Source organism: Nonomuraea solani (assembly GCF_900108335.1).
Taxonomy (GTDB): domain Bacteria; phylum Actinomycetota; class Actinomycetes; order Streptosporangiales; family Streptosporangiaceae; genus Nonomuraea; species Nonomuraea solani.
In genome coordinates, this window is record NZ_FNVT01000004.1 from 111,196 (window position 1) to 166,046 (window position 54,851).

Below are 54,851 nucleotides of genomic sequence, written 5' to 3' on the forward strand. Positions count from 1 at the left end.
GCCCTGGCGACCTCCACCGAGCCGTCGGCGATCGCGTCGAGCAGCGCGCGGTGCTCGCGGACCAGCACGTCTCTGTCCTTGTAGACCTCGCGCAGCCGCACCAGCCCGAGCCTGGTCTCGGCGGCCAGGGCGGCGTAGAGGCGTTCGAGGCGCGGGCTGCCGACGGCCTCGATGAGCGCCTGGTGCAGGGCCATGTGCTCGGCCACGACGTCGGACCAGGGGGCGTTGGCGGGCAGGCCGTCCATCCTGTCGAGCGCCTCCTGCGCCGCCGGGACCCTGGTGCCCGCCAGGGCTCTGACCATGAGGTCTTCCAGGGGCCTGCGAACGTACATGAGGTCTTCCAGGTCCGAGATCGTCACCTCGGGGACATAGGCGCTGCGGTTGCGCTCGCGCTTGAGCAGCCCTTCATGGACCAGCGCCGCCAGCGCCTCGCGCACGGTCGGCCTGGCCACTCCGTACGCGGCGGCGATCTCCTGCTCGGGCAGCGGCGTGCCGGGCTCGATCTCGCCGGACAGCACCCGGCCGCGCAGGGCGTCGGCAAGCGCGTCGACGGTGGACAGTGGTCTGAGGGGCAGGGTCACGGCTGCGACTCTAACGTTCTTTTCCGCTCCGCTCCGGCTCCCTTTCCCGCTCTGGTACGGCCACCGCGATCAAGCTGATCGCCAGCAGCAGGAGCCCGGCGACGGAGACGAGGCCGAGGTGTTCCTTCAGCACCACGACGCCCAGGATCGCGGCGACCGCCGGTTCAGCCAGGGCCAGCGTGGCGGCCGTGGCGACCGGGGTGGTGCGCAGGCCGCGGCCGTACAGGAAGTAGGACAGGGCCGTGGTGCCCAGCCCCAGGTAGGCGACGGCGAGCAGGCCGGCGGGCTCGGCCAGCCACTCGACCCCGGTCAGGAGCAGGACCGGCAGCATGATGACGGCCGCCCCGCCGAACAGCACGCCCATGACGGCGTTGGACTCCGCGCCCTCGCCGATGGCACGGGCGGCGGTGACGGCGTAGAAGGCGTAGAGCAGGCCGCCCAGCAGCGCGAACGCCACTCCGGTCAGCACCTGCCCGCCGGTCGCGAGCTGCCCGTCGCCCGCGATCAGGGCCGCGCAGCCGCAGATCGCCGCCGTGGTCGCCAGCGCCCACCGCGCGTTCGGCCGCCGGCCGTGCAGCAGCCAGGACAGCACCCCGGTGAAGACGGGCCCGCTGCCGATCGCCACCACGGTCCCGATGGCAACCCCGGTCCTGCCGACGGCGGCGAAGAAGCACAACTGGTAGGCGGCCACGGCCGCGGCGGCGAGCAGCAGCGACGGGCTGACCGCCCGCCTGAGCCTCGCCCTGGCCAGCAGCGCCAGCGCGGCACCGCCGATGACCAGCCTGGCCGCGGCCAGCGCGACGGAGTCGGCGGAGACCAGCAGCCCCGCCGTACCGGCCGTTCCCCACAGCACCGCGGCGCTGACGACGGCAAGAGGTCCGTTCTTCATGCACACATTGTCCGACAATCAGACAATGGCGTCCAATTGCTGGTCGATGAGCCGCCCCGCGGCCGCCGCCACCTCGCCCGCGTAGTCGTCCAGCGCGGCCAGCCCGTCGTGGATCCCGGGCACGATCTTGCGCGGCAACCCGAGCAGCACCTCGTCCTCGGCCGTCACCTCGCCCTCGACCTGGAAGACGTCACCGGCGACGACGATGGACACGGCGAAGGTGACCTCACGGCCGTCGGGCAGCGTGAACACGGTGCCGGTACGGGCTCCGGCCGGCGGGATGAAGTAGGAGAACGACGTGCTGCGCACGAAGGGGTGATGTAACTCCGCGAGGACGCCCGCGGCCCTGCTCAGGGCTGTCAGCAGACCTGCCGCGGCCAGACTTTCGCCGTCCACGCCCAAAGCCTAGATCAGCCCGCCCCGCGGCTCCAAGCGGCGCCCGCCCCGCCCGGATATCGGATCGCCCTGACATTCCCCCCGGAATCGGGGCCATGAATGGTGCCGTCCGGAATTCCGGGGGCACCTTTGATTCCCCACGACCGTATTCACGGCCATTCGAGCGACCCCGCAACTACGGATTGCGACATTGGACGATCGGGTTCGCCTATAACCGCCTGTCGATGGTCGGCGGGAGCCGGAAACCGATGGCCCGAAAACACGACTGCGGCCCCATTTCTCGCCCCGGCCCATCCCACACCAATGCCATACACGCGGCGCGAGTTACACAGTTGTTATCTTCCTTTCCCTTGCTCGCAAATTAGGGACTGATCAGCATCTGCTTCTGGGACAAACTAGTGGGGGGGAAGCACACATGCGCGGAGGCAATTTAGGCATGCGGCTGATGGCCGTGATCGCGGCACTCGTCGTACTGGTGCCGATGGCTGGGGTGGGAATCGCCGCGTCGGCTCAAACGACGGTGGCCGATCAGCTCATGCAGATCGTGGCACATGAGGACGACGACCTGCTCTTCATGAACCCCGACATTCACGACTCCATCCGGTCGGGAATGCCGAGCGTGACCGTGTTCATCACCGCGGGGCAGATCACCGGGCTCGGGAACACCGACGAGGAACGGGCCCGCAACCGGCAACGCGGCATCCAGGACGCCTACGCGCGGATGGCCGCGGTGCCGGACGTGGATCCTGAGGACCAGGAGGAGTGGAACCGCGACGCCTGGACGCTCGCCGGCAAGCAGGTCGAGCGGTACACCCTCACGGCCGCGCCGCAGGTCTCGCTGGTGTTCATGAACCTGCGCGACAACGAGCTCGGCTGGTTCGTGGTCGTCGACGAGTTCGAGGATCACACGATCATTCCTGAGGGCAGCCTGGTGACGCAGTCGTACACCTACGACCACCAGGACGTGGTCGCGGTGCTGACCGGGATCATGCAGCACTACCAGCCCAGCGTGCTGCGGGCCATGGACCCGATGCCCGACAACCGTTACAACCCGGGCCACGGCGACCATGTGGGCGCGGCCATGTTCGCCGGGGAAGCGGCGACCTCGTACGGCGTGCCGATCATCGAGCAGAACTACCGCGACTACAACATCTCCGACGTACCGGTGAACCTGTCGGGGCCCACCGTCACGCGGAAGACCACGATCCTCCAGAGCTACTTCCACTACGACCCGTTCGACCCCGACGGGTGGGAGTCGCGGATGTACTACCGCTGGGCCCGGGGCACGGCCTGGGCGGGGCGGAACGCCGACGGCACACCCCAGATCTTCGTGGTACGCAGCGGGGCCGTGAGCACCTACCGGCAGACTCCGGCCGGGCTGTGGTCGGGCCCGCTCGTCCTGGGCGGCGCCGGCGGGCCACTGAAGCCGGCGATCAGCGTGGGCCTCAACGCCGACGGGCGCATGCAGATCTTCGCCCGGCGGCAGTCCGACCACCACCTCGTCACCCTCGCCCAGACGACGCCGGGCGGTGGCTGGGACGCCGGTTGGAGCGACCTCGGCAACCCCGGCACGGGCGACCCTGAGCACATCGGCGTGCCCGCGGTGGCCGCCAACGCCAACGGCCGGCTGCAGATCTTCGTCAAGAACGGCGCCGGCGGCGTCAGCGCGCGCACCCAGAGCGCGGCCAACGGCAGCACCTGGGGCTCCTGGACGAACCTGAACGGCGGCGGCGACGTACAGGACGGGCTCACCGCGGTCACCAATCCGCAGGGCCGCATCGAGCTCTTCGCCAGCACCAGGACGCGCATCCTGCGCTGGTACCAGTCCGCCCCCAACGGCGGCTACACCCTCGACAACGCGCTGCCGTCCATGACCCCGGCCAGCCCGCCGACGGCCGCGCTGGCCCAGAACGGCCGGATCGAGGTCGCCTATCGCCGGGCCGGGACCGCCGACCTGGTCGTGACCCGGCAGTCGGCGGCCGGCGGCGCCTGGAACGTCAGCCCTGTCGTGATCGGCGGCCATGCCGGAGTGGGCGATCCCGAGCTGGTCACCACCCCGGCCGGGCCGGACGCCAGGATCCTGATGTTCCACCGCAACGCCGACGCCGGCGTGAGCCTGGCCACCCAGACCGCTCCCAACGCCGGGTACGGGAGTTGGAGCGACCTCGGGGGCGCCATCACGGACTATCCGGCGGCCGTTCTCGACCAGAGCGGGGCCGTGGTGCTGTTCGCGGTCGGCACCGACGGGAAGGTGCACCTCCGCAAACAGACCGCCCCCGGAGCCGACAGCCCCTTCGGGCCCTGGGAGACACTCCCGTAGTGCTTGTGCGGTGCCGGCCACGACCGGTCGTGGCCGGCACCGCACAGGGTCACGGCGCATCGCCACCGGGCTGCGGTGCCGGGCCGCGGTGCCGGGCTCGCGTCTGTCGAACCGTCAGTCGCCGGCCAGGCGGGCGTGCCGTTCCACGTCGTAGCGGACCCCGTCGTAACAGAGCTTGCCCCGTTCGATGCCCTCCGGCCGGAAGCCGGCCTTGGTGGCGACCCGGCAGGAGGCGGGGTTGTTGGTACGGTGCCCGAGCTCAAGCCGGTAGAGCCCCCGCTCCTCGAACGCCCACCGGGCCAGCAGATCGGTCGCCGCCGCCGCGATGCCCCGGCCCCTGGCCTCGGGCACGACCCAGTAGGACACCCAGCCGTTGTCATGGTCATCGATCCTGGCCACCGCGACGTTCCCGACGACCTGATCGTCGCTCGTCACGGCGAAGGCATGACCGGCGCCCTGCCAGGAGGCGATCCAGCCCATGGCGTCCTTCAGCGTGACGACGGGCCAGGGCGCCTGCCGGCGCAGATCGGGTGCCTGGAAGGCACGGAACACGGCGGGGGCGTCATCCTCGCGCCACTCCCGCAACTTCACAGCCGTCATGACGCCTTCACAGGTGTCCTGACGGACGCCTTCACGGGTGCCTTCACCGGTGCCCTCACGATGTCCGAGATTACCCTGGATGCACCTCCTGGCCGATTCCGTGGGCCGCCTCGAAGTCGGCCACGAGCTCTTTGGGCGCGGTCAGGCACCATGCCTCGGCCACCAGCTCGAACAGCTCGTCACGTTCGATCCTGTCGAGGTGAACCACCACCCACCCGAACCGCCCGGCCGTGAACTGCACCTCGAACACCTCGGGCCGCTCATGAACGAGCGCGAGCTGCTCCGCGATCGTGGCCTTGAGCCCGACGGTCTCGGTCGCCTCCCACAGGTAGCCGAAGCCCTTGCCGTGCACCTTGAGCCCGACCCACTCGCCACCGTGGTTCATCCGGACGTCGGGGAGCTCGTCCAGCAGCTTGAGGAAGTCATCGACGGTCACACCCATGCCGCCCAGTGAACCAGACCCCGGTGACAGTTCCCGCTAGCGTGTGGGGATCGCGGGCGTACACGACGAAGGAACCTCGGTGGCCGACACACGTACCAAGTTGCTCGAAGCGGCGCTCGAAACGCTGAAGAGGCAGGGGATCGCCGGCGTCTCGGCCCGTACGATCGCCGCCACGGCGGGCGTCAACCAGGCCCTCGTCTTCTACCACTTCGGCAGCGTCGACCAGCTCCTGGCGGCGGCCTGCGAGCACGCGTCCAAGCAGCGCATCGCCCTCTACCAGGACCGCTTCAACGCGGTCACCTCCCTCCGCGAGCTGCTCGACCTGGGCCGCGCGCTGCACGCGGAGGAGCGGGCCGAAGGCAGCGTCGCGGCGCTGGCGCAGTTGCTGGCCGGCAGCCAGACCGACGAGAAGCTGGCCCCCGCCACCAGCACCGGGCTCAACCTGTGGATCGCCGAGGTGGAACGGGCCCTGCGCAGGGTGCTGGCGGACTCGCCGCTGGCCGAGTTCGTGGACATGGCCGGGCTGGCCAAGGCGACGGCGGCGGCGTTCGTGGGGCTGGAGCTGTACGAAGGCGTGGACAGCGACGGGGCCGGGCAGGCACTCGACTCGCTCGAAGACCTGGCGGGGCTGGTGGCGGCCCTGGAGGACATGGGTCCGATGGTCCGCCGCGTCGTACGCGCCCGGCTGCGCCGCCACGCTCAGTCGTAGTAGCGGACCTCCAGGACGTTGCCGTCGAGATCGGCGAAGTAGATCGTCTCGGGGGCGATCCCCTGGGCGCCGAAGGAGTTGGCTCCGGTGCCGGAGACGCGTACCCCGTGCTCTTTCAGCCTGACCTTCAGCGCGTCGAAATCCTCCCTGCTCACGGCCAGGCAGAAATGGTTGATCGGATGCCCGGCGCTGCCGCCCACCCCGGTGCCCTCGTCCACACCGCGCGTCGCCTCGTACGCCATCAGGTCGATGATGCTCTCGGGGGAGACGCGTACGCTCGGAAAAGGCGCCTCCCCGTCGCGAAACTCAGCCGCCCGCACCCCCGGCAGCCCCACGACCTCCTCGTAGAAACGTAGTGCGGCGAGCTGATCGGAAACCCAGCAGACGAGATGGTCAAGACGCGCGTCCATGAAGCACCTCCGTTTCCCTCACAATAGTGATGTGCCGGACACCGTGCAGGCGCAGATGATGCCCATGGGCGTCGTCGTGGCCGGATTCGCCATCACGCTCCAGGCCGGCGTTCCCCTGATGGGGACAGTCGCGATGATCGGCGGTCTGGCGGCCACGTTCACTCCTGGCTCGTCATCGTCTTGATGCTCCTGCCCTCGACCGGCCCCTGGTTCAACGTACCTCGCCGTTGATCTCATCCCATTTGTGCAGGAGTTGGGGCACCTCGCTGCGGAGGAACGCGAAGAAGCGCCGGGTCTCGTCCATGCGGGCCCCGGCGGGCGTGTCCGTGCCCAGCACGTCGGCCCCGTCGCGAGCGCCCTCCTCGAACCGGCGGAACACCTCGTCGCTCGACGCCGCCGCCCGGTACCACGCCGTCGGGTCGACCCGGTAGCGATCGCGACGCTCGCCGGGGTCCCGCTCGCGGGTCACCATCCCGACCCGCATCAGGTATTTCACCGCGCCTGAGACGGCCGAAGGCCCGACCTGGAGCAGGTCGGCGAGTTCGGCGGCGGTGCGCCGGCCGTCGTCGGCGATGAGCAGCGCCGACAACACGCGCGCGGCCATGCGCGGATAGCCCGAATCGGACATGAGCAGGGCGAACCGTTCGAGGAACCGCAGCGCGTCATCGTCGTCGGTCATGCACACCCCTCTCGGACGGGCCCTCAGGTTACAGACTATCGATACTTCACGAATTTCGTGAAATCTGTGTACGCTGTGAAGCATGCAAAACATGATCTCCGTGTCCGGCCTGGTCAAGACCTTCGGCAGGACACGGGCGCTCGACGGCCTGGACCTCACGGTCCGCGCAGGTGAAGTGCACGGCTTCCTCGGCCCGAACGGCGCCGGCAAGTCCACCACCATCCGGATCCTGCTCGGCCTGCTGCGCCAGGACTCCGGCACGGCCCGGCTGATGGACGGCGATCCGTGGCGGGAGGCGACCACGCTGCACCGGCGGCTGGCGTACGTGCCCGGCGACGTGACCCTGTGGCCGACGCTCTCCGGCGGAGAGACGATCGACCTGCTCGGCCGGACGCGCGGCGGGCTCGACCCCCGGCACCGGGCCGACCTGCTCGATCGTTTCGAGCTGGATCCGCGCAAGAAGGGGCGTACCTACTCCAAGGGCAACCGGCAGAAGGTGGCCCTGGTCGCGGCGCTGTCCTCGGACGCCGACCTGCTCATCCTGGACGAGCCCACCTCCGGCCTCGACCCGCTGATGGAGATGGTCTTCCAGGAGTGCGTCCAGGAGGAGCGGCGCAAGGGGCGTACGGTGCTGCTGTCCAGCCACATCCTCGCCGAGGTCGAGGCCCTGTGCGACCGGGTGAGCATCATCCGGCACGGCCGCACGGTCGAGACGGGCACGCTCGCCGAGCTGCGCCACCTTACCCGCACCTCGATCACGGCCGAGCTCGACGGCCCCGTCCCCCGGCTCACCGGCGTGCACGACCTGTGGACGGAGGGCAACCGGTTGCGCTGCCAGGTCGACGGTGACGCGCTGGACGGGGTGCTGCGCGAGCTCGTCCAGGTCGGCGTACGGAGCCTGGACAGCCGGCCGCCGACGCTGGAGGAGATGTTCCTGCGTCACTACGAGGACGCGGTGGCACGATGAGTGACTTCACCGGCACCGGCCGGCTGATCCGGCTCATCCTGCGGCGCGACCGGGTGCGGATTCCGCTCTGGTACGGCCTCGTGGCGCTGCTCGTGCTCGGCGTGGCGGGCTCGGTGGCCGGCGCCTACCCCACCGACGAGGCGCGGCAGGCGTTCCTCCACACGACCAACGGCGACCCGACCCAGCTCATGATGATCGGCCCGGTCTACGACCCGTCCACGGGAGGGCTCGCCGCGTGGCGCGTACGCGGGCAGGCCGCCCTGCTCATCGCGCTGGCCAGCCTGTTCCTGGTGATCCGGAGCACACGTGCGGAGGAGGAGACGGGCCGCGCCGAACTGCTCGGCTCGACCGTCGTCGGCCGGCACGCGGCGCTGACGGCCGCGCTGACCGTGGCGTTCGCCGCCAACCTGGTCACCGCCCTCGTCGTGACGCTGGGGCTCACGGCTTCCGGGCTGCCACCGATGGGCTCCCTGACCATGGGACTGTCGGTCGCCGCCGCCGGCTGCGTCTTCGCCGCGCTCGCCGGCCTGGCGGCCCAGCTCACCGAAGGCGCCCGCACCGCCGCCGGCCTCGCCGCCACGGCGATGGGCATCCTGTACGCGGTGCGCGCGATCGCCGACGTCGAGCGGAGCCCTTGGGTGTCGTGGCTGTCGCCGTTCGGCTGGACGCAGCGCATGCGTCCCTTCGCCGGCGACCACCTCTGGCCGCTGCTGCCCGTCTTCGCCCTGATCCTGCTGCTGGCGGCCGGCGCCTACTGGACATCATCCCGCCGGGACCTCGGTGCCGGCGTCCTCCCGCCCCGCCTCGGTCCCGCCGGCGCCGCGCCGAGCCTGCGTACCGCGCTCGCCCTGGCCTGGCGACTGCAACGGGGCACGCTGCTCGCCTGGACCGTCGCGTTCGCCGCGTTCGGCGCCGGCCTGGGCGGCGTGGCGCGAAGCGCCGCCGACCAGTTGAACGCGAGCGAGGCCCTCAAAGCCCTGATCGACCGGATGGGCGGCGGCCGGCCGGTGGACGGTTTCTTCGCGTTCGTCATCTACCTGACGAGCCAGGTCATCACGGTGTACGCCATTCAGGCGACGCTGCGGCTGCGTACGGAAGAGACCTCCGGCCGCGCCGACATCCTCCTGACCGGCCCGGTCGGCAGGCTGCGCTGGGCCGGCGGCCACCTGGCCATCGTCGCGGCCGGCTCGGGACTCGTCCTCGCCGGCCTCGGCCTCGCGATGGGCCTGGTCCACGGCCTCTCGACGGGAGACCTGCCCGGCGAGATCACCCGGCTACTGGCCGCGAGCCTGACCCGGCTGCCGTCGATCCTGGTGCTGGCCGCCCTCACGGCCCTGCTGTACGGCCTGCTGCCCCGGCTCGCCGCGATCGTCGCCTACACGGCACTCGGCCTGTGCCTCCTGCTGGAGTTCGCGGTGGAACTCCTGCACGCCGACCCATCACTCCTCCGGCTGTCACCCTTCGCACAGACCCCCGGCCTTCCCATCGCCGAATTCGCTCTCACCCCACTGCTCCTGCTGACCGTCATCGCCACCGCTCTCACCACGGCGGGACTGACCGCCCTCCACCGCCGCGACCTCGGCTAACAGCTCCCTGCCAGCTGATTGACAGGCGGCCTTGGCAGGGTGACGACCATGAATCAGTTCGTCTCCGCCGACGGCACGGTGCTCACGTACACGACGGACGGAGCCGGCGAGCCCGCGCTCGTGGTGGTTCCCGGAGGCACTTACCGACATGGCGGTGGCCTTCAACGGCACCGTCCACGCGCTCAACAGGCGCGGCCGGTTCGGCAGCGGGCCGCAGCGCGACGGGCACAGCGTCGCGGACGACTGCGCCGACGTCGTCGCACTCATGGACCTGGCCGGCGCCCGCTTCCTCTTCGGGTACAGCTACGGCGGGCTGGTCACCCTGCCCGCCACTGCCGCTGGAGTGGCTGCCCGACTACGAACGCGCGCTGTCCAGGGGCCGCCACGGCGAGGCGATGATCCGGCCCCACCGTGACCCGCTACCACGACGTGGCGGCCGAAACACTCCGGGCCGAAACCCTGCCCGCCGTGAGCCACAACGCCCCCGACCAGGAAGCCCCCGCCAAGGTGGCCGCCCTCTTGTCCAAGGACGCCCGGATTGGGCCCTAACATGACCCTCCATGACCGCCCCGGACCTCTCCACCGCCTACGACGCCATGGCGACCCGCTACGCCGAGGACATCCCTGACCGTTACCATTCCAGCCCGCTCAACCACGCGATGATCCCGGTCTTCGCCGAACTGATCCGGGCCGCGGGTGACGGCCTGGTGGCGGACGTGGGATGCGGCCCCGGCCATGTCACGGCACACCTGCACACCCTCGGCGTGAACGCCTTCGGCGTCGACCTGTCCCCGGAAATGATCGCCCTCGCCCGTGCCGCCCATCCGAAGCTGCGCTTCGAGGTGGGATCGATGGACGCGCTCACGGCGGACGACGCCTCCCTGGCGGGCATCCTGGCCAACTACTCGATCATCCACACCCCGCCCGGCCACCTCCCCGTGACGCTCACCGAGTTCCACCGCGTCCTGGCACCGGGCGGCTACCTCCTGCTCGGCTTCCAGGCGTACGACGGCCCCGACGAACTGGCCGAGCCGTTCGACCACCTGGTGTCACTCGCCTACCGCTACTCCCCCGACCGCCTGGCCGGCCTCCTGCACACGGCCGGCCTCACCGAGGTCGCCCGGCTGGTCATCTCCCCCGCCGAGGACCCCAGACGCGGCTTCCCCCAGGCCTACCTCCTCACCCGCCGCCCAGCCAACTGACGTCTGGAGCCGGGCCCGCGCGAGCCTCGCCACCTCACCGGCCAAGGGGTACTCGTACCAGCGTTCGCCCCGATCATCGTCGGTGTCAGGCAGCGCGCTCTCCACGGCCTGCCAGTCGAGGTCCTCGAACTCGTATCCAGCGAGCCACGCGAGGACCTCGCACCAGGCCCGCCTCATGCTTCGGGGTGCCGCGCGCGCAGATACCGTCCGCCCAGGATCCCGTACCAGATCATAATGGGAAGGTGGAGCGCGTACCCGAGCTGCTCCATCGCCGCCGTCGGCCCTTCGACCCCGGTCGTCCACGGAAGCACGACCCCGGCGAGGCCGGCGAGGGCGGCGATCATGCCGGTGATACGAAGCCCAGAGGGCAGTCCCACCGCGGTGGCGGCCGTGGCGGCGACCCACAGCAGGCCGGCCAGGTTGACCGCCCATTTGGCGGTGAGCATGACGGCCAAGGCCACGGGAGCGGCCGTGGGGCGGGCGGCCAACTGTGTCAGGGCCAGGTTTCCGGCATCGTGCAGCAGGCCCGCCAGCCCAGCCCCGGCCAGCAGGCCACCGGCCAATGTCATCAGGTCCGGCCTGCCCGCCATCACCAGCCCAGCCGCGGTCAGCCCCAGCCAGCCCAGCACGTCGAGGGCCAGTTCGGTCAGATGCAGCCCGGTCTGCTCGCGTACCGCCGCCAGCGCGGCCTCAGGATCGGACGGATTCAGGGTCAACCCCGATGGCACAACGATGGCCGCAGCGGCGATCATGGCTACCAGCGAGGCAAGCAGCAGCACACCGGTGAGCCGGTGCCGTGGGTTCGGATCGATCATGGACCGGACGGTAGAACCCTGACGCAGGGACAAAGTCAACGTGCCTGGAGGAAACGTCATGTGGCGGATCGGACAACTGGCGAGCATGGTCGGCGTATCCGAACGCACCCTCCGCCACTACGACAAGATCGGGCTACTGGCTCCAGCCTCGGTCGACCGCGCCACCGGCTATCGCTGGTACGGCGTGACCGAGTTGTCCAGGCTCGAACGCATCCGCGGCCTGCAGCGCCTCGGCCTGCCGCTGCGCCAGATCGCCGACCTGCTGGACGCCCCCGAGACCCAACTCCGGCAGGCCCTGACCGAGATCGTGACCACCATCCGGCGCGACATCGCCGCCCTGACCGCGACCGCGGCCCACGCCGAGGACCACCTCGCCACCCCGATGCCGATCCTGCCTCAGCAGGCCACGGTGGGCCCGCGCCGCTTACGCGTCCGCCACCTGCGTCTGAACCACCCGTCCGAACTGTCCGCCCTCTGCCCGTCACCACCGTCGACCCTGCTGACCTGGCTCCGCGGCCGGCCGACGGGCGGATTCGCCGCCGCGATAGCCACCGGCGGCGCCGGCGAGCCGCTCTCCCTGCCTCCCCGCACGGTCGTACGCGCCATCGTTCCGCCCGAGATCGGCGTGGTCCGCGCCGGACAGAACCTGTTCGACTGGCTGCACCGCCACCACCTGACCGTCACCGGCCCCACCATCGAAGAACACCTCGTCGACGCCGACGGCGCCCAGACCATCGTCCTCGAGATGGCCACGGTGTGATGTCGCATTCTTGGCGCGGCTGGTGTCTCCTCCGGCCTGGTCTCCTGCTGTACGGCGGAACGGTCGGCAGCAACGGCCTGCACGCGCACCACGCCGTCCAACTGATCGTCTCCGCCGAGCCCTTCACCATGGCCGACGCCCACGGCGACACGCTGACCACACAGATCGCCGTCACCCCACCCGACGTCCGTCACACGGTGCTCACCGGAGCCCGCGATTCCCTGCTCGCCCTCCTGGACCCCCGCAGCTCGCCAGGCCGATCTCTGCTCGCCCGCTCCGGTACGGGTCCCCACGCCTCAACGTGGTCACCGCGAATCTCCGGCCCCTCGGGTCACCACAAGGGAAATCGCCCGCTCATGTTCACGGAACCAGCGACCGGCCACACGTACACAGCCGAGGCGACGACCGCGCTACGGATCGTCGAAACGTGGACCGGCCACGGCACCGCCACCAACACGCCGCCCCACCCGGCGGTGGAGGCGGCGATCACCCTGCTCCCCGCGCTCCTGAGCCGAGGACCGGTGCGCCTGCGCACGGTGGCCGACGCGGTCCACCTGTCGCCGAGCCGCCTGGCACACCTGTTCAGCGCGCAGGTGGGGATCCCGATGCGGCCGTACGTACGGTGGCTACGCCTGCAACACGCCATCGACCGGGTAGCCGATGGAGAAACGTTGACCACAGCCGCCCACAGCGCCGGTTTCACCGACAGCCCCCACTTCACCCGAGCCTTCCGGAAGGCTTTCGGAACCGCCCCCTCCGAGCTGGCCGCCGCGATCGACTGGCTACCTTGAACCGCTAGCGCAGCTCACGCTTGAGAACCTTGCCGGTCGCCGTCATCGGCAGGCTCTCGCAGAACTGGACGCTCCGCGGGTATTTGTAGGCCGCCATGTTCTCTTTACACCAGGCGACAAGCTCGTCCTCGCTCACCGTCGCGCCGGGCGACGGGATGACGTACGCCTTGACCTCCTCACCGTGCGAGTCATGGGGCACGCCGACCACCGCCACCAGCGAGACCGCCGGGTGCGTCATCAGCACCTCTTCCACCTCGCGCGGGTAGACGTTGAAGCCACCACGGATGATCATGTCCTTCGTACGGTCGACGATGGCGTAGTAGCCGTCCTCATCGCGGGTGGCGACGTCGCCGGTACGGAACCAGCCGTCCCGCAGAACCTCCTCGGTGGCCTCGGGCCGCCCGTAATAGCCCTTCATGACGTTGTGCCCGCGAATGGCGATCTCGCCGGGCCCCTCGCCCTCGATGGTGTTCCAGTCGTCGTCCACCAACCGCATCTGCACGCCCCAGATGGGAAAGCCGACGGTGCCGGGCTTGGTGGGCCGCCCAAGCTGGTTGAAGCTGGCCACCGGCGACGTCTCCGACAGCCCGTACCCCTCCAGGATCGGAATGCCGAACGTGGCCGCGAAGTCCTTGTGCACCTCGACCGGACAGGACGCCCCGCCCGCCACCGCCACCCGCAACGTCGAGGGCACCTCGGCCCCGTCGGCGTGAATCTTCGCCAGCAGCGCCCAGAACATCGTCGGCACCCCGGCGAACATGGTCACCTTCTCCGTACGCATGAGCTCCAGCGCCTCACCGGGCTCGAAGCGCGGCTGGAGCACGAGGGTGGCACGCCGGCGCACGCTCACGTTCATGACCGCGACCTGGCCGAAGGAGTGGAAGAGCGGCAGCACGGCGAGAGTGACGTCGCCGCCCGGGTCAGTGGGGAACATCTCATCGCTGACCATGGTGTTGGTCAGCATGTTCATGTGCGTCAACACGGCACCCTTGGGCTGACCGGTGGTGCCGGAGGTATAGAGAATGGCCGCGGTGTCCCCCGGCTCCGTCCGCACCGTCTCAAACTCCCCGGACATGCCCCCCAGCGCCGCCCAGAACGACTCACCGTACTCCGACTCTGTGGCGAGCGGCGTGGCAGGCAGAACGAAGAAGTGCTCACACCCCTCAACGACCTCGAAGGCATCCCGCCCACGCGCCCCCATGGGCAGTTCGGCGGATCCCTCAAAACAGAAGAGCGCCTTGGCCTCACTGTCAGCCAGGTGATAACTGATCTCGCGCGGCCGCAACAGCACATTGAGCGGAACCACGATCGCCCCGGCCTTGAGAATGCCGAAGTAGACGAAGGGAAAGTAGGGCACGTTCGGGCAGAGCAGCGCGACCTTGTCCCCTTTCCCGATCCCCCGCGCCACCAGGAGATTGGCCACCTGATTCGCAACGGAGTCCACCATGGAGTACGGCAGACGCAGGTCACCGAAAACGAGAGCGGTGCGGTCCGGAGCGTTGCGGGCGCTGTCTTCCAGAATGATCGACAAGTTGAGCATCGCGACCCTTTCCTCGGCAGGTGGGACGTACCACCCGGCTTCACGCCCAGGATGCCCTCAGAGTCATGGCAGAACTTGTACGAACGTGCTGCACCCAGGCCCCGCTCAGCCCTCAAGCAGTTTCAGACAGCGACCACCTGCACTGCTTTCCCGCACAGTTTGCTCATGTCGTCCTCGTCAGACGTCAGAACGATGGCAGGGCGTACCGAGCGCAGTGCGGTGGCCGCGACCACGGCGTCGATGGCGTACTTGCGACCGTGCAGGCGGGCATCTCGAAGAAGCGCGATGGCACGCGACGAGATGTCCTCGGTCACCGGCTCGATCTTCAGCCGGGACAGATACCACGTGAGACGATCACCTTTGACTCGGGCATCTTGTGCCTCGATCGGTGTCATGGCGCTGACCACAACCCGGAAGTCGTTGTCCTGCGCTTCCCGCAGGAACGCCGTAACCTGCTGGTCGGCCTCGCACCACTTCACGAGCCCCTCACAATCGAGAACCACGGTGCCCGCGCTCAGCCGGCTTCGTGCGCGTGCCATCCGTCCTCCTCTTGGAGTTCGGGCGCGGACTTGACGCGACGGAACAACTCCGCCGCCTCATCACGCAAAGACTGCGGGATCGGCCCTGAGGCCGCCTCGTTCGCCTGCAGAGCCTCCTCCAGGAGATCCCTCTCGATCTGGCGCTCCACAGCGGCATCAACATAAGCGGAAAACCCGCGGGCTCCGACTCGCTCTCGGACAGCGCGAATGTTGCCCGATCTCAGGGACACACTGACCTTGGCGGCCGGGCCGTCCCCCGGAGGAAACTCTCGCTCTGGCCTGCTCATAAACTCAGTTTACTACTTGAAGTAGCAAAGCGCCGGTCCCCGTTCTGCGCGAGAACCGACCGTTTGGAGTCCGGGGTCTGCCGGCGTACGGTCCCAGAGCACAGCGGGTTCGTGCGGCGGCCGAGGGCAGGGACGGACGGCCTGGACGAAGGCAGGCCGGAGCGCGTTGGCCGTGCCCAGTGAGGCGCGGCCAACGCTCATCACTTACGAGCCACGGAGCCGATCAGCGAGCTGCTCCAGGTAGAGGGAGCCAGGTGCCAGCCCCGACCGGTTGGTCCCCTCCACATAGCCGGTCTGGTGGTTGGTGTACCAGTTGTGCCCGGTGACGATGCCGGTAGTGCCGATGGCGAAGTTCTGAGCGGTCGGTGGAGTCTGCACGCACAGCTTCTTGCCGTTGTCCACGGTGCAGTTCCACGCCACGCTGTTCACCGAGGACCAGCCATGCCCTTCCCCCCTGTCCCCGCGATTGTGCAGGGCCAGGACCCAATCGTTCTCGCTCTGGTTGGACAGTTCCTGGATGTTGTCGTACAGGAGCCCCTGACTCCACCGGTGATGGCCGCCGGTCTCGTTGTAGCCGAACTTGCTGTACCCGTTCAGCCACACATTGCCAGAGCAGGTGCTCATCCCCGTGCCGATGAAGGCGTGCCGCGCATGGAACGCTATCAGGTCGTTGAAGAGGACCTGCTGGGCCATGCCACCGGCGCAGAAGCTGTACCGCATCCCTCCGATGATCCGGGAACGAGGTTGGACGGCCCGAACCCGCTGCACGGTAACCCGCGTGCTGCGCTGCACCCAGACGCCGGAAACCGAGAAGTGCAGGAGCGCGGCGTTCATGACCCACGCGTCCTCGACCCTGCTGACGAAGATGCAGCTCTGCGGGTGGTCCTCGCTCGTGCTCGACGGATCGCCCATGTCGATGCGGAGGTTCTCCACACCGACATTGCGGACGAGCCCGGCCCGGTCCCAGACGTATACGTAGGACTGGGACAGGGACCGTCGTAGATCGTTGAAGACGGGGGCGCAGATGATGATGTCGTTGCCGACGATCTTCCGGATGTACCTGTTGTACATGATGGGCAGCTCCGGCGGTTGGCCGGGGGTCCAGGGAGCATCGTTCACCACGCCCCCGCCGTTGATCGCGTCGGTCCACTCCTGGGTGTGCGGGTGATGGATGATGATGTTGTCGCCGACCTTTAGGTTGGTCGTCGATGCCAGGGTGATCCGGCGCTGTCCGGTCGTGACCAGGCTGGAGGTGATGCCGGTCTTGGTGCCGGGCACCTGCGATTCCCAGCCGCCGGACGTACCACCGACGAAGAGGACCGCACTCCTGGTCCCGTCGCCGGTACCGGTGATGACCGTGTTGACCGACGTGTCCTCTTCCTTGCCGACCCCGCGCAACACGACACCGTCGTGCTTCATCCGGAGCGTGCCGTCGACGAGGTAGTGACCGGCCTTGAGGAGCAGCGCCCCTCTGAACCCGTTGGCGCCGAGCGGCATCACTCCTACCTCGTCGAGCGCGGCCTGAATGTGCGCGGTGTTGTCACCCGTGACAGGGCCGATCTCCTTGACGACTGGGACGGACGGGATCGGCGTCTGGCCATTGCGGTACCCGGCCCAGCTGAAGTCCGGGATCACCTTCCCTCGTGAATCCGGCTTGTAGACAAGCCGGCCGTCGGCGCCCGGGTAGACGAGCTGGGAATGCCATGTAGCCGCCTGCGCCGCGTCGGGGGCCAGCACGTCACGGGTCAGGGACGCGGCCGCCCCCGCGACCACGGCCCCACCACCGATCCTGAGCAGGCTGCGGCGCGATAGAGATCCGGGCATGATGTGTTTCTCCTCCGAAGGGGCCCCGGACCCAACTCTCCGACCACCGAGGCGGGTCTGAGCTTGTCCGTTGGGCCAGGGAAAGACATACGGAGGCTAGAAGAGGGCGGTATGTTTCCCCTATATCGCCGGGGTCATCCCGAAGCTGTGCACCTCGCCGATCGCGAGCCTGGGTCCGGGTCCGGTCGATCACCAACGTGATCGACGCCGTCGCAGACTTGCGCCAGCGCCTCTTTCTTGCACGGTCTACCCGGCATCATCACGGCCTTCCTGCGCAACGGCCGAGTCGCCCTGATCGAACTTTCTCTTATCTCCGCAGGTCTACGCCTCGCCAGAGGTCAGACCGACCGGGCAGGCGACACCCGTCCCGCCGATGCCGACCTAACGGACCTTCGATCGGTACTCAGCCCACAAGTCGACGGCCTCTTGGAGATCAAGAGCAGGTCACCGACCGCCGGCGCCGTGAAGACGACGTCGGACACGTTTACTCGTCGCCCGGGGTGGCGGCCAGCGATCCGCGAGTATGCCCGAAAGCGGCCAGTACCTCATCGAGCGATACACGCTCACCCGTGTCCGTGACCGATCGGGCGAGCACAAGCGCCAGATCACGCTGCGGGAGCACGTGGACTGATTCGCACCTCCAGCTCGGCGTCCAGAGCCCTAGCCAGTCGCTCGAGGACCGGCAGCGTCGGCACCGTGCCTCCTCCTTCGAAACGGGCCACTGCTGACTGCGTCATGTCAGCCGCACGAGCCAGCTCACTCTGGCTCCACCCACGAGATTCCCGCATCTGTCGTACTGCCCGACCGAGTTCGAAGGCGAGACGAGCCGCATCGTATGCCTCGGCCGCCCCGGGCTCGGACAGTCGTCGGTCACGGAGATCAGCCCAATCGGTCCGCTCGGTCATCACCACTCCTCGTCCACCGAGTGCGCCTCGTCCTTGCAACGGGACAACGCCCGCCGCGCCCGGTCCACTTCTCGATCTTCCCTCATTCGCGTTTTGTGGAAAACGGTCAGAAGGATGATCCGCCGATCCGAAGAGATCCAGTAGCTGATCCGCATAGTCAGATCATCAAGGTAGAACCGCAGCTCGCGCAGCTTGCCATCGAGCTGTCGCGTGTACGGCTCTCCCAGCAACGGGCCTTCCGCCGCCAGCAGATCGATGTAGAAAGCCGCACGCGCGAACGACTCTGCCGAGAGTTTCTCCAGCCACTCCCGAACTTCCGGTTCCAGCTCTACGCTACCCCAGACCATAGCAACGATGCTATGGCAGCAGAACTCCCCGCTCAGGCAATCGCAGAATTTGACCGCTCAAAGTGATTCCACAACTACCCACGGCCACTTCGGCGGACGGAAGCGTGAATGCCCTCGAGACTCCGGTGATCACGACCCCCGCGACCCTACGCCTCGCGGGACGTGAGCCCGACCGGGCAGGCGACACCCGTGCCGCCGATTCCGCAATATCCGTTTGGCACCTTAAAAAGATATTGCTGGTGATACTCCTCGGCGTAGTAGAACGGCCCCGCTGTGGCGATCTCTGTGGTGATCTCTCCGTAGCCGGCCTGCTTCAGCACCTCCTGGTACGCCTCCCGCGCCCCCTCCGCCGCCTTCTGCTGCTCCGGGGAGTGGTGGTAGATCGCCGACCGATACTGCGTCCCCACGTCGTTGCCCTGGCGCATGCCCTGGGTGGGGTCGTGGGCCTCCCAGAAGACCTTCAGGAGCTCCTCGTACAACACCTTCGCCGGGTCGAACACGACCCGGACCGCCTCCGTGTGTCCGGTGAGGCCGCTGCAGACCTCCTCGTACGTCGGGTTGGCCGTGTGGCCGCCATGGTAGCCGACCGCCGTCGTGACGACCCCGGGGGTCTGCCAGAATTTGCGCTCGGCGCCCCAGAAGCAGCCGAGGCCGAAGTCGGCGATCTCCAGGTTGTCCGGGTACGGCGGCGCCAGCGGGGCGTCCAGGACCGCGTGGCGGGCCGGGACGGGCATGGTCTCCGCGCGGCCCGGGAGTGCGTCCTCGCGTCGGACCATCGATGTCTTGTTACCGCCGAACAGCCAGCCCATCGCGCTACCTCCATAGGTCGCATCCAGCCTACATAGCCCGCAACACTTAAGGAGGTCTACACATTTCCGTACAGCGACCGAAATTTGTGTTTAAAGGTGGTAATGCCCGAAACTTGGCTACATGCCTGACCTTCGGCGCGGTGCGCTCTACGGGATCGCCGCCTACACCATGTGGGGTCTGTTCCCCCTCTACTGGCCACTGCTCAAGCCCTCCGGAGCCGTCGAGATCCTCGCCCACCGGATGGTCTGGTCCCTCCTGGCCGTCGTCGCCGTGCTCGCCATCCGCCACCACTGGTCCTGGTTCCGCACCCTGGCCGGACAGCCGCGCAAGCTAGCCCTCCTCACCATCGCCGCCATCCTCGTCACGATCAACTGGGGCACCTACATCTACGCGGTCAACACCGGCCACGTCGTGGAGAGCGCCCTCGGCTACTTCATCAACCCCCTCGTCAACGTGCTGTTCGGGGTCGCGCTACTGCGCGAGCGGCTGCGTCCGCTGCAGTGGGCGGCCGTCGGGTTCGGGGCGCTGGCGGTGCTCGTGCTGACGCTCGACTACGGCCGCCTGCCCTGGATCGCGCTCACCCTGGCCGTCAGCTTCGGCCTGTACGGGCTGGTCAAGAAGCGCGCCAACGTGGCGGCCACCGAGGCGCTCGCCGTCGAGACGCTGGTCCTGCTGCTGCCCGCCCTCGGCTACCTGGTCTTTCTGCAGACGACGGGCGCGGCCACGTTCGGGCAGGCGGGCGCCTGGCACGTGGTGCTGCTGGTGGGCTCTGGGCTCATCACGGCGGTGCCGCTGATCTGCTTCGGGGCCGCGGCCATCCGGGTGCCGCTGAGCACGATGGGGCTGCTGCAGTACATCGCGCCGATCCTGCAGTTCGCCTGCGGGGTGCTGGTCGCCAAGGAGGTCATGCCGTCGAGCCGGTGGATCGGGTTCTCGATCGTGTGGCTGGCGCTGGCGCTGTTCACGTACGACAGCATCCGGGCGGCCCGTGCGGCCGCCCGGAGCCGGAGGTCAGCCCGAGCGCTCGACCACGTAGTCACATAGAGCCAAAAATGCGTCTTTAGCCGGGATGTCGGGCAGGCCCGAAATGTCGGTACGAGCCCGGTTCACCCAGGACTCCAGCTCCGCCCGCGCCCGCGCCATCCCGGAGTGGGCGCGCAGCAGGGTCAGCGCCTCCTCGACATCCTCCTCGGCCACCGGACCCGACAGCAGAGACGTCAGGCGGGGTGAGTCACCAGCCGCCAGCACGTACAGAACCGGGAGGGTTTTGATGCCCTCCCGCAGGTCCGTCCCCTGGGTCTTGCCCGACTGGGCACCCGTCGAGGCCACGTCCAGCAGGTCGTCCCCGAGCTGCCAGGCCACCCCGATCGCCTCGCACGCGCGGCTCAGGCGCTCCTCCACGTCGGCCGGCGAGCCCGACAGCAGCGCGCCGAACCGGCCGGAGGCGGCGATCAGCGAGCCCGTCTTGTCCGCCAGAACGCTCAGATAGTGGTCGATCGGGTCTTCTCCGTCACGCGGACCGATGGTCTCGCGGATCTGACCCTGGACGAGACGGGAGAACGTCTGCGCCTGCACCCGGATCAACTCGGGACCGAGATCGGCCAGGATGTCGGAAGCCTGGGCGAAAAGGTAGTCACCGGTGAGAATCGCCACGGTGTTGTCCCACCGGGCGTTGGCGGACGGCGAGCCCCGGCGCACCGGGGCCTCGTCCATGACGTCGTCGTGGTAGAGCGAGCCCAGATGGGTCAGTTCGATGACCACGGCGCCGGGCACCACACCCGGCGCCGACGGGTCACCGAACTGGGCGGCGAGCAAGACCATCAGCGTACGGAACCGCTTGCCGCCCGCCTCGATGAGGTGCTTGGACGCCTCCGTCACGAAGGCGTCCTCGCTCTCCACGGACGAGCGCAGGAGCTTCTCGACCGCGGCCAGTCCGTTGGCCACGTCCTGCGCCAACCGCTCGTCCTCAATGGGAAGGTCAACCACGGGAGGCGCAGACATACGAGATCCCCTTATCTAATGAACAGGCTGCTAGCAGCGTCGTTGGCAACACCGAGCACGGGCTCCGGATAGAGCCCCACCCCTACGGTAACCAGCAGCGAAACGGCGATGACGGCCACGGTCCCCAAACTGGGCACCGCGATCGCCGGGCCGTCGGCCGCGGGTTCGCTGAAGAACATCAGCACGATCACGCGGACGTAGAAGAACGCCGCGACGGCGGAGGCCACCACGCCCACGACGACCAGGCCGGCCATCCAGCCGCCCATGGAGTCGCCGGGCTGCGTGCCGCTGTTCAGGGCGGCCGCGAAGATGGCGTACTTGCCGAAGAAGCCGCTCGTCAGCGGGATGCCCGCGAAGGCCAGCAGGAAGAAGGCGAACACGCCGGCCAGCACCGGAGCGCGCTTGCCGAGCCCGGCCCAGCGCGACAGGTGCCCCGCCTCGCCGCCCGGGTCGCGTACCAGCGTGACCACCGCGAACGCGCCCACCGTGGTGATGCCGTAGACCGCCAGGTAGAACAGGATCGCCTTGAGCGAGACGGCGTTCTGCTGGCCGCTGCCGAACGTGGCCATCACGCCGACGAGCAGGAAGCCCGCGTGCGCGATGGACGAGTACGCCAGCATCCGCTTGATCTCGGTCTGCGTGATCGCCAGGATCGAGCCGACGACCATCGTCAGGGCGGCGACGCCCCAGATGATCGGCCGCCAGTTCCAGTCGAGGTTCCCCAGACCCACCCAGAACACCCGCAGCACGGCGCCCACGGCCGCGACGAGCGTGCCGGAGGCCATCAGAGCGGTGATCGGGGTCGGCGCGCCCTGGTAGACGTCGGGCTTCCAGGCCTGGAACGGCGCCGCGCCGATCTTGAACAGCAGGCCGACGGCCAGCAGCGCGAACCCGATCATGAGCAGCGGGTCGAGCCCGCCGCCCACGGACATGGCCTGGTTGATCCCCGGCAGCGAGACGGTGCCCGCGAAGCCGTAGATCATCGCGGTGCCGTACAGGAAGAACGCCGAGGAGAAGGCGCCGAGCAGGAAGTACTTCATCGACGCCTCCTGCGACAGCAGGCGGCGCCGGCGGGCCAGGCCGCACAGCAGGTAGAGCGGCAGCGACATGACCTCAAGGGCCACGAACATCATCAGCAGGTCGTGCGAGGCCGGGAACAGCAGCATGCCGCCCACGGCGAACAGGACCAGCGGGTAGACCTCGGTGTGGCCGGTGCCGTTGTCGTCGGCCTCGGCCTCCTCCTCGTCGGCGCTGCCCGGCACGGCCGCGGCGGAGGCCACGAAGTGCCCCTCGTCGTTGATCAGCAGCACACAGACGAACGACAGGATGAGGATGATGCCCCAGATGAACAGCGAGGGGCCGTCCACCGCGACCGCGCCCATGGCGGAGGCCGTGGTGGACACCTGGCCGCGTACGGTCTGCACGAGGACCAGCGCGAACGCGCCGGCCAGGCTCAGCAGGGTCAGCGGCACATGGAAGGACTTGCGCAGGTAGCGCGGTGCGAACGCCTCGATGAGCACACCGATGATGGCCGCGCCGAAGATGACCAGCAGCGGCGCCAGAGTGCCGTACTCGATCGTCGGCGCTGGGATGGTCGAGTTCACTGACCTGTCCCCTTCTCAGCGATGGTGGAGATGGGTACCTTCACGTTGGTCAGCGTCTGCTGCACCGAAGGATTGATCACGTCGAGCAGCGGCTTCGGGAAGAAGCCGAATCCGATGATCAGGGCCACCAGCGGCGCCAGCACCCAGATCTCGCGAGCGTTCAGGTCCTTGAAGGACTTGACCGGCTCGGCCGTCGGGCCGTTCAGGGCGCGCTGGATCATCCACAGGATGTAGACGGCCGCGAGGATCACGGCCACCGCGGAGATGATCGCGGCCACCGTCAGCGCGCCGGAGCCGTGGGCCTGGCTGGAGTACGTGCCGATCATGACCATGAACTCGCTGACGAAGGACGACAGCCCCGGCAGCGACAGACCGGCCAGACCGGCGATCAGGAAGAAGCCCGCCAGCATCGGCGCGACGCTCTGCACGCCTCCGTAGTCGCCGATGAACGGCGAGCCGCGCCTGGCGATCAGGAACCCGGCGGCCAGGAACAGCGCGCCAGTGGCGAAGCCGTGGTTGACCATGTAGAGGGCCGCGCCGGACGACGCGACGTCCGACATGGCGAACACGCCGAGCACGATGAAGCCGAAGTGCGAGATCGACGTGTACGCGATGAGGCGCTTCATGTCGGTCTGCCCGATGGCCACGATGGCGCCGTAGATGATGCTGATGACCGCCAGGACGACGATCGGCATCGTGAACGCCTTGGCCGCGTCGGGGAACAGCTCCAGGCAGAAGCGCAGCATCCCGAAGGTGCCGACCTTGTCCAGCACGCCCACCAGCAGCACCGCGGCGCCGGCCGGGGCCTGCGCGGCCGCGTCGGGCAGCCAGGTGTGCACCGGCCACAGCGGCGCCTTGATCGCGAAGGCGATGAAGAAGCCGCCGAACAGCCACTTCTGCATGGCCGGGTCCTGGATGACCCCGATCAGCTCGGGGAACATGAACGTCTTGCTGCCGCCGACCACGTAGAGCCCGATGACCGCGACCAGCATGAGCAGGCCGCCGAACAGGGAGTACAGCAGGAACTTGACGGCCGCGTAGGACCGCTGGGCGCCGCCGTAGGACCCGATCATGAAGTACATCGGGATCAGCATGGCTTCGAAGAACACGTAGAACAGGAAGATGTCGGTCGCCGCGAAGACGCCGATCATCATCGTTTCGAGCACGAGCAGCAGCGAGAAGTACGTCTTGACCGACCGCTTGGGCGCGATCACCGTGCCGTCGGCGGTCTTGACGCCGTCGGCGTCGTTCCAGGAGGCCAGCACCACGATCGGCACCAGCACCACGGACAGCGCGATGAGCACGAGCGCGACGCCGTCCACGCCGACCCCGAACTTCACGCCGAAGCTCGGGATCCAGTCGTACTCGGCCTTGAACTGGAAGCGCTCGCCGGCCGGCTTGAACCCGGCGGCCATGACGCCCGTCAGGACCAGCACCAGCAGCGAGACCAGCAGGGTGACCTGCTTGGCCAGCTTGTCACTGCCCTTGGGAAGCAGGGCCACCACGATGGCGCCCACCACGGGCACCGCCATGAGTATCGGAAGCCAGGGTGACATCAGATGTTCCCAACGAGGAGCAGGGCGCCGGTCAGCAGGGCGGCACCGATCAGGATGGACAGCGCGTACGTTCTGGCGAAGCCCGTCTGGATCCGCCGAAGGCGCCCGGAGCTGCCGCCGATGCCCGCCGCCAGGCCGTTGACCAGCCCGTCGATGCCACGGTTGTCGAAGAACACCGCGATGCGGGTCAGCCACTGGCCGGGGCGCATGAAAAGCGACTCGTTGAGCGCGTCACCGTACAGGTCGCGCCGGGCGAACGTGGTGACGAAGGAGCCGCGCGGCTGCACCGCGGGCACCTCGGCCTGGCCGTAGCGCATCCAGGCGAAGCCGGCGCCCACCGCGACGATCGCGAGCGTGGCGAGGCCGGGGACGCTGAACGGGTGGAACCCGGGCATTTCCTCCGGCCGGCCGACGGCCGGAGCCAGGAAGAGCAGCAGCCGGTTGCTGAGCACCAGGTAGGCGCCCAGGCCGAGCGCGCCGAGCGACAGGATCATCAGCGGCACCGTCATGACCAGCGGCGACTCGTGCGGGTGGGCGTCCTCGGCCCAGCGCGGCTTGCCGAAGAAGGTCATGAAGACCATCCGCGACATGTAGAAGCCGGTCAGACCGGCGCCCAGCACGGCCAGCCACCCGAGCACCTGGTTGTGCTCCATGGCGGTCTCGATGATGCCGTCCTTGGTGAAGTAGCCGGACAGCAGCGGGAACCCGATGATCGCCAGGTAGCCGATGAAGAAGGTGATGAAGGTGATCGGCATGTGCTTGCGCAGGCCACCGTACTTGCGCATGTTCACTTCGTCGTTCATGCCGTGCATCACGGAGCCGGCGCCAAGGAACATGTCGGCCTTGAAGAAGCCATGCGTGATCAGGTGACCGATCGCGAAGGCGTACCCGACGGGACCGAGGCCCGCGCCGAGCATCATGTAGCCGATCTGCGACATCGTCGAACCGGCCAGGCCCTTCTTGATGTCGTCCTTCGCGCAACCGATGATCGCACCGGCGAGCAGCGTGGCCGCGCCGACGATCGAGACGGCGAGCGCCGCGCCCGAGCCCTCGGGGAAGAAGAACGCGCCCGAGCGGACCACCAGGTAGACACCGGCGGTGACCATCGTCGCCGCGTGGATCAGGGCCGAGACCGGGGTCGGGCCCTCCATCGCGTCGAGAAGCCAGGACTGCAGCGGGAGCTGCGCCGACTTGCCGCAGGCGCCGAGGAGCAGCAGCAGGCCGATGGCGAGCATCGTGCCGTTCGCCTGGCCCGGCGTGATCGCCGCGCCCAGCTCCTTGAAGGTCAGCGTGCCGAACGTGGTCCAGATGATGAACATGCCGACGAGCAGGCCGAAGTCACCGACGCGGTTGACGATGAACGCCTTCTTCGCCGCGACCGCCGCCGACGGCTTGAACTGCCAGAACCCGATCAGCAGGTACGAGGCCAGGCCGACGCCCTCCCAGCCGATGAACAGGCCCACGTAGTTGTCGGCCAGCACCAGCAGGAGCATCGCGGCCACGAACAGGTTCAGATAGGCGAAGAACCTGCGCCGGTGCTCGTCATGCGACATGTAGCCGATCGAGTAGATGTGGATCAGCGATCCCACACCGGTGATCAACAGCGCGAAACTGATCGACAGGGGGTCGATGAGGAGCCCCATGTCGACCATGCCGGGAATGAACTCATAGAGATGAACGGCCCGCCGGCGCTCCTCCTCTCCGAACCCGATCAGCTCGAAGAACGCCAGCACCGCCACGACGAACGAGGCGAGCGACATGGCCACGCCCAGCAGATGGCCCCAGCGGTTCGTGATCCGGCCGAACGCCAGCAGGATGAACGCCCCCACCAAGGGGAAGACGATCATCAGCCAGGCGTTGCCGATCAGTCCGCCGGTGTGCTGGAAGATCTCAACAGGAGATTCCACCAGTCACCTCTAATACTTCAGCAGGTTCGCGTCGTCGACAGACGCGGACCTGCGGGTTCGGAAGATCGTCACGATGATGGCCAGGCCGACGACGACCTCGGCCGCGGCCACCACCATCACGAAGAACGCGATGATCTGGCCCTCCAGGTTGCCGACCTGCCTGGAGAAGGTCACGAAGGCGAGGTTGCAGGCGTTGAGCATCAGCTCCACGCACATGAACACCACGATCGCGTTACGCCTGACGAGCACCCCGAGCGCGCCGATGGCGAACAGCAAGCCCGACAGTACGAGGTAGTGCGTGGTCATTTCGTCACCTCGTTCTCGGAGTCGGCCTCGGCGGTGTGCTTGATGGCCTCGGCGAGCTTGGGATCCTCGGGCAGGTGACCCTGCTCGACGTCGTAGCGCGCGATGTAGCGGTTGACCGAGGCCTCCGCGACCGACCCGTCGGGCAGCAGCGCCGGCATGTCGATGGCGTTGTTCCTGGCGTACGTGCCGGGGCCCGGCAGCGGCGACGGGCGGTCACCGAGGAACCGGGCGCGGGACAGGTCCTTCTGCGTGACCTTGTCCGTGAGCTTCTCGCGGTGCGCCAGCACCATCGCGCCGAGCGCGGCGGTGATCAGCAGCGCCGAGGTGATCTCGAACGCGAACACGTACTTGGTGAACAGCAGCAGCGCGATCGAGCGGATGTAGCCGCCCTGCGCCGTGGCCTGCGCCAGGCCCGTCTGGCTCGCGAAGACCGCGTTGCCGACGGCCAGGACGATCAGCGCCAGGAACCCGATGCCGGCGATGACGGCCCAGAAGCGCTGGCCCTTCAGCGTCTCGACGAAGGAGTCGGAGGAGTCAACGCCCACGAGCATCAGCACGAACAGGAACAGCATCATGATCGCGCCGGTGTAGACGATGATCTGCACCGCGGCCAGGAAGGGCGCGTCCTGCACGGCGTAGAGGACCGCCAGGCAGAGCATCACGGTGCCGAGCATCAGCGCGGAGTACACGGCCTTGCGGCTGAAGACCATGCCGAGCGCGGCGCCGACGGAAACGACGGCGAGCACCCAGAACGTGATGGTCTCACCCATTGGTCCGCCCCAGCCGGTAGTAGTCCTCTTCGGTCTCACCGAGCCGCATCGCGTGCGGCGGCTGCTCCATGCCCTGGGTCAGGGGCGCGAGGAGCATCTCCTTGGTGAAGATGAGGCTCTCGCGGTTGGTGTCGGCGAGCTCGTACTCGTTGGTCATGGTGAGCGCCCGGGTCGGGCACGCCTCGATGCACAGCCCGCACAGGATGCAGCGCAGGTAGTTGATCTGGTACGTGCGCCCGTAGCGCTCACCCGGCGAGAAGCGCTCCTCGTCGGTATTGTCCGCGCCCTCGACGTAGATCGCGTCGGCCGGACACGCCCAGGCGCACAGTTCGCACCCGACGCACTTCTCCAGCCCGTCAGGCCAGCGGTTGAGCTGGTGACGCCCGTGGAAGCGCGGAGCCGTCGGCTTCTTCTCCTCCGGGTAGTTCGTCGTGACGGGCTTCTTGAACATCGTGTGGAAGGTGACCCCGAAGCCCTTGACGGGGTTCAGCCAATCAGTTAGTCCCACTGGGAATCTCCTTGCGCTGCACCCCGTGGTAGTGCGGCAGGTCGAGCGGCGGCACAGGGAAGCCGCCGGCCGTCGGTTCTTCGGACAGTTCCTCGAACTCGGCCTCCACCTGTGCCTTCCTGGCCTCCTTGCGGCGCTGGTTGACGGTGTCGAACCGCATCCAGATGGCCAGGGCGGCGATCACCACGATCACACCGAGCCCGATGCCGAGCATCTTGTTGTCGTCGTTGACCACCACGTTGCGCACGGCCGCGACGAGCATGATCCAGGCCAGGTTGACCGGGATCAGCACCTTCCAGCCGAGCGACATGAGCTGGTCGTAACGCACGCGAGGCAGCGAGGCGCGCACCCAGATGATGAAGCTGAAGGTCAGGATGAACTTGACGAGGAACCACAGCACCGGCCACCAGCCCGTGTTCGCGGCCTCCCAGAAGTAGGAGATCGGGAACGGCGCCCGCCAGCCGCCCAGGAACAACGTGACGGCGATGCCGGTCGCGGTGAAGGTGTGCAGGTATTCGCCCATCATGATCAGGGCGAACTTCAGCGACGAGGAGTATTCGGTCTGGAAGCCGCCGACCAGCTCGCCCTCACCCTCGGGCAGGTCGAACGGGATGCGCGCGGCCTCGCCGAACATGCAGATCACGTAGACCACGAAGGACGGGATGAGCAGCACCGCGAACCAGGTCTGCTCTTGCGCCTTGACGATCTCCGAAGTGGACAGCGTGCCGGCGAACAGGAAGATGGCCACGAACGACAGGCCCATGGCGATCTCGTACGAGACCACCTGCGCCGCCGACCGCAGACCACCGAGCAGCGCGTACGGCGACCGCGACGACCACCCGGCCAGCACCACGCCATAGACCGACACCGCGCCCATGGCCAGCATGAACAGCACCGCCACCGGCAGGTCGACCAACTGCAGCGGCGTCTGCACGCCGAACAGGTTGACCATCGGCGCGAACGGCACGATCGAGAAGGCCAGGAACGCCGGCACCACCATGATCACGGGCGCCAGCAGGTAGAGCATCTTGTCCACGGTCCGCGGGAAGAGGTCCTCCTTCAGGCCCATCTTGATGCCGTCGGCGACCGACTGCAGGAGGCCGAACTTACCGGCCCGGTTGGGCCCGTAGCGGTTCTGCATCCGCGAGATCAGCTTGCGCTCGAACCAGACGCCGAACAGGATGCCCAGCATCAGGAAGGCGAAGAGCATCACGGCCTTGATGATGGTGATCCACAGCGGGTCCTTGCCGAAGTCGGCGAGGGTGGGATCGGCCGCGAGAACGTGAATCATGAGGCGCTCCCGATGGTGACGATGTCGCCGGCCACCGCGCGCAGGTCACGGGTGACCGTGCAGCCGCCGGAGTTCGCCGGCACCCAGACCACGCGGTCCGGCAGGTCGGCGACGCGCACCGGCAGGGTGACGTTGCCGCCCACGACGAGCTTGTCGCCGTCGGCCACGCCCAGCTCGGCCGCGGTGCTCTCGGAGACGAGGGCTTCGGCGGGGCGGGCGGTGCCCGCGAGGTACGGCTCGCCGTCCTGCAGCCTGCCGTCGTCGAGAAGCTGGTGCCAGGTCGCCAGCAGGGCCTGGCCCGACTCCGGCACCTCCTGGGTGCGGGTCAGGGCGTTGGGCGCGCTGACGCGGCTGCCGCGCCAGGAGCCCAGCCCGGACAGCTCGCGCCGGGCGGCCTTGGCGTCCGGCAGGCCCAGGTGGACGTCCATCCGGTCGGCCAGGCTGCCGATGACGGCGAGGTCGCTCTGCAGCCCGGGCACCTTCAGCGGCGCCTCGAACGAGCGGCCCCTGCCCTCCCAGTTGACGAACGTGCCGCCCTTCTCCTGTACGGAGGCGACGGGCAGGACCACGTCGGCGCGGTCGGTGACGGCGCTGGCGCGGATCTCCAGGCTGACGATGAACGGCGTGTGCTCAAGGGCGTCGAGCGCCGCCGCCGGGTCGGCCAGGTCGTAAGGGTCGACGCCGGCCACGACCAGCGCCTCCAACTCGCCGTCGCGGGCGGCGGCGAGGATGCCGGCGGTGTCCCGGCCCGGCGTGGCGGGCAGCGAGGCCACGTTCCACGCCCTGGCGACCTCGGCCCTGGCGCTCTCGTCGTCGACCGGGCGGCCGATCGGCAGCAGGTTGGGCAGCGCGCCGGCCTCGATCGCGCCGCGCTCACCGGCCCGGCGCGGGATCCAGGCGATCCTGGCGTCGGAGGCGGCAGCGAGGCGGACCAGCGCGGACAGCGCGCCGGGGACGGTCGCCAGGCGCTCGCCGGCGAGCACGATCGTGCCCGCGGCCAGCGTGCCGACCAGGTCGCCGACCGCGTCGGCCTCGGAGCCCGGCGCGGTACGGATGAGCGTGCCGCCCATCTTCGCCAGCCCGGCGGAGGCGAACGGCGCGATCGCGCTGACCTTGAGGCCCTTCTTCATCCACGCCTTGCGCAGGCGCAGGAAGACGATCGGCGACTCCTCCTCGGGCTCGAACCCGACGAGCAGCACGTGCGGGGCGTTCTCAAGGTCGGTGTAGCTGATCTCGATGCCCTTGCCGGCCACCGCGTGCGCCAGGAACTGCGCCTCCTCGGCGGAGTGCGGCCTGGCGCGGAAGTCGACGTCGTTCGAGCCGAGCGCGAGCCGGGCGAACTTGGCGTAGGCGTAGGAGTCCTCGACCGTGCCCCGGCCGCCGACCAGCACACCGGCCTTGCCGCGGGCCTTGGCCAGGCCCTCGGCGGCCACCATCAGCGCCTCCGGCCACGAGGCGGGCACGAGCACGCCCTCCTCGTTGCGGACCAGCGGCTGCTTGAGGCGGTCGGGCTGCGTGGCGTAGGCGAACGCCCAGCGGCCCTTGTCGCAGTTCCACTCCTCGTTCACCTGCGGGTCGTTGCCCGCCAGGCGGCGGGTGACCCGGCCGCGCCGGTGGTCGGTGCGCAGGGCGCAGCCGCCCGCGCAGTGCTCGCACGAGCTCGGCGTGGACACCAGGTCGAACGGGCGGGCCCGGAACCGGTAGGCGGCTCCGGTGAGCGCGCCCACCGGGCAGATCTGCACCGTGTTGCCGGAGAAGTAGGAGTTGAACGGCTTGCCTTCGGCCGTACGCACCTGCTCCTTGGCCCCGCGCTCGAAGAACTCGATGAGCGGGTCGCCAGCGATCTGGTCGGAGAAGCGGATGCAGCGCGCGCACTGGACGCAGCGCTCGCGGTCGAGCAGCACCTGCGTGGACAGCGGCAGCGGCTTGGGGAAGGTCCGCTTCTGCTCCTGGAACCGGGACTCGCCCTGGCCGTTGGACATGGCCTGGTTCTGCAGGGGGCACTCGCCGCCCTTGTCACAGACCGGGCAGTCCAGCGGGTGGTTCATGAGCAGCAGCTCCATGGCCCCGCGCTGCGCCTTCTCGGCGACCGGCGAGGTGAGCTGGGTCTGCACGACCATGCCCTCGGCGACCTCGATCGCGCACGACGGCTGCGGCTTGGGGAAGCCGCGGCCGTTGCCCGCGTCGGGGATGTCGACCAGGCACTGGCGGCAGTTGGCCGCCGGGTCGAGCAGCGGGTGGTCACAGAACCTGGGGATCTGGATGCCCAGCAGCTCGGCGGCCCTGATGATCAACGTGCCCTTGGGGACACTGACCTGGAACCCGTCGATGCTGAGGGTCACCAGGTTCACTTCTGTCTCTACGACGGTCACTGCTCACCCCAGAGAGTGGACTTCTTCGGGTCGAACGGACAGCCGCCGATCTCGAAGTGCTTGAGGTACTCCTCGCGGAAGTACTTCACCGAGGAGTGGATCGGGCTGGTCGCGCCGTCGCCGAGGGCGCAGAACGAGCGGCCCAGGATGTTGTCCGCGATGTCGGTGATCGTGGACAGGTCCTCTTCGGTCCCCTGGCCCTTCTCCAGGCGCTTGAGCACCTGCTTGAGCCAGTAGGTGCCCTCGCGGCAGGGCGTGCACTTGCCGCAGGACTCGTGGGCGTAGAACTCCGTCCACCGCAGCACCGTGCGGACCACGCAGGTCGTCTCGTCGAAGATCTGCAGCGCGCGGGTGCCGAGCATGGAGCCCTTGGCGCCGACCGCCTCGAAGTCGAGCGGCACGTCGAGGTGCTCGTCGGTGAAGATCGGCGTGGAGGAGCCGCCCGGGGTCCAGAACTTGATCTGGTGCCCCTTACGGATGCCGCCCGCCATGTCGAGCAGCTCGCGCAGCGTGATGCCGAGCGGGGCTTCGTACTGGCCGGGCCTGGTGACGTGGCCGCTCAGCGAGAAGATGCCGAAGCCCTTGGACTTCTCGGTGCCCATCCCCGCGAACCAGTCGGCGCCGTTGGAGATGATCGAGGGAACACTGGCGATCGACTCCACGTTGTTCACGACAGTAGGCGAGGCGTAGAGGCCCGCCACGGCCGGGAACGGGGGCTTGAGCCGCGGTTGACCTCTGAAGCCTTCCAGCGAGTCGAGCAGCGCCGTCTCCTCGCCGCAGATGTACGCGCCCGCCCCGCTGTGCACGACCAGCTCCAGGTCGTAGCCCGAGCCGAAGATGTCCGTGCCGAGAAAACCCTTCTCGTACGCCTCCCGCACGGCCGCGTGCAGCCGCCGGATGACGTGCAGCACCTCGCCCCGCACATAGATGAAGGCGTGGTTGGCCCGGATCGCGAACGCGGTGATGATGATGCCCTCGACCAGCGAGTGCGGGTTGGCCATCATCAGCGGGATGTCCTTGCAGGTCCCCGGCTCCGACTCGTCGGCGTTGACGACGAGATAGTGCGGCTTGCCGTCGCCCTGCGGGATGAAGCCCCACTTCATGCCGGTCGGGAAGCCGGCGCCGCCGCGGCCGCGCAGGCCCGAGTCCTTGACGGCCTGGATGACGGCGTCGGGGTCCATGCCCAGCGCCTTCTTGGCCGCCTTGTACTCGCCATAGACGTCGAGCGTGAAGGAGTTGGGCTGGTCCCAGTTCGCGGTCAGAACCGGTGTCAAAGTCGTGCTCATGCCTCCGGTGCCTTCCATCCCTTGGCCTTGGCGACCTTCAGGCCCTCCAGCGAGGCGCCGGCGGCCGACGGGCCGTCGCCCGCGAGGTCGTCGGGCAGGCCGGCGAGCACGCGCGAGGCCTCCTTGAAGGTGCACAGCTTCTTCGGGCCGCGCGTGGGCCGCACGTCCTTGCCGTCACGCAGGTCGTCCACGAGTTGCTTGGCCGACTCGGGCGTCTGGTTGTCGAAGAACTCCCAGTTGACCATCATCACGGGGGCGAAGTCGCAGGCCGCGTTGCACTCCAGGCGCTCCAGCGAGATCTTGCCGTCCGGAGTCGCCTCCTCGTGACCCACGCCGACGTGCTCCGACAGCTCGTCCCAGATCTCGTCGCCGCCCATGACCGCGCACAGCGCGTTGATGCACACGCCGACGTGGAAGTCGCCCGCGGGCTTGCGCTTGTACATGGTGTAGAAGGTCGCCACACCGGTGACCTCGGCCTTGCTGAGGCCCAGCATCTGCGCGCAGAACTCCTGCCCGTCGTCGGAGACGTAGCCGTCCTCCGACTGCACGAGGTGGAGCAGCGGCAGCAGCGCCGACCGCGTCTTCGGATAACGCCCGATGATCTCCTTGGCGTCCCGCTCGAGACGCTCACGGATTTCCGGTGAGTAAGTCATGAGCGCACCTCCGGCGCCCTCATGACTTGCGTGCTGTGTCTAATTGTGTGCTCGACAAGCTCGCTCACCTGTCCACACCTCCCATGACGGGGTCGATAGAAGCCACCGCGGCGATGACGTCGGCGATCTGGCCGCCCTCCGCCATCGCGGGGAAGCTCTGCAGGTTGCAGAAGGACGGCTCGCGGAAGTGCACGCGGTAGGGCCGCGTGCCACCGTCGCTGACCACGTGCGCGCCGAGCTCGCCCTTGGGCGACTCGATGCTGGCGTACGCCTGCCCGGCCGGCACCCTGAAGCCCTCGGTCACCAGCTTGAAGTGGTGGATGAGGGCCTCCATCGAGGTGCCCATGATGTGGGCGATGTGGTCGGGCGAGTTGCCGAACCCGTCGGGGCCGAGCGCGAGCTGCGCGGGCCAGCCGATCTTCTTGTCCTCGATCATCACCGGGTCGCCCTTGAGGGGCCCCGCGATGCGGTCGAGCGCCTGCTCGACGATCTTGAGGGACTCCTCCATCTCCTTCATGCGGACGAGGTAGCGCGAGTAGACGTCGCAGCCGCGCTCGGTGGCGACGTCGAACTCGTAGGTCTCGTAACCGCAGTAGGGCTGCGACTTGCGCAGGTCCCACGGGAGGCCGGCGGCGCGCAGGATGGGGCCGGTGACGCCGAGCGCCATGCAGCCGGTCAGGTCGAGGTAGGCCACGTCCTTGGTGCGGCGCACGTAGACGGGGTTCTCGTCGAGGAGCTTGCGGATGTCCTTGATCCGCTTGGGCATCTCCTTGAGGAACTCGCCGACCTTGTCGACCGCGCCCGCGGGCAGGTCGACGCTGACGCCGCCCGGCCTGATGTAGGCGTGGTTCATGCGCAGACCGGTGATGTACTCGAACAGGTCCATGATCATTTCACGATCGCGGTACCCGAAGAGGAACGGCGTGGTCGCGCCCAGCTCCATGCCGAACGTGCCCATCGCGACCAGGTGCGAGGCGATGCGGTTGAGCTCCATCATCATCACGCGGATGGCCTGCGCCCGGTCGGGGATACGGTCCTCGATGCCGAGCAGCTTCTCCACACCGAGGCAGTAGGCGGTCTCGTTGAAGATCGGCGAGAGGTAGTCCATGCGGGTCACGAACGTGGTCCCCTGGGTCCACGTCCGGTATTCCATGTTCTTCTCGATGCCGGTGTGCAGGTAGCCGATGACGCCGCGCGCCTCGGTGACCGTCTCACCGTCGAGGGTCAGGACCAGGCGGAGCACGCCGTGCGTGGACGGGTGCTGCGGGCCCATGTTGACGACGAGGCGCTCCTCCTCGGAGTCGCGCACACCGGTGACGACCTCGTCCCAGTCGGCGCCGGAGACCGAGTAGACCTTGCCCTCGGTCGCCTCGTCATAAGCGGTGCTCACGAGTAAGACCTCCTCTGATCCGGCGCGGGGATGGTGGCGCCGCGGTATTCGACCGGGATGCCGCCCAGCGGGTAGTCCTTGCGCTGCGGGTGACCGTCCCAGTCGTCCGGCATCATGATCCGCGTGAGGCCGGGGTGACCGTCGTAGACGATGCCGAAGAAGTCGTACGCCTCCCGCTCGTGCCAGTCGTGACCAGGGTAAACGCTCACGGTCGACGGGATGTGCGGATCGCCGTCAGGCGCGCTGACCTCGACGCGCACGCGCCGGTTGTGGGTGATCGAGCACAGGTGGATGACCGAGTGCAGCTCCTCGCCCACCAGGTGGGGGTAGTGCACGCCGGTCACGCCGAGCGAGAGCTCGAAGCGCAGCGCGGGGTCGTCGCGCAGCTTCTGGCAGACCTCGACCAGGCGCTCGCGCCTGACGTGCAGCGTCAGCTCGCCGCGGTCCACGACCACGCGCTCGATGGCGTCGTCGAGGTCGAGGCCGTCGACGAGCTCGTCGAAGTAGCCGCCGTACGGGCGGGGCGTCGAGATCTGCGGGGCCCTGCGGACGACGAGGCCGCCGTAGCCGGAGGTGTCGCCGGAGTCCTGCGCCCCGAACATGCCGTGCCGGGCGACGGGCGCCTCGGGCACCGCCGGGACCGGGACCGCGGGGGTCTCCCCGCTGTCCGGGCTCCCGGGAAGGTTGTCGGGCGAGGTCACTTCGCGGCCCCCTGGTCGATCAGCGGCAGCGTGCGCAGCGCCTTCAGCTCGAGCTCCTCGATCTGCTTGGCCCGGTGCGCGCCGAACTTCGTGTTCTGGATCTTGTCGTGCAGCTTCACGATCGCGTCGATCAGCATCTCGGGCCGCGGCGGGCAGCCGGGCAGGTAGATGTCGACGGGCACGACGTGGTCGACGCCCTGGACGATCGCGTAGTTGTTGAACATGCCGCCGCTGGAGGCGCACACGCCCATGGAGATGACCCACTTGGGCTCGGCCATCTGGTCGTAGATCTGCCGCAGGACGGGAGCCATCTTCTGCGACACGCGACCGGCCACGATCATCAGGTCGGCCTGGCGGGGAGACGCCGAAGCGCGCTCCATACCGAAGCGCGCCAGGTCGTAGTGGGGGCCACCGGTGGCCATCAGCTCGATGGCGCAACACGCGAGGCCGAACGTGGCCGGCCATACGGAGTTCTTCCGCGCCCATCCGGCGGCCGCTTCGACCGTGCTGAGGATGAACCCGCTGGGCAGTTTCTCTTCAAGTCCCATTTTCTCAGTCCCAGTCCAGACCCTTGCGGCGCCACACGTACGCGTAGGCGACGAGCACGGTGACGATGAACAGCAGCATCTCGACGAGCGCGAACAACCCCAGGCCCGAGGAGAGCACCCGGCCGAGGTCGTCCGTCTGCGGCGCGAACGAGACGGCCCACGGGTATAGGAAGATGATCTCGATGTCGAAGACGATGAAGAGCATCGCCGTGATCATGTATTTGAGCGGGAACCGTCCGCCACCGACCGGCTGGGGCGTCGGCTCGATACCGCATTCGTAGGCGTCGAGCTTCGCGCGGTTCCAGCGCTTGGGACCGGTGAAGGGAGCGATGGCGACCGAGAAGATCGCGAAGCCCCCCGCGAGAACGGCGAGCACCAGGATGGGCACGTAAAGGTCCATCGCTACGCCTCCTCTGGAGTCGCCGCGCGCGCGGGCGCGCAGCCGGATCTGTTGATTGCGAGATTCATGCTGGTGGGGCGACCTTCGAGAGTGCGTTAATGATCATGTCTGACGCATCGCCTCGCCGGTCGGTGAGATTACCAAGGAGTTTGAGCGCGAAGCGCATCAGCCTAGGGTGAGGCAAGCCGTGCCTGGTCCCGAAGCTCATCACCCCGGGCTTCCCGATGGCTTCGACGAACAACCTCCCTAGCGTGAAATATCCGCCGTAAGCGCTCTTGAGCACCTGGGGATACGTCCGCAGGATCCGCTCGCGCTGCGCGGGAGTGGTGTTCTTGATCGCCTTGGCGATGACTTCGGCGGCGACTTCGCCGGTCTCCATGGCGTAGGCGATGCCCTCGCCGTTGAAGGGGTTGATCGACCCGCCGGAGTCGCCGACGAGCATGAGGCCGCGCGTGTAGTGCGGCTGCCGGTTGAAGGCCATCGGGAGCGCGGCGCCGCGGATCGGGCCCGTCATGTTCTCCTCGGTGAAGCCCCACTCCGGCGGCATCGAGCGGCACCAGCGGCGCAGCAGGTCGCGGTAGTCGATGTTGCCGAACTGCGCGCTCGTGTTGAGCAGCCCGAGCCCCACGTTGGAGGTGCCGTCGCCGACGCCGAACACCCAGCCGTAGCCGGGCAGCAGCGTGTCGCCGTCCCACAGCTCCAGCCAGGTCTCCAGGTAGTCGTCGTCGTGGCGGGGACTCTCGAAGTAGGTCCGCACGGCCACGCCCATCGGGCGGTCCTCGCGCTTGTGCAGGCCCATGCCCAGGGCCAGGCGGGTGCTGTTGCCGTCGGCGGCCACCACCAGGCGGCTGCGGTATTCGCGGCCGTCCTTGGTCTTCACGCCGATGATGTGCCCGCTGCGGTCGTCGAGGACGGGGCCGGTGACGGTGACGCCCTCCATGAGGCGTACGCCGTTCTTGACCGCGTTGGCGGCCAGGATCTGGTCGAAGTCCTGGCGGGTACGGACGAGCCCGAAGTCGGGGAAGCGCTCCAGTCGCGGCCAGTCGAGCTCGAACCGCAGGCCACCGCCGACGACGCGCAGGCCCTTGTTCCTGATCCAGCCGGGGGCGTCGATGTCGACGTCCATGTTCTGCAGCTGCTTGACCGCGCGCGGCGTCAGTCCGTCGCCGCAGACCTTCTCACGGGGGAACCTGGTCTTCTCCAGGAGGAGCACGTCGATCCCGGACTGAGCGAGATACCAGGCGGTCGCGGAACCGGCGGGACCGGCGCCGACGACGATGACGTCGGCGTCTGGTGAGCTCATGGTCGCGCCCGCTTCGCCATTCGTCGGCTACTCCGTGGCTCTCGGGCGTCGAGCTCCTGCTCTTGGCGGGTGGCTGTTGGCACGGTCACTGGACTCGTCCTGTCCTACACGCTCGAAGGCCTCGGGGTGTCGCGCCTTCGTTCCTTTGTGAACCCCTTCACAAACTTGTCGGCCCGCAGTCTACTGCTTTTCCTGTACATAGTGGCAGTCGGGGTGCCGTTCTGTGATCGGAGAGGACGGTGTGTCGTCAGGGGCCACGGCGTCATGATCGTCACGCTAGCAGCCGGGCCCCCGGCACTCAGAGGCCCGCGAGCGAGGCGATGCGATCTCGAGACGCTTCTTCGTCGAGCGCGGCGTCACACAGGAGATCGAAGAACACGGAATAGCGATAGACCCGCTCCTCCGCCTCGATCAACTCAAGGGCCGGATAGTCCTCCGTGTAGACCACGTCGCCCGAGATCGGCCCGAGTAGCGGCATCGAGGGAAATCCCAGGTGCACGAAACTCGATAAGTCGATCGGATGCGGCTGCTCCAGCAGCAGCATCCGAATCGTGATATTCGGCTGGTCTGAGAGTTTCAGCAGGTGGCGTAACTGCTCGTGCATCAGCGCCGCGTCGGCGCCGCCGAAGCGGCGCCGCAGGGCCGCCTCCTCCACCACCGCCGTGTAGGACAGCCGCTCATTCATCAGCAGTTGCTGGCGGCGCATCCGGGCCCGGGTCCTGCGCTCGATCACGGTGGGCGGGGCCAATTCCACCGAGCGGTAGAGCATCGCCATTTCGGTGGCGTACGCGCGGGTCTGCAGCAGGCCGGGCAGCACGTTGTTGTTCCAGGCCCTGATCGACGTGGCGCCGTCCTCCAGCCCGATGTACTCCAGCACGACCTCGGCCAGGACGTCGGAGTAGGACTCCCACCATCCCTTGGGGGCGTGGTTGCCGGCCAGCTCCAGCAGCAGGCCGGCCTCGTCGCCGGCGGCCTCGTAATGCCGGAGGAGCCGGGCCACGTCCTTGGCGGAGGGGGCCACCTGTCCCGTTTCGAGCCGGGAGAGTTTCGAGGTCGACCAGTGCAGGGCCTGCGAGACCTGCACTCCGTTGAAACCTAGGTCTTCGCGCAGCCGCCGCAGCTCGGTGGCGAGTTTCCGGCGGCGGAGTATCGGATTGATTTCCCCGATCACTCAGCCCTCCTCTGCGACATTCCGCTGTATATGCCCATGGCAACGCGTGCGCAATCGTCGCCGGGAAGGGTGATTAGTGTTTCGCAAGGAGTCCCCGTCGTCATCTCTGCGGGAATTGCACGGGGCCGCCCTGCGGCACACCCTAAGGGTAGCCCGCAGGCAGGAAAGCGGGCCAGATCGGAAACGAGGTTTTCGCCAGACGCGTGCGGGCGGATGGTGGGACCCCATCCGCCCTTACCGCGAAGCACCCCGACTCTGACCAAGGAGCGGAAATTGGAGCCGCGGACATGACCGACGCTACTCGTGAGAGCGGAGATCGCAAGGGCGGATGGTCGCGATTAGCGATCGCCGCGAACCGGTGGTTCTGGCGCAGATCCAACGACTACGCGAGGGGGCAAGGCTGGGAGGTCGACAGGTCCGACTGGGGCGGCAGGAGATACCGCGACCCCAGGTTCGAGGCGCGCAAGAAGGAGCTCCTGGAGTCGCCGCCCGAGGAGCAGCCGACCAGCGAACCGCCTCCGCGCAAGTTCAGCCCCGGGGACGGGTTCCCCAGGAAGCATCCGAAGATCGCCAGGGCACACGACCTCATCGCCGCCGCGGGCCTGCTGTGGCGATGGCGGATCGAGATCGCCCTGGCCGTCGCCATTCCGATGGTCGCCATCCCGCTGGCGGACCGGCTGGGACTGGCGGCGACACTGCTGCTCGCGGGGGTGGCAGTGCTCGCCGGCGGTTCGCTCCCGCCCGTACGCAGGGTGATCGGCCGGGTGATGCTCCGGCACCGCTTCCAGGGGTTGTGCCTGCGTACGTCGATGCGCACGCCCGAGGGGCGCATGCCCCTCATCATCCACACGCAGTCCACGCCGTACGGCACGGCGATGCTGATCTGGTGCCGATCCGGCATGAGCCCGGAGCTGTTCGAGGACTACATCCCCGAGATCCGGGTCGCCTGCTTCACCAAGGAGGTGACGTTCTACCGCCACCACCGCTGGGCCCACCTGCTCACGATTGAGCTCAGGCGGGCTTGAACCCCCTGTGCATGGCGACGATCCCCATCGTGAGATTGCGCCAGGCCACCCGTTCCCAGCCGGCGTCCTGGATCGTCCGGGCCAGCGTCGGCTGGTCGGGCCAGTCTCTGATCGACTCGGCCAGGTATTCGTAGGAGTCGTCGTTGGACCCGAACACCTTGGCCATCTTCGGCAGCAGCCGCATCAGATATTCGCGGTAGACCCGGTCGAACGGGTCGAACGTCACGTGCGAGAACTCCAGGATCACCAGCCGCCCGCCCGGCCTGGTCACCCGGAGCATCTCCCGCAGCGCCTGCGCGGTGTCGTGCACGTTGCGCAGCGCCACCGAGATCGTCACCGCGTCGAACGCCTCGTCGGCGAACGGCAGCCGCAGCGCGTCGCCCGCGATGAACGGCACGCCCGCCCCCGTCAGCGCGTTGCCGCCGTGGCGGCGCACGCCGGTGCGCAGCATGCCGAGCGAGAAGTCGGAGGCGATGGCCCGCGCGCCCAGCGTGGTGAACGCGTCGGTGGAGGTGCCGGTGCCGGCTCCCAGGTCGAGCACGACCTCACCGGGCCCCGCGTCGACGGCGGCCGCCACCGCCTTGCGCCACAGCCTGACCTGCCCGAGCGAGATCACATCATTGACCAGGTCGTAGCGCCGGGCGGTGCGATCGAACATCGCGGCGACCTCGTCCGGCTGTTTGTCCAACTGAGCGCGCGTCATGCCCACAGCCTATGGGGGCCGCGCCCCGCACAGGCTTAGAGGGGCTATCGGGACAATCAACGGAAAGTAGCCGCGAGACTACCCAACGTCTGCTAGAACTTGGCGAATGCTTGCCCGTGTCGCCCTTGCGGCGATCATCGCCTCGGCCCCGGTCCCGCATTCCCGCGTCGTATCGGCCGACCCGATCGACAGCACCCCCCATGTGCTCGACGGCATCGTCAACGCCATCACCGTCGTCGGCGGCACCGTCGTCGTGGGCGGCTCGTTCAGCGAGGTGAGCGACGCCGCCCGCACCACCACCTACCCGCGCGACAACCTGTTCGCCTACGACCTGGCCACCGGCCGCGTGCTGCCGGGCTTCGCGCCGAGCGTCGCGGGCCCGGTCTACGGCCTGGCCGCGGGCGAGCGCGGCACCGTCTACGTCGGCGGCGAGTTCCACGGCGTCGACCAGATGCGCGCCAGGGCGCTGACCCGGCTCAGTCTCGCCGACGGCGCGCTCGTGCCCGGCTTCGCGCCGCGCATCGGCGGCGGCATGGTGACCTCGCTGGTCAGGCAGGGCACCAAGCTCTACGTCGGCGGCGACTTCATCAGCCCGCGCACCGCGCTGGCCCGGCTCGACGCGGCCACGGGCGCGGCCGACCCAGGCTTCACGATCACCCCGGACGGGCCGCTGACCTCGGCGGCGAAGGTCTACGCGCTGGCCGTCTCGCGCGGCCGGCTGGCCGTGGACGGCTCGTTCACGACGCTCGACGGCCATTCCCGGCCGCAGCTCGGGCTGATCGACATCAGCGGCCCCAAGGCCAGGGTCGCTCCCTGGCGCACCGAGGCGTACGCGAGCCGGTGCGCGACCGCGTTCCCGTCGTACGTGCGCGGCCTCGACTTCTCACCTGACGGCGACTATTTCGTGGTGGTCACCACCGGCGGCCCCAAGGGCGGGATGTGCGACACCGCAGCGCGATACGAGACCTACGCCAGGGGCGCGAACCTGCGGCCGACGTGGGTCAACGCGACGGGCGGCGACTCGCTCTACTCGGTCGCGGTGACCGGCTCCGCGGTGTACGTGGGCGGGCATCAGCGCTGGCTGGACAATCCGCGGGGACGCGACTCCCGTGGGCCGGGCGCGGTCTCACGGCCGGGCATCGGCGCCATTCATCCGCGTACCGGAAAGGCGCTCAGTTGGAATCCAGGGCGGGAGCGAGGCATCGGTGTGAAGGCGTTTTACCCGCATAGCAGAGGACTACTTGTCGGTAGCGACACAACGAGACTCGGACGGGAGTACCATGCCCGGATTGGCATGTTCCCCCTGCCCTAGTCGTCCTGCGGCTTCGGACGGTCGAGCCTGCCGCTGATACGTTCGCTCACCACATCGCGCTGCTTCGACAGCAGGACGTAGCTGGCTATGCCACTGATCACGAATGAAGCCGCGATCAGTGCGAGCGGGTTTGTCAGGCCGAGCAGGTAGAGGACCCCCAGGGTCACGAGAAACAGGCCGATCCGCGACGCGGTGTAAACGAGAACAGGACGCACAGGACGAGGTTACTCGGACCTGCGTAGCGGTCGCTCTTCGCATCGGACGCGAGCGCTGCTACTGTTCCCAGTTAGGGAGTTTCGTAAAGAAACACCCACGAGAGCCCCAAAGAGGCTCTATCATATAACAATCGGGCAGTCAGCCGATAACAACCCGTGATCTTTGTAGAAAACCACGGATAAATCAGGCTTCGCTCGACACACTGGTTACCTGTCCGCCCGCTGGCAGGAAGCGGGATGCGAGGGGGAGAGATTGGTGGAGAGTAGCAGCGAGCGTCTGCTAACCCCAGGAGAGGTTGCCGCCCTCTTCCGGGTAGACCCAAAGACGGTTACGCGCTGGGCAGCGGCAGGCCGCATCAGCAGTATCCGCACCCCCGGAGGGCACCGGCGCTTCCGCGAGTCGGAAGTCCACGCCCTTCTCCGAGGCGAGGACGTTCTTACGGCCGACAGGCCAGCAGGTGAGTCCCCGCGCGTCTGACGTTCCGTCTGGTCGGTGATCCTGCAAGGTGGGCCGGAAACAATGGCTCGCCGCAGGTGGCACAGTCTGTACCTGAGCCAGGGTCACCGTCGGGCGGGACCCACTGTTCGCGTGCTTCCCGGCCACACTTTCGTACGGCAAGCACAGGGCGGCGCCAACCGCCGACCGTGGCTGGCGCCTGTCCGTTCCCTAGGCATCTCCCTGCTCTGCCTTGTAGGCCAGGAACTCGCGTTCCAGCTCGTCGTTCCCCTCTTCCCAGCGCCGGCGGCGCAAGGCCGCCTCCTCCTCGGTCAGCGACTCCGTCAGCCACTGGTCGTAGTCGGGGTCACCAGGTTGCACGTCCACGTACGCGTTGCCGATCAGACGCCCGTCTGCGCTGGTCAGGCTCTGCGGCACGCGCAGAGTCCCGTCCGCGAGCCGGATGACGTACATGGCCGATCACCTAGATTCCGTAGCGCCGGTTGAAGAACAGCATGATGTCGAGCGCCATCCTCGTGTCACCCCCGAGCATGTCGACAAGTGCGGGACGCTGACGGGCGGCGATGGCGGCGAACGCGTCGGCGAAGAACTCCTTGCGGCCCAGCCCACCCCCCTGCCGGTGGAACGTCGAGGCCAGCACCGGCATGGCCATTTCGTAGAGCAGGACGAACTCGGGCGAGTCGGATACCCAGTCGCCGTACAGCGAGTCGACGTCGTCGATGGCGTGGCCGACCTCGTGCATCATCACGTCCGGGGTGGGCGAGGGCCGGTCGCCGACGACGATCTTGCGGTCGCCGTACGCGCCCGCGCAGATGTCCCAGGTGGCGCGCCCCGACGGAAGCGGGGCGCCGCGTAAGTAGCCCATGTCGTCGAGGTCGGGGACGCCGCCAGGGCCGACGTAGATGCCCTCCAGTCCGGCCGCGAGCTTCTCCTTGAGCCGCTCGGGCAGCCGGGCCAGGCTCTCCACGGCCCGGATGACGTCCGCCGGCGGCGGGCCCTGCCTGGCGTCCCACTGGCGGTGCAAGATGGACTCCAGCCTGCCGCAGTGACGCAGGCCGTCGCCCAGCGACGGCGCGTCGGGCCGGTTGGGCTGGGCCCTGAACGGCTGGTCGTCCAGTTCGAAGTCGTACCAGGTGTAGCCGGGCCGTTCGACGACGACGGCGGCGGGCAGCCGCTCGCCGCGTTCGCGTAGCGCGAAGCCGTCCCAGCTCGCCTCCTGCCGCCGCTCGGCCGGGGCGTCCAGGCCCGGCCACACCACACGATCGGGCTGTTCACCACCGCCCGGCCAGGCCCTGTGTTCCCGCCGCCCCACCGACACCTCCGTCCGGCCGCTGAGTTCGCCGATGCCCGCCCGTTTGCGCCGCTCGGCACCATTGCGTGCCTTTGCCGCGGCTCGGGCCTCCTGGTGCTTCTCGCGAGCGTAAGACCAGAAGGAACGGTCGGCGCCCGGGGGCGCCTCGCTACGGCGCGAGAAGAGGTAGGACCCGCGCCGCCACCAACGACCGCGCCGATGACGGCCCTTGTCGGTAGAAAAGGCCATCGCACCTCTCAACGCCCGTGGAGCCCTGGGGCACCGTCGCATCGGGTTCCACCGTACGACGCGGATCTTCCGCTAGTCACCCGAAATGGGACATCGGGAAGCACGATCACGTCCCGGATGGCTTACAGTTCGGGCATGGCAGGTGTTCTGATCGGCCTGGCGCTGCTGGCCTTCTGGTTCTTCACGATGTTCGACGTGGTCACTTCGCCCGAAGAAGAGGTCCGGAACGTACCAAAGGCACTCTGGATCCTGATCGTCGTGCTCATCCCCATCCTCGGCGGCCTGGTCTGGCTGGCCCGGGGCCGCCCGCAGGTGGCGCGCGAGGTGTGGCCGGTGCCCCCGGGCCCGGGCATGCCGAAGGGGCCCGACGACGACCCCGACTTCCTGCGCGACCTCGACCGCCGCATGCGCGGCGACGACTGAGCCCGTCCCTGTCGCCGCGCCCGCGGCGGCAGGGCCTACTTCACGTCGGCGTAGCTGTGCAGCCCGTCGATGAAGATGTTGACCCCGATCAGGTTGAACAGCAGGCAGCCGAACGCCACGAGCTGCACGATCGTCGACGCCCTGCCGCGCCAGCCGGCCGTCGCCTTGGCGTGCAGGTAGGCGGCGTAGGCCACCCAGGTGATGAAGGACCAGACCTCCTTGGGGTCCCAGCCCCAGTAACGGCCCCACGCGCGGTCGGCCCAGAGCGCGCCCGCGATGACGGCGAACGTCCACAGGGGGAAGGAGAACACGATCGCCCGGTGAGCCACCCGCTCCAGGTCCTCGCGGGACGGCAGGCGTGACATCCCGTCGCCGCGCACCAGGTAGAGCACGCCCGCGACGCCCGCCAGCGTGAACAGGCCGCTGGAGATGATGGCCGCGCTGACGTGGATGGCGATCCAGTACGAGTTCAGCGCGGGCACGACCGGGCCGGCGACCGTGTAGAACACCTTGACGGCCAGGCCGAGGCCGAGCGCGGCGGTGACCATGACGAAGGGGCCGAGGAAGCGTACGTTGTGGCGGAGCTGGGTGGCGAGGAACGCGGTCACGGCGGCGAAGCAGATCGCGACGACGAACTCGTACATGTTGCCCCACGGCCACCGGTCCACGGACAGGCCGCGGGTGACGATGGCGCCGAGGTTGGCGGCCCAGCCGATCCAGGCGAGCACGAGGGCCACCGTCCCGGCCCTGGCCGCCCCGGGCGACGGCGCCACGACGGCCACGTTGTCCGTGACGTCCGCGATGTCCGCGTCCTCTGCTCCCCCCGCTCCCACGGAGACCGGCTGCTTGGCGGTGACCGTTTTCGTAGTGGCCGCCTTGCCGGGGCGACTCCGGCCGAAGGCCAGCTCGATCGCGAACCCGACCATGGCGACGACATAGAGCAGGACGGCGGCGACGACGAAAAGGTCGCTCAGCTCGGCGAGTTGCTCAGCGGACATCCTTTTCTCCTGCTGATAGAAGCTTGACGATGTCGGCGAACTCCTCGGTGAAGCCCGCCGCGGAGCCCTCGGTACGGGTCAGGCCGCCCACATCGGCCCGGCCACCGGCGATCCGCACGAACACCCTGCGGCGCCGGATCATGAGCGACAGCGCGATGGCCACGACGGCCGTGCCAGAAGCCACCAGGGCGGCCATGCGCCCCGGATCGTAGGCCGTCTGGATGGTGATCCACTCCTTGACCCCGGTGAACTCCAGCTTGCCCACGCCTCCGGGCAGGTCCATCGACTGCCCCACGGCCAGCGGCTTGGGCGCCGCCGAGCCCATGACCAGCGGCTTGAGCTTCTTCATGACCTCCGGCTCGGCCAGCTCGTAGACCGACTGCGGCCTGCCGGAGCGTACGCCCAGGTCGCCGGAGAAGGCCCCGATGACCTGCACCTCGGGGTTGAGCTCGCCGGGGAAGGCGGAGGCGTAGGTGCCGTCGGTCAGCGGCAGGCTGGTGGGCATGAACTGCAGCAGGAACCCGAGCTGCGCCGGCTGCGCGTCGGGCACCTTGACCACGCAGCCCGAGGTCATCGTGGTCTTCTGCTCGATCAGGCAGGGTACGGGCCCTTCGTAGGCCACCTGCCCCTTCCCGTCGGTGACCCTGAACACGGGGGCGTAGCCGTTGCCGATCAGGTAGGTCTGCGTGCCGTTGATCTCCAGCGGCTCGTTGACCTTGAGCGTGTAGTCGCGGACGGGTGAGCCCGGCGAGTCGTTGACCTTCAGGTGGGCGGCGTAGTCGAGCACCTGCCCGCGCTTGTCGCCCTCGACCTGGTAGCTGACCTTGAGGTCGGCGAGCTGGAAGGAGAACGGCTCCAGCGACTCCGCCGACACCTGGCTGCCCGGCATGTAGCGGTCGTAGGCGGCCACGGTGTTGGCGAACCCGTCGCCCTCCACCACCAGGACGTTGCCCCGGTAGCCGAACAGGGAGCCGGCGCCGATCGCGAGCAGGACGCCCATCAGCGCGACGTGGAAGATCAGGTTGCCGGTCTCGCGCAGGTAGCCCTTCTCCGCCGACACCCAGCCGTCGCCGGTCACGACGCGGAAGCGCCGCTTACGCAACCGCTTGGCGGCCTCCTCGACGTCGAGGTCGCCGTCGATCGAGGCGAAGTGCGGCAGGCGGGACAGGTTCTTCGGCGCGGCGGGCGGCTTGCGGCGCAGCTCGCGCAGGTAGACGGTGGTGCGCGGGATGATGCAGCCGATCAGCGAGGTGAACAGCAGCAGGTAGACGGCCGCGAACCAGGCCGAGGTGAACACCTCGAAGAGCTGGAACCTGTCGTACCACTCGGCGAGTGCGGGGTTGGCCTCGTAGAGCCGGGCGACCTTGTCGGGGTCGACGCCACGCTGCGGCACCAGCGAGCCGGGCACCGAGCCGAGCGCGAGCAGGAACAGCAGGATCAGCGCCGTCTTCATCGAGGTGAGCGTGCGCCACCCCCAGCGCAGCCACTCCACCAGCCCGAACGACGCCGGCTTGGGCGCCTGCTCCTTCTCCAGCTCCCGCACGCTCATCAGATCACCGGCTCGAAGCTGCCGATCATCACCTGCATGGCCGCGATCATCTGTCCCCAAAGTCCGCTCACCAGCAGCACTCCGACGGCCACCATCATGCCGCCGCCGATCCTGGTGATCAGGCGCGAGTGCTTGCGAATGGCCCTGAACGTCCGCAGGGCCCTGCTGTACGCCAGCGCGGCGGCCACGAACGGCAGGCCGAGGCCCAGGGCGTACGCGATGGCCAGGAGGGCGCCGCGTCCGGCGCTGCCCTCGTTGAGCCCGAGCGTCAGCACGACGGCGAGCGTGGGCCCGATGCACGGTGTCCACCCCAGCCCGAACACCACCCCGAGCAGCGGCGCGCCGGCCAGGCCCGCGGCCGGGAGCCGGTGGATGCGCACGTCGCGCATCAGCCCGGGGATCACCCCGAGGAACGCCAGCCCGAGCACGATGGTCAGCACGCCGAGCACGCGCGTGATGATGTCGGCGTTGCCCAGCATGATGGAGCCGAGCCCGCCGAACAGCGCCCCGCTGAGCACGAACACCAGCGCGAACCCGGCCACGAACAGCACGGACCCGAGCACCAGCCGCCCCCGCCTGGGGTCTTCGCTCATGCCGGTGACGTAGGACAGGTAGCCGGGCACCAGCGGCAGCACGCACGGCGACAGGAACGACACCACCCCGGCCAGCACCGCGATCGGCACCGCGAGCAGCAGCGAGCCCGAGGCGACGAGGTCACTCATCGCGCACCTTGGTCACCGCGTTCATCAGGTCGGTGTACTTGACCGCGCCGAGCGCCCTGGCCGCGATCCGGCCCTGCGCGTCGATGATCAGCGTGGACGGGATGGCCGCGGGCGGCACCGTGCCCTGGAAGGCCAGCGCCACCTTGCCCGGCTGGTCGAAGATGTGGGGGTAACCGGTCTGCTCAGTGCGCTCGAACGCCTTCGCGTCGGCCTGGCGGTCCTTGAAGTCGACGCCGAGGAACTCCACGCCACTGGCCTTGGTCTTGGCCGCGACCTCCTTGAGCACCGGCGCCTCGGCCCGGCACGGGCCGCACCACGAGGCCCAGAAGTTGAGCACGACGACCTTGCCCTTGTACGAGGCCAGCGAGGCGGTGCCGCCTTCGAGGGTCGGCCCCTCGACCACGGGGGCCGGTTTGCGCTCACCCGCGGCGAACACCTGCATCTTCCCGTCGCCCGCGATGAAGCGGGTGTCACCCGCCTGTGGCTGACCGCCCTGGTTGCCGGCGCAGCCCGCGAGCAGCACGGCCAGGAGGACGAGGGAGAGGGACTTGGCGCGCACGGAGGAAGATCTCCTTGTACTACAACCGGTAGAGCTTGCAACTCTACCGGTGTGCCCCCATGGCCCGGACATCAGGCCCCGGGGATGGAAGGTCCCGTGTCCAGCGATCCAGCGGGCTCGCTGTAGCCGATGCTGATCAGGCGGTCGCCGTCGAACGTGAGCGTGGTGAGGCTGGCCAGCGTGCACTGCCTGCGCCGTGGGTCGTGCCAGAGCCTGCGGCCCTCGGCCGCCGACCTGATCGCCCAGATCGGGAGCTGGTGGCTGACGAGCACCGTCTCGTGCCCGCGCGCCGCCGCCCGCGCCTCGTCGATGATCGACTTCATCCGCGCGACGATGACCGGGTAGGCCTCGCCCCAGGACGGGCGGAGCGGGTTCCAGAAATAGCGGTAGTTGCGCGGGTCGCGCAGCACCGCCAGGCCCTGGCCCAGCTTGCGGCCCTGAAGGAGGTTGCCCGCCTCGATCAGGCGGGCGTCCTGGACGATGTCGAGGCCGAGCTTGTCCGCGAGCGGGGTGGCCGTCTCGACCGCGCGCTCCATCGGCGAGCTGTAGAGAGCGACGATGTCACGGCCGCCGACGGCCTTGGCGACCGTCTCGGCCATGAGCTGACCTGTCTCCGATAGGTGGAAACCGGGCAGCCTGCCGTAGAGGATGCCTCCGGGGTTGTGCACCTCACCGTGGCGCAATAGGTGAACGACGGTGGTTTCAGCCATGGTGCGCACAGCCTATCCGCTCGACCGGGTCACGCGGCCAGACGGGGACGGCGACGGTAAAGTCGATCGCGGGAAGGAGGCGCCGAGTGAGTCCATGGGCATTAGCCCTCATCCTCGTCGCCGCCGTCGCCCACGCCACCTGGAACCTGCTGAGCAAGCGGGCCTCCCAGGCCGACGGGCTGGTCTTCCTCTGGCTCGTCGCCGTCGCCGCCGTCGTCGTCTGGGGCCCGCTGTTCGTAGGGTTCCTCCTGGTCACGGGCACTCCCGTCACCTGGCGCGACCTCGCCGTGATCAGTGGCAGCGCGGCGCTCCACCTCGGCTACTTCGTGCTGCTCCAGCGCGGGTACGGCAAGGGCGACCTCTCCCTCGTCTACCCCGTCGCGCGCGGCACCGGGCCGATGCTGGCCAGCCTGGTCGCGGTGCTGTTCCTGGGCGAGCGCCCGTCCGCCGTGGGCGCGGCGGGGATCGTGCTGGTCGGGGCCGGGGTGTTCCTGATGAGCGGCGGGGGCGGGGAGCTCAAGGGGCTGGTGCCCGGGCTGGTGGTGGGGGTGTTCATCGCCGGGTACACGGTCTGGGACTCGCGGGTGGTGAGCGCGTTCGCGGTGGCGCCGATCGTGCTCAACTATCTCGGCGAGGTCGCGCGTGCCCTGGTGCTCACGCCCTTCGTGCTGGGGGCGCGGCGGCGGCTGGTGGTGCCGGTGTGGCGGGAGCATCGGTATCGGGTGGTGGGGGCGGCCGTACTGATCTTCGTGTCGTACCTGCTGGTGCTGGTCGCGTTCACGATGGCGCCGGTGAGCGTGGTGGCGCCGGCCCGCGAGGTCAGCGTGCTGATCGCGGTCGTGCTCGGCGGGCGGTTGCTGGCGGAGGGCGACCTGCGGCGCCGCCTGCTCGCCTCGGCGGTGATCCTCGGCGGCGTCGTGGCGATCGCGCTCAGTTGAGCGTCAGTTCACCGCCCAGGCGTTCTCCTGCGTCCTGCTCGCCTCGACCAGCGCCTCGACCACGGCCCTGATCGCGGGACGGCGGGCGGCGTCCGTGCGCCAGACCGCGTAGATGCGCCGCGACTGGCGCGGCCGGATCGGGACCAGGCTCACGCCCTCCGGCACGCAGTCCCGGCCGAGCCGTGGCACGATCGCGCACCCCAGCCCGGCCGCCACCAGGGCGAGCTGGGTCGGGTATTCGTCGGCCATGCAGGCGATCACCGGCTCCAACGAGGCGCTGCGCAGGGTGAAGACCAGCCAGTCGTGGCAGACCGTACCGGGAGAGGAGCTGATCCACCGCTCGCCGTGCAGCGCGGCCAGTTCGACCTCTTTGCCGCCGGCCAGCGGATGGTCGGCGGGCAGGGCCACGTCGGCGATGTCGTCGAGCAGCGTGGCCTTGGACAGGCCGTCGGGCAGCGCCATCGGCCGGTTGAGCCAGTCCTGGATCACGCCCAGGTCCAGCTCGCCTCTGGCCACCTCGCGCACGATCCGCTCGGGCTCCCGCTCGTTGAGCTGCACCCACAGGTCGGGGTGGCGGTGCTTGAGCGTGGCGAGCGCGGGCGGCATGAGACCGCGTACGGCGGTGGGGAAGGCGGCCAGGTTGAGCCGGCCGACGACCTCGCCGCGCAGCGCCTCGAAGTCGGCCTCGGCGGTCTCGACCAGGGCGAGGATGCGCTCGGCGTGCTCGGCGAGCAGCCCGGCCGCATCCGTCAGGCGCACGCCGCGCCCGTTGCGCTCCATGAGCCGGGCGCCGGTCTCCCGCTCCAGCTTGGCGATCTGCTGGGAGACCGCCGAAGGAGTGACCATGAGCGCGTCGGCGGCCGCGCCGACCGACCCGTAGACGTGCACCGCGTGAAGCGCCTTGAGCCGGTTCAAGTCCAACATGTAAGCCACTCTAAACGGTTTAGCGTAGAAAGTCTCGCTTGTCGTTGAATGTGTAGTAGATGAAAATAGATGTATGAGAATCCTTCAGCGGAAGCAGCAGCAGTCCACCTCCGTCTCCTACCTCAAGGCCCTCGCTGAGCAGGCTCGCGACCAGCGCGTTCGCTACCAGAAGCCCACCCGCTGAGTGAGCCCCCGCCACCTCGCCCGCGCCGGGCCATAGGGGTGGCGGCCACCATCGCAGTGGGTCGGTTCGGCCTCCTGCCCCGATATGCGGGCGGGCGTACCGGCCGGACCGACCTCGTCGCCGGACGGGCGGCTGTCGTGGCAGCCGCTCAGAGAACCGCGGCGGCCGCCTTCGCCGCCGCAGGAAGGGCGTCGGCGACGCGGCCGAGCGCCTCGTCGTCGTGGGCCGCCGACAGGAACCACGCCTCATAGGCCGACGGGGGCAGATAGACGCCGTGGTCGAGCATCGCGTGGAAGAACGCGGTGAACGCGGCCGTGTTCTGCGTCTTGGCCTCGTCGAAGTTCGTCACCTCCGCCTCCGTGAAGAAGATGGAGAACAGGCTGCCCGCCCGCTGCAGCCGGTGCGGCACCCCCGCCGCCGCCAGGGCCTCGGAGGCGGCCGCGCCGACGGTGAGCGCCGCGGCGTCGACCCGCTCGTACGCCGCCGCGTCCAGCGCGTGCAGCGTGGCCAGGCCGGCGGCGCAGGCGAGCGGGTTGCCCGACAGCGTGCCCGCCTGGTAGACCGGCCCCTCCGGCGCGAGGCAGGCCATCACGTCCGCCCGGCCGCCGAACGCCGCCGCCGGCAGGCCGCCGCCCATGACCTTGCCGAACGTCATCAGGTCGGCCTCGACGGGGTCGAGGCCGTACCAGCCCGCGGGCGAGACGCGGAAACCCGTCAGCACCTCGTCGACGATGAGCAGCGCGCCGTTGGCCGTGCACAGCTCGCGCAGGCGCGCGTTGAAGCCGTCGCGCGGCGGGACGACGCCCATGTTGGCCGGGCACGCCTCGGTGATCACGCACGCGACGTCGGCCGCGGCGAACGCCTCCTCGACGGCCTCGATCGCGTTGTACGGCAGCACGATCGTGTCCGCCGCCGAAGCCCCGGTCACGCCGGGCGTGTCGGGCAGCCCGAACGTCACGACCCCGGACCCGGCCGCGGCCAGCAGCGCGTCCACGTGCCCGTGGTAGCACCCGGCGAACTTGATCACCTTGGACCGCCCCGTGAACCCACGGGCCAGCCGCACCGCGCTCATGGTCGCCTCGGTGCCGGAGCTGACCAGCCGCACTTTCTCGACCGGCGCCACCCTCGCGACGAGCGCCTCGGCCAGCTCGACCTCGCCCTGGGTGGCGGTGCCGTAGGAGAACCCGTGGGCCACGGCCGCGGAGACCGCCTCGACGACGGCCGGGTGACGGTGCCCGAGGATCATCGGGCCCCAGGAGCAGACCAGGTCGACGTAGCGGTTGCCGTCGACGTCGGTGATGTAGGGCCCCTGGCCTGAGGCCATGAAACGCGGCGTGCCACCCACCGCGCCGAACGCGCGCACCGGAGAGTTGACGCCTCCGGGCACGATCTGACGGGCGCGGGCGAACAGGTCCTCGGAGTTCTGTGTACGGCTCACGCGACCCAGATTATCCGGGCCCGCCACCGCCCCCGAGAACGGGCACGAACGAGTTATATTGGCAATGTATGCGATCCATGTTGGTCACCAACATAGGAGGAACTCATGGCAGTCACTCAAATCGACATCGATGACGACGCCCTCAGAGAGGCCATGCGCATGATGGGGACGACGACGAAGAAGGAGACCGTCAACTTCGCCCTTCGAGAGTACGTCGCGCGAATCCAGCGGATCGAGGCGCTGGAGAGGCTCGCCGCACGAGCCCAGCGCGGCGAATTCGACGAGGCGTCGGCCGCCCGTCATGCGGCGAGAACAGCGTGGAAAGACGCCATCGGCTGATGCCCTACCTCATCGACGCCTCCGCGTTGTGGTACCTCCTGCGGAATGTTGATGCGCTCGAGTTCTGGAGCGACCGCATCACCACGCAGCCGCTACGGATCTGCGAGCCCACGAGGACAGAATTCCTGTACTCCGCCACGAGCCCCGCTCACAGGGACGAACTGGAGGGCGACCTCAGCCTTCTCTGTGAGCCCGCATCCGTCCCCAAGTCTGCTTGGCGATGGGTGGAAAACGCCCAGTACAAGCTCACTCAGCACGGACAGCACCGTTCCGCTGGAGTGATCGATCTCCTGCTGTGCGCGACCGCCGTTCACCATGGGCTCACAGTGCTGCGCGTGGACGATGACTTCGCCACGGTCGCGAAGGTCATGACAGAGGTGGACCAACGCGATATCCGGCGGCGCTGACCTCAGTCGGCCAGCCACTCCAGGATGCGCAGCGGGTCGGGCAGCGGCCGGCCGTCCGGGGGCCGGAGCCAGGAGACGGGCTGGCCGGTGGGGAGGGTCGAGGGGGGCGCGAGGACGTAGCTGTCGCGGCAGTGCCACCGCAGCCCCGGCGTGTCGTCGATGGTGGCCGGGTCGCAGTCGAGCTGGCACGACCACCACTCGTCCTCGTCCTCCGGATTGCCCCGGGTGGCCACATAAAACAGAACCCGGTCGCCGTTGGCGGCGACCGGGCCAGGGTGGGCGTCGGCGTTGTCGATCCTGGTGAGGGCGGACAGGCCGGCGGCGAGCGGTACGTCGAAGACGTCGAACACGCGCCCAGTGGGCAGGATGACGTTGGCCTCAGGCTCCACCTGCCACCACCGCGTGAGCAGCGCCGGGTCCGTCGTGGCCTGCATGGCCCAGGCGGGAGAGAGCGGATGGGCACCGGGGTCCGGACAGCCGAGGCGGTCACACGAACAGGAGCGCGACCCCTGACGCAACGGCCGCGCGCCCGGCACGACGGGCCACCCCAGCGCGGCGTATTCGAGCACTGTGCCGATCCGAGTCGGTCGCGACCGTTTTTTGGTACGCCGAGCCAGTGGTACCCCCACCATTGGTGTCTCCCGTCGAGTTCAAGCGCCTGAGGGGGTCCCGGCTCCAGGCCATAGGCAACACGCGGGACACACCAGCACTTGTTAACGCACTCTAACGCACAGGCCTCACCTGTTGACGGGAAACCCCTTGGTTACAGCCCTCGTGCCACTTCCGTGGCCCAGTACGTCAAGATCAGATCGGCCCCGGCGCGCTTGATCGCGACCAGCGACTCCATGATCATCCGCTCCCGGTCCACCCAGCCGTTGGCCGCGGCGGCCTCGATCATCGCGTATTCGCCGCTCACCTGGTAGGCGGCCACCGGCACGTCCACCTCTTCGCGGACGCGCGTGATGACGTCGAGGTAGGCCAGCGCGGGCTTGACCATGACCGCGTCGGCGCCTTCGGCCAGGTCGAGGCGCACCTCGCGCAGCGCCTCCGCCAGCGGACCCGCCGGGTCCTGCTGGTGGGTGCTGCGGTCGCCGAACTGCGGCGCGCACTCGGCGGCCTCGCGGAACGGGCCGAAGAAGGCGGAGGCGTATTTGACGGAGTAGGCCAGGATCGGGACGCCCCCGTGACCGGCGGCGTCGAGGGCCGTGCGGATCGCGCCCACCTGGCCGTCCATCATCCCGC

General features: G+C 68.7%; 61 protein-coding genes and 1 pseudogene (2 of these 62 only partly in view). 18 read left to right on the forward strand and 44 right to left on the reverse strand.

Translation table 11 applies throughout. The features are described from left to right. The 3 genes in view from C4V41_RS16005 to C4V41_RS16015 are tightly spaced (at most 18 nt apart) and all read right to left on the reverse strand, a layout consistent with a single transcriptional unit that may run on beyond the window. A protein-coding gene (locus C4V41_RS16005) for a GntR family transcriptional regulator (protein WP_103956685.1) crosses the window boundary here: on the reverse strand, positions 1–581 show its 5' portion. Its footprint begins 55 nt before the window's first position; the window shows 581 of its 636 coding nt (coding positions 1–581); its start codon is at positions 579–581; its stop codon lies beyond the left edge, outside the window. 10 nt (positions 582–591) lie between these two features. Beyond that, positions 592–1,470 carry a DMT family transporter gene (locus C4V41_RS16010; protein ID WP_103956686.1) on the reverse strand — a complete coding sequence of 293 codons (879 nt, stop codon included), beginning with the start codon at positions 1,468–1,470 and terminating at the stop codon, positions 592–594. 18 nt (positions 1,471–1,488) lie between these two features. Continuing rightward, positions 1,489–1,866 carry a hypothetical protein gene (locus C4V41_RS16015; RefSeq protein WP_146103674.1) on the reverse strand — a complete coding sequence of 126 codons (378 nt, stop codon included), beginning with the start codon at positions 1,864–1,866 and terminating at the stop codon, positions 1,489–1,491. A gap of 436 nt (positions 1,867–2,302) precedes the next feature. On the opposite strand from C4V41_RS16015, the gene C4V41_RS16020 reads away from it, so the two are divergent. Next, the gene (locus C4V41_RS16020) at positions 2,303–4,186 is read left to right on the forward strand and encodes a PIG-L family deacetylase (protein ID WP_160150297.1); all 1,884 of its coding nucleotides are present in this window, start codon (positions 2,303–2,305) and stop codon (positions 4,184–4,186) included. 114 nt (positions 4,187–4,300) lie between these two features. On the opposite strand, the gene C4V41_RS16025 is transcribed toward C4V41_RS16020, so the two are convergent. After that, on the reverse strand, positions 4,301–4,786 hold the full coding sequence (locus tag C4V41_RS16025) for a GNAT family N-acetyltransferase (RefSeq protein WP_103956689.1): 486 nt from the start codon (positions 4,784–4,786) through the stop codon (positions 4,301–4,303). Between the two features lie 70 nt (positions 4,787–4,856). Then, positions 4,857–5,171 (reverse strand): MmcQ/YjbR family DNA-binding protein, encoded by a 315-nt coding sequence (locus tag C4V41_RS16030; protein WP_407670012.1) that lies wholly within the window; start codon positions 5,169–5,171, stop codon positions 4,857–4,859. 136 nt (positions 5,172–5,307) lie between these two features. Here C4V41_RS16030 and C4V41_RS16035 point away from each other — a divergent pair, with 136 nt between their 5' ends. Then, the gene (locus C4V41_RS16035) at positions 5,308–5,937 is read left to right on the forward strand and encodes a TetR/AcrR family transcriptional regulator (RefSeq protein ID WP_200824020.1); all 630 of its coding nucleotides are present in this window, start codon (positions 5,308–5,310) and stop codon (positions 5,935–5,937) included. Here C4V41_RS16035 and C4V41_RS16040 read toward each other — a convergent pair. Continuing rightward, a complete protein-coding gene (locus tag C4V41_RS16040) occupies positions 5,928–6,347 on the reverse strand; it encodes a VOC family protein (protein ID WP_103956692.1) in 420 nt (139 codons plus the stop codon). The two genes, C4V41_RS16035 and C4V41_RS16040, sit on opposite strands and share 10 nt — an antisense overlap. A gap of 31 nt (positions 6,348–6,378) precedes the next feature. On the opposite strand from C4V41_RS16040, the gene C4V41_RS61830 reads away from it, so the two are divergent. After that, a complete protein-coding gene (locus C4V41_RS61830; RefSeq protein ID WP_160150298.1) occupies positions 6,379–6,531 on the forward strand; it encodes a hypothetical protein in 153 nt (50 codons plus the stop codon). Positions 6,532–6,558: 27 nt separating this feature from the next. Here the strand turns inward: C4V41_RS61830 and C4V41_RS16045 are convergent, their stop codons facing one another. Next, the gene (locus tag C4V41_RS16045) at positions 6,559–7,026 is read right to left on the reverse strand and encodes a GbsR/MarR family transcriptional regulator (RefSeq protein WP_103956693.1); all 468 of its coding nucleotides are present in this window, start codon (positions 7,024–7,026) and stop codon (positions 6,559–6,561) included. An 82-nt stretch (positions 7,027–7,108) separates the two neighbouring features. Here C4V41_RS16045 and C4V41_RS16050 point away from each other — a divergent pair, with 82 nt between their 5' ends. The 5 genes from C4V41_RS16050 to C4V41_RS16065 are packed head-to-tail and all read left to right on the forward strand — an operon-like array spanning position 7,109 to position 10,781. Further along, positions 7,109–7,993 (forward strand): ABC transporter ATP-binding protein, encoded by an 885-nt coding sequence (locus C4V41_RS16050; protein WP_103956694.1) that lies wholly within the window; start codon positions 7,109–7,111, stop codon positions 7,991–7,993. After that, complete coding sequence (locus tag C4V41_RS16055; protein ID WP_103956695.1) at positions 7,990–9,579, forward strand: ABC transporter permease; 1,590 nt, start codon at positions 7,990–7,992, stop codon at positions 9,577–9,579. Before C4V41_RS16050 ends, C4V41_RS16055 begins: the two co-directional genes overlap by 4 nt. Positions 9,580–9,631: 52 nt before the next feature. After that, positions 9,632–9,994: an alpha/beta fold hydrolase gene (locus C4V41_RS16060; RefSeq protein ID WP_327537460.1), complete on the forward strand. Its 363-nt coding sequence runs from the start codon at positions 9,632–9,634 to the stop codon at positions 9,992–9,994. Next, positions 9,991–10,128 carry a hypothetical protein gene (locus C4V41_RS61835; protein WP_160150299.1) on the forward strand — a complete coding sequence of 46 codons (138 nt, stop codon included), beginning with the start codon at positions 9,991–9,993 and terminating at the stop codon, positions 10,126–10,128. Before C4V41_RS16060 ends, C4V41_RS61835 begins: the two co-directional genes overlap by 4 nt. A gap of 11 nt (positions 10,129–10,139) precedes the next feature. Further along, positions 10,140–10,781 (forward strand): class I SAM-dependent methyltransferase, encoded by a 642-nt coding sequence (locus tag C4V41_RS16065; RefSeq protein ID WP_103956697.1) that lies wholly within the window; start codon positions 10,140–10,142, stop codon positions 10,779–10,781. A 173-nt stretch (positions 10,782–10,954) separates the two neighbouring features. Here C4V41_RS16065 and C4V41_RS16070 read toward each other — a convergent pair whose 3' ends face one another. Continuing rightward, a complete protein-coding gene (locus tag C4V41_RS16070) occupies positions 10,955–11,596 on the reverse strand; it encodes a hypothetical protein (protein WP_103956698.1) in 642 nt (213 codons plus the stop codon). 58 nt (positions 11,597–11,654) lie between these two features. On the opposite strand from C4V41_RS16070, the gene C4V41_RS16075 reads away from it, so the two are divergent. Continuing rightward, entirely contained in the window at positions 11,655–12,356 is a 702-nt protein-coding gene (locus C4V41_RS16075) for a MerR family transcriptional regulator (protein ID WP_103956699.1), read from the forward strand. Next, positions 12,356–13,147 (forward strand): helix-turn-helix transcriptional regulator, encoded by a 792-nt coding sequence (locus C4V41_RS16080; RefSeq protein WP_103956700.1) that lies wholly within the window; start codon positions 12,356–12,358, stop codon positions 13,145–13,147. The genes C4V41_RS16075 and C4V41_RS16080 overlap by 1 nt, the downstream gene beginning before the upstream one ends. 4 nt (positions 13,148–13,151) lie before the next feature. On the opposite strand, the gene C4V41_RS16085 is transcribed toward C4V41_RS16080, so the two are convergent. The 6 genes from C4V41_RS16085 to msrA all read right to left on the reverse strand — a co-directional run bounded on the left by C4V41_RS16085 (position 13,152) and on the right by msrA (position 19,398). Further along, the gene (locus C4V41_RS16085; RefSeq protein WP_103956701.1) at positions 13,152–14,687 is read right to left on the reverse strand and encodes a long-chain-fatty-acid--CoA ligase; all 1,536 of its coding nucleotides are present in this window, start codon (positions 14,685–14,687) and stop codon (positions 13,152–13,154) included. 122 nt (positions 14,688–14,809) lie between these two features. Then, the gene (locus C4V41_RS16090) at positions 14,810–15,226 is read right to left on the reverse strand and encodes a type II toxin-antitoxin system VapC family toxin (protein ID WP_103956702.1); all 417 of its coding nucleotides are present in this window, start codon (positions 15,224–15,226) and stop codon (positions 14,810–14,812) included. A 491-nt stretch (positions 15,227–15,717) separates the two neighbouring features. Continuing rightward, complete coding sequence (locus C4V41_RS16100) at positions 15,718–17,337, reverse strand: peptidoglycan-binding protein (RefSeq protein ID WP_146103675.1); 1,620 nt, start codon at positions 17,335–17,337, stop codon at positions 15,718–15,720. Between the two features lie 605 nt (positions 17,338–17,942). Then, on the reverse strand, positions 17,943–18,242 hold the full coding sequence (locus C4V41_RS16105; RefSeq protein WP_103956704.1) for a helix-turn-helix domain-containing protein: 300 nt from the start codon (positions 18,240–18,242) through the stop codon (positions 17,943–17,945). Then, positions 18,242–18,589 (reverse strand): type II toxin-antitoxin system RelE/ParE family toxin, encoded by a 348-nt coding sequence (locus C4V41_RS16110; protein ID WP_103956705.1) that lies wholly within the window; start codon positions 18,587–18,589, stop codon positions 18,242–18,244. Before C4V41_RS16110 ends, C4V41_RS16105 begins: the two co-directional genes overlap by 1 nt. A 146-nt stretch (positions 18,590–18,735) precedes the next feature. Continuing rightward, positions 18,736–19,398 (reverse strand): peptide-methionine (S)-S-oxide reductase MsrA, encoded by a 663-nt coding sequence (gene msrA, locus C4V41_RS16115; RefSeq protein WP_103956706.1) that lies wholly within the window; start codon positions 19,396–19,398, stop codon positions 18,736–18,738. 121 nt (positions 19,399–19,519) lie between these two features. Between msrA and rarD the strand changes: the two genes are divergently transcribed. Further along, on the forward strand, positions 19,520–20,443 hold the full coding sequence (gene rarD, locus C4V41_RS16120; RefSeq protein WP_103956707.1) for an EamA family transporter RarD: 924 nt from the start codon (positions 19,520–19,522) through the stop codon (positions 20,441–20,443). Here rarD and C4V41_RS16125 read toward each other — a convergent pair. The 17 genes and pseudogenes from C4V41_RS16125 to C4V41_RS16205 form a co-directional block, all read right to left on the reverse strand. Next, positions 20,411–21,400 carry a polyprenyl synthetase family protein gene (locus C4V41_RS16125; protein ID WP_103956708.1) on the reverse strand — a complete coding sequence of 330 codons (990 nt, stop codon included), beginning with the start codon at positions 21,398–21,400 and terminating at the stop codon, positions 20,411–20,413. The two genes, rarD and C4V41_RS16125, sit on opposite strands and share 33 nt — an antisense overlap. An 11-nt stretch (positions 21,401–21,411) precedes the next feature. Further along, positions 21,412–23,004 (reverse strand): NADH-quinone oxidoreductase subunit NuoN, encoded by a 1,593-nt coding sequence (gene nuoN, locus C4V41_RS16130; RefSeq protein ID WP_103956709.1) that lies wholly within the window; start codon positions 23,002–23,004, stop codon positions 21,412–21,414. Next, a complete protein-coding gene (locus tag C4V41_RS16135; RefSeq protein WP_103956710.1) occupies positions 23,001–24,560 on the reverse strand; it encodes an NADH-quinone oxidoreductase subunit M in 1,560 nt (519 codons plus the stop codon). Before C4V41_RS16135 ends, nuoN begins: the two co-directional genes overlap by 4 nt. Next, positions 24,560–26,407, reverse strand: coding sequence for an NADH-quinone oxidoreductase subunit L (nuoL, locus tag C4V41_RS16140; protein ID WP_200824082.1), 1,848 nt, complete (start codon positions 26,405–26,407; stop codon positions 24,560–24,562). The genes C4V41_RS16135 and nuoL overlap by 1 nt, the downstream gene beginning before the upstream one ends. A gap of 69 nt (positions 26,408–26,476) precedes the next feature. Next, positions 26,477–26,773, reverse strand: coding sequence for an NADH-quinone oxidoreductase subunit NuoK (gene nuoK, locus C4V41_RS16145; RefSeq protein ID WP_103956711.1), 297 nt, complete (start codon positions 26,771–26,773; stop codon positions 26,477–26,479). Next, positions 26,770–27,543 (reverse strand): NADH-quinone oxidoreductase subunit J, encoded by a 774-nt coding sequence (locus tag C4V41_RS16150; RefSeq protein WP_103956712.1) that lies wholly within the window; start codon positions 27,541–27,543, stop codon positions 26,770–26,772. The genes nuoK and C4V41_RS16150 overlap by 4 nt, the downstream gene beginning before the upstream one ends. After that, a complete protein-coding gene (nuoI, locus tag C4V41_RS16155) occupies positions 27,536–28,051 on the reverse strand; it encodes an NADH-quinone oxidoreductase subunit NuoI (protein WP_103956713.1) in 516 nt (171 codons plus the stop codon). Before nuoI ends, C4V41_RS16150 begins: the two co-directional genes overlap by 8 nt. Further along, a complete protein-coding gene (gene nuoH / locus C4V41_RS16160) occupies positions 28,038–29,342 on the reverse strand; it encodes an NADH-quinone oxidoreductase subunit NuoH (RefSeq protein WP_103956714.1) in 1,305 nt (434 codons plus the stop codon). The genes nuoI and nuoH overlap by 14 nt, the downstream gene beginning before the upstream one ends. Continuing rightward, a complete protein-coding gene (locus C4V41_RS16165) occupies positions 29,339–31,693 on the reverse strand; it encodes an NADH-quinone oxidoreductase subunit G (protein WP_235030156.1) in 2,355 nt (784 codons plus the stop codon). Before C4V41_RS16165 ends, nuoH begins: the two co-directional genes overlap by 4 nt. 17 nt (positions 31,694–31,710) lie before the next feature. Then, positions 31,711–33,000, reverse strand: a complete 1,290-nt coding sequence (nuoF, locus tag C4V41_RS16170) for an NADH-quinone oxidoreductase subunit NuoF (protein ID WP_103956716.1) — start codon at positions 32,998–33,000, stop codon at positions 31,711–31,713. After that, a pseudogene (nuoE, locus tag C4V41_RS16175) lies at positions 32,997–33,686 on the reverse strand (NADH-quinone oxidoreductase subunit NuoE); the annotation flags it as partial. The gene nuoF and the pseudogene nuoE, both read right to left, overlap by 4 nt. Positions 33,687–33,717: 31 nt before the next feature. Next, entirely contained in the window at positions 33,718–35,043 is a 1,326-nt protein-coding gene (locus tag C4V41_RS16180; RefSeq protein WP_103956718.1) for an NADH-quinone oxidoreductase subunit D, read from the reverse strand. Continuing rightward, on the reverse strand, positions 35,040–35,744 hold the full coding sequence (locus C4V41_RS16185) for an NADH-quinone oxidoreductase subunit C (RefSeq protein ID WP_103956719.1): 705 nt from the start codon (positions 35,742–35,744) through the stop codon (positions 35,040–35,042). The genes C4V41_RS16180 and C4V41_RS16185 overlap by 4 nt, the downstream gene beginning before the upstream one ends. Continuing rightward, positions 35,741–36,292 carry a NuoB/complex I 20 kDa subunit family protein gene (locus C4V41_RS16190; RefSeq protein ID WP_103956720.1) on the reverse strand — a complete coding sequence of 184 codons (552 nt, stop codon included), beginning with the start codon at positions 36,290–36,292 and terminating at the stop codon, positions 35,741–35,743. Before C4V41_RS16190 ends, C4V41_RS16185 begins: the two co-directional genes overlap by 4 nt. Before the next feature lie 4 nt (positions 36,293–36,296). Continuing rightward, entirely contained in the window at positions 36,297–36,692 is a 396-nt protein-coding gene (locus C4V41_RS16195) for an NADH-quinone oxidoreductase subunit A (protein WP_080043646.1), read from the reverse strand. Between the two features lie 64 nt (positions 36,693–36,756). Beyond that, the gene (locus C4V41_RS16200; protein ID WP_103956721.1) at positions 36,757–37,995 is read right to left on the reverse strand and encodes a geranylgeranyl reductase family protein; all 1,239 of its coding nucleotides are present in this window, start codon (positions 37,993–37,995) and stop codon (positions 36,757–36,759) included. Between the two features lie 298 nt (positions 37,996–38,293). Continuing rightward, on the reverse strand, positions 38,294–39,166 hold the full coding sequence (locus C4V41_RS16205; RefSeq protein ID WP_103956722.1) for a helix-turn-helix domain-containing protein: 873 nt from the start codon (positions 39,164–39,166) through the stop codon (positions 38,294–38,296). A gap of 287 nt (positions 39,167–39,453) precedes the next feature. On the opposite strand from C4V41_RS16205, the gene C4V41_RS16210 reads away from it, so the two are divergent. Further along, entirely contained in the window at positions 39,454–40,191 is a 738-nt protein-coding gene (locus C4V41_RS16210; protein ID WP_103956723.1) for a hypothetical protein, read from the forward strand. Here C4V41_RS16210 and C4V41_RS16215 read toward each other — a convergent pair. Next, the gene (locus C4V41_RS16215; protein ID WP_103956724.1) at positions 40,178–40,894 is read right to left on the reverse strand and encodes a demethylmenaquinone methyltransferase; all 717 of its coding nucleotides are present in this window, start codon (positions 40,892–40,894) and stop codon (positions 40,178–40,180) included. The genes C4V41_RS16210 and C4V41_RS16215 overlap by 14 nt on opposite strands. Before the next feature lie 106 nt (positions 40,895–41,000). Between C4V41_RS16215 and C4V41_RS16220 the strand changes: the two genes are divergently transcribed. Beyond that, a complete protein-coding gene (locus C4V41_RS16220; RefSeq protein ID WP_103956725.1) occupies positions 41,001–42,206 on the forward strand; it encodes a hypothetical protein in 1,206 nt (401 codons plus the stop codon). Here the strand turns inward: C4V41_RS16220 and C4V41_RS16225 are convergent. Beyond that, positions 42,203–42,421: a DUF4229 domain-containing protein gene (locus C4V41_RS16225; protein ID WP_103956726.1), complete on the reverse strand. Its 219-nt coding sequence runs from the start codon at positions 42,419–42,421 to the stop codon at positions 42,203–42,205. The two genes, C4V41_RS16220 and C4V41_RS16225, sit on opposite strands and share 4 nt — an antisense overlap. Before the next feature lie 256 nt (positions 42,422–42,677). Here C4V41_RS16225 and C4V41_RS16230 point away from each other — a divergent pair, with 256 nt between their 5' ends. After that, positions 42,678–42,899, forward strand: a complete 222-nt coding sequence (locus C4V41_RS16230) for a BldC family transcriptional regulator (RefSeq protein WP_026214226.1) — start codon at positions 42,678–42,680, stop codon at positions 42,897–42,899. 189 nt (positions 42,900–43,088) lie between these two features. On the opposite strand, the gene C4V41_RS16235 is transcribed toward C4V41_RS16230, so the two are convergent. After that, positions 43,089–43,331: a hypothetical protein gene (locus tag C4V41_RS16235; protein WP_103956727.1), complete on the reverse strand. Its 243-nt coding sequence runs from the start codon at positions 43,329–43,331 to the stop codon at positions 43,089–43,091. 10 nt (positions 43,332–43,341) lie between these two features. After that, positions 43,342–44,190 (reverse strand): hypothetical protein, encoded by an 849-nt coding sequence (locus C4V41_RS16240; RefSeq protein WP_235030157.1) that lies wholly within the window; start codon positions 44,188–44,190, stop codon positions 43,342–43,344. Positions 44,191–44,553: 363 nt separating this feature from the next. Between C4V41_RS16240 and C4V41_RS16245 the strand changes: the two genes are divergently transcribed. Further along, positions 44,554–44,841 (forward strand): PLD nuclease N-terminal domain-containing protein, encoded by a 288-nt coding sequence (locus tag C4V41_RS16245; protein WP_103956729.1) that lies wholly within the window; start codon positions 44,554–44,556, stop codon positions 44,839–44,841. Between the two features lie 35 nt (positions 44,842–44,876). On the opposite strand, the gene ccsA is transcribed toward C4V41_RS16245, so the two are convergent. The 5 genes from ccsA to C4V41_RS16270 all read right to left on the reverse strand — a co-directional run bounded on the left by ccsA (position 44,877) and on the right by C4V41_RS16270 (position 49,379). Beyond that, on the reverse strand, positions 44,877–45,839 hold the full coding sequence (ccsA, locus tag C4V41_RS16250; protein ID WP_103956730.1) for a cytochrome c biogenesis protein CcsA: 963 nt from the start codon (positions 45,837–45,839) through the stop codon (positions 44,877–44,879). After that, a complete protein-coding gene (gene resB / locus C4V41_RS16255) occupies positions 45,829–47,388 on the reverse strand; it encodes a cytochrome c biogenesis protein ResB (RefSeq protein WP_103956731.1) in 1,560 nt (519 codons plus the stop codon). Before resB ends, ccsA begins: the two co-directional genes overlap by 11 nt. Next, the gene (locus tag C4V41_RS16260) at positions 47,388–48,110 is read right to left on the reverse strand and encodes a cytochrome c biogenesis CcdA family protein (RefSeq protein WP_103956732.1); all 723 of its coding nucleotides are present in this window, start codon (positions 48,108–48,110) and stop codon (positions 47,388–47,390) included. The genes resB and C4V41_RS16260 overlap by 1 nt, the downstream gene beginning before the upstream one ends. Then, complete coding sequence (locus C4V41_RS16265; protein WP_235030158.1) at positions 48,103–48,669, reverse strand: TlpA family protein disulfide reductase; 567 nt, start codon at positions 48,667–48,669, stop codon at positions 48,103–48,105. Before C4V41_RS16265 ends, C4V41_RS16260 begins: the two co-directional genes overlap by 8 nt. 71 nt (positions 48,670–48,740) lie before the next feature. Then, positions 48,741–49,379 carry a histidine phosphatase family protein gene (locus C4V41_RS16270; protein ID WP_103957315.1) on the reverse strand — a complete coding sequence of 213 codons (639 nt, stop codon included), beginning with the start codon at positions 49,377–49,379 and terminating at the stop codon, positions 48,741–48,743. Between the two features lie 86 nt (positions 49,380–49,465). Between C4V41_RS16270 and C4V41_RS16275 the strand changes: the two genes are divergently transcribed. Next, positions 49,466–50,317: a DMT family transporter gene (locus tag C4V41_RS16275; RefSeq protein WP_103956734.1), complete on the forward strand. Its 852-nt coding sequence runs from the start codon at positions 49,466–49,468 to the stop codon at positions 50,315–50,317. A gap of 3 nt (positions 50,318–50,320) precedes the next feature. On the opposite strand, the gene C4V41_RS16280 is transcribed toward C4V41_RS16275, so the two are convergent. After that, positions 50,321–51,241, reverse strand: a complete 921-nt coding sequence (locus C4V41_RS16280; RefSeq protein ID WP_103956735.1) for a LysR family transcriptional regulator — start codon at positions 51,239–51,241, stop codon at positions 50,321–50,323. 332 nt (positions 51,242–51,573) lie between these two features. Continuing rightward, positions 51,574–52,863, reverse strand: a complete 1,290-nt coding sequence (hemL, locus tag C4V41_RS16285) for a glutamate-1-semialdehyde 2,1-aminomutase (protein ID WP_103956736.1) — start codon at positions 52,861–52,863, stop codon at positions 51,574–51,576. Positions 52,864–52,968: 105 nt separating this feature from the next. Here hemL and C4V41_RS16290 point away from each other — a divergent pair, with 105 nt between their 5' ends. Beyond that, on the forward strand, positions 52,969–53,202 hold the full coding sequence (locus C4V41_RS16290; RefSeq protein ID WP_103956737.1) for a type II toxin-antitoxin system VapB family antitoxin: 234 nt from the start codon (positions 52,969–52,971) through the stop codon (positions 53,200–53,202). Further along, complete coding sequence (locus tag C4V41_RS16295) at positions 53,202–53,609, forward strand: PIN domain-containing protein (RefSeq protein WP_200824021.1); 408 nt, start codon at positions 53,202–53,204, stop codon at positions 53,607–53,609. Before C4V41_RS16290 ends, C4V41_RS16295 begins: the two co-directional genes overlap by 1 nt. A gap of 2 nt (positions 53,610–53,611) precedes the next feature. On the opposite strand, the gene C4V41_RS16300 is transcribed toward C4V41_RS16295, so the two are convergent. Together C4V41_RS16300 and hemB are read right to left on the reverse strand one after the other, a co-directional pair. Beyond that, the gene (locus C4V41_RS16300; RefSeq protein WP_103956738.1) at positions 53,612–54,241 is read right to left on the reverse strand and encodes a bifunctional DNA primase/polymerase; all 630 of its coding nucleotides are present in this window, start codon (positions 54,239–54,241) and stop codon (positions 53,612–53,614) included. Between the two features lie 131 nt (positions 54,242–54,372). Beyond that, a protein-coding gene (hemB, locus tag C4V41_RS16305; RefSeq protein WP_103956739.1) for a porphobilinogen synthase crosses the window boundary here: on the reverse strand, positions 54,373–54,851 show its end. 505 nt of this gene lie beyond the right edge of the window; 479 of the gene's 984 nt are visible here — the last part of the coding sequence; the start codon falls outside the window, past its right edge; it ends in the stop codon at positions 54,373–54,375.

Bases quoted from the DNA above. Each gene is read 5' to 3' on its own strand.
- C4V41_RS16270 (WP_103957315.1), bottom strand. From the start codon at position 49,379: ATGGCTGAAACCACCGTCGTTCACCTATTGCGCCACGGTGAGGTGCAC.
- C4V41_RS16040 (WP_103956692.1), bottom strand. From the start codon at position 6,347: ATGGACGCGCGTCTTGACCATCTCGTCTGCTGGGTTTCCGATCAGCTC.
- C4V41_RS16020 (WP_160150297.1), top strand. From the start codon at position 2,303: ATGCGGCTGATGGCCGTGATCGCGGCACTCGTCGTACTGGTGCCGATG.
- resB (WP_103956731.1), bottom strand. From the start codon at position 47,388: ATGAGCGTGCGGGAGCTGGAGAAGGAGCAGGCGCCCAAGCCGGCGTCG.
- C4V41_RS16050 (WP_103956694.1), top strand. From the start codon at position 7,109: ATGCAAAACATGATCTCCGTGTCCGGCCTGGTCAAGACCTTCGGCAGG.
- C4V41_RS16150 (WP_103956712.1), bottom strand. From the start codon at position 27,543: ATGGGTGAGACCATCACGTTCTGGGTGCTCGCCGTCGTTTCCGTCGGC.
- C4V41_RS16125 (WP_103956708.1), bottom strand. From the start codon at position 21,400: ATGTCTGCGCCTCCCGTGGTTGACCTTCCCATTGAGGACGAGCGGTTG.
- C4V41_RS16090 (WP_103956702.1), bottom strand. From the start codon at position 15,226: ATGGCACGCGCACGAAGCCGGCTGAGCGCGGGCACCGTGGTTCTCGAT.
- C4V41_RS16220 (WP_103956725.1), top strand. From the start codon at position 41,001: ATGCTTGCCCGTGTCGCCCTTGCGGCGATCATCGCCTCGGCCCCGGTC.
- nuoF (WP_103956716.1), bottom strand. From the start codon at position 33,000: ATGAGCACGACTTTGACACCGGTTCTGACCGCGAACTGGGACCAGCCC.
- C4V41_RS16075 (WP_103956699.1), top strand. From the start codon at position 11,655: ATGTGGCGGATCGGACAACTGGCGAGCATGGTCGGCGTATCCGAACGC.
- C4V41_RS16260 (WP_103956732.1), bottom strand. From the start codon at position 48,110: ATGAGTGACCTCGTCGCCTCGGGCTCGCTGCTGCTCGCGGTGCCGATC.
- C4V41_RS16280 (WP_103956735.1), bottom strand. From the start codon at position 51,241: ATGTTGGACTTGAACCGGCTCAAGGCGCTTCACGCGGTGCACGTCTAC.
- C4V41_RS16085 (WP_103956701.1), bottom strand. From the start codon at position 14,687: ATGCTCAACTTGTCGATCATTCTGGAAGACAGCGCCCGCAACGCTCCG.
- nuoK (WP_103956711.1), bottom strand. From the start codon at position 26,773: ATGACCACGCACTACCTCGTACTGTCGGGCTTGCTGTTCGCCATCGGC.
- nuoL (WP_200824082.1), bottom strand. From the start codon at position 26,407: ATGATCGTCTTCCCCTTGGTGGGGGCGTTCATCCTGCTGGCGTTCGGC.
- C4V41_RS16105 (WP_103956704.1), bottom strand. From the start codon at position 18,242: ATGACCGAGCGGACCGATTGGGCTGATCTCCGTGACCGACGACTGTCC.
- C4V41_RS16210 (WP_103956723.1), top strand. From the start codon at position 39,454: ATGACCGACGCTACTCGTGAGAGCGGAGATCGCAAGGGCGGATGGTCG.
- C4V41_RS16110 (WP_103956705.1), bottom strand. From the start codon at position 18,589: ATGGTCTGGGGTAGCGTAGAGCTGGAACCGGAAGTTCGGGAGTGGCTG.
- C4V41_RS16245 (WP_103956729.1), top strand. From the start codon at position 44,554: ATGGCAGGTGTTCTGATCGGCCTGGCGCTGCTGGCCTTCTGGTTCTTC.
- C4V41_RS16290 (WP_103956737.1), top strand. From the start codon at position 52,969: ATGGCAGTCACTCAAATCGACATCGATGACGACGCCCTCAGAGAGGCC.
- C4V41_RS16070 (WP_103956698.1), bottom strand. From the start codon at position 11,596: ATGATCGATCCGAACCCACGGCACCGGCTCACCGGTGTGCTGCTGCTT.
- nuoH (WP_103956714.1), bottom strand. From the start codon at position 29,342: ATGATTCACGTTCTCGCGGCCGATCCCACCCTCGCCGACTTCGGCAAG.
- C4V41_RS16025 (WP_103956689.1), bottom strand. From the start codon at position 4,786: ATGACGGCTGTGAAGTTGCGGGAGTGGCGCGAGGATGACGCCCCCGCC.
- C4V41_RS16100 (WP_146103675.1), bottom strand. From the start codon at position 17,337: ATGCCCGGATCTCTATCGCGCCGCAGCCTGCTCAGGATCGGTGGTGGG.
- C4V41_RS16235 (WP_103956727.1), bottom strand. From the start codon at position 43,331: ATGTACGTCATCCGGCTCGCGGACGGGACTCTGCGCGTGCCGCAGAGC.
- C4V41_RS16045 (WP_103956693.1), bottom strand. From the start codon at position 7,026: ATGACCGACGACGATGACGCGCTGCGGTTCCTCGAACGGTTCGCCCTG.
- C4V41_RS16055 (WP_103956695.1), top strand. From the start codon at position 7,990: ATGAGTGACTTCACCGGCACCGGCCGGCTGATCCGGCTCATCCTGCGG.
- C4V41_RS16200 (WP_103956721.1), bottom strand. From the start codon at position 37,995: ATGAGCTCACCAGACGCCGACGTCATCGTCGTCGGCGCCGGTCCCGCC.
- C4V41_RS16065 (WP_103956697.1), top strand. From the start codon at position 10,140: ATGACCGCCCCGGACCTCTCCACCGCCTACGACGCCATGGCGACCCGC.
- ccsA (WP_103956730.1), bottom strand. From the start codon at position 45,839: ATGTCCGCTGAGCAACTCGCCGAGCTGAGCGACCTTTTCGTCGTCGCC.
- rarD (WP_103956707.1), top strand. From the start codon at position 19,520: ATGCCTGACCTTCGGCGCGGTGCGCTCTACGGGATCGCCGCCTACACC.
- C4V41_RS16300 (WP_103956738.1), bottom strand. From the start codon at position 54,241: ATGGTGGGGGTACCACTGGCTCGGCGTACCAAAAAACGGTCGCGACCG.
- C4V41_RS16295 (WP_200824021.1), top strand. From the start codon at position 53,202: ATGCCCTACCTCATCGACGCCTCCGCGTTGTGGTACCTCCTGCGGAAT.
- C4V41_RS16190 (WP_103956720.1), bottom strand. From the start codon at position 36,292: ATGGGACTTGAAGAGAAACTGCCCAGCGGGTTCATCCTCAGCACGGTC.
- C4V41_RS16080 (WP_103956700.1), top strand. From the start codon at position 12,356: ATGTCGCATTCTTGGCGCGGCTGGTGTCTCCTCCGGCCTGGTCTCCTG.
- msrA (WP_103956706.1), bottom strand. From the start codon at position 19,398: ATGGGCTGGCTGTTCGGCGGTAACAAGACATCGATGGTCCGACGCGAG.
- C4V41_RS16010 (WP_103956686.1), bottom strand. From the start codon at position 1,470: ATGAAGAACGGACCTCTTGCCGTCGTCAGCGCCGCGGTGCTGTGGGGA.
- C4V41_RS16030 (WP_407670012.1), bottom strand. From the start codon at position 5,171: ATGAACCACGGTGGCGAGTGGGTCGGGCTCAAGGTGCACGGCAAGGGC.
- C4V41_RS16215 (WP_103956724.1), bottom strand. From the start codon at position 40,894: ATGACGCGCGCTCAGTTGGACAAACAGCCGGACGAGGTCGCCGCGATG.
- C4V41_RS16135 (WP_103956710.1), bottom strand. From the start codon at position 24,560: ATGTCACCCTGGCTTCCGATACTCATGGCGGTGCCCGTGGTGGGCGCC.
- C4V41_RS16195 (WP_080043646.1), bottom strand. From the start codon at position 36,692: ATGGACCTTTACGTGCCCATCCTGGTGCTCGCCGTTCTCGCGGGGGGC.